This window comes from Bacillota bacterium, from assembly GCA_013177945.1.
In the GTDB taxonomy this organism is placed as follows: domain Bacteria; phylum Bacillota; class DSM-12270; order Thermacetogeniales; family Thermacetogeniaceae; genus Ch130.
The window spans coordinates 1-57671 of sequence record JABLXW010000002.1 but is presented as its reverse complement, the minus strand read 5'-3'; the positions used below and the strand labels follow the sequence as shown (position 1 = coordinate 57671).

The following is a 57671-nucleotide window of genomic DNA, read 5'->3' as shown; positions in this document are numbered from 1 at the left end:
CCTTTTCTTTCCCCTTGGCCAGGGCATTCCTTACCGTTGTCAGCAGTTCTTCAGGCGTGAAAGGCTTCATTAAAAATTCCTGCGCCCCTAACCTCAGAGACTTCAAGGCGGTATCAAGTGAGGCGTAACCGGTCATAATTACGGCCGGCAACTCGCAAACTTCCCGCACACGGCGCAGCAGTTCAAAGCCGTTAAGCTCCCGCATCTTAATGTCCGTGATCAGCCCCGTAAAGGGTTCCTCATGGATAAGATTCACCGCCTCGTGTGGGGATGTCGTGCACCTTACCTCATAACCTGCATCGGACAAAACCCTGGCACAGAGGTCGAGAATCAGGGGCTCATCATCAACCACCAGGAGTCTTTCCTTTGGGGAACTCAGAAGCAGCCACCTCCAGCTTTTTTAAAATTATCATGTGATTTCATCCTTATTAACCGGAAGCCGGATGAGAAAACTCGTCCCTTTCCCCGCCTCGCTGAAAAATTCCAGTCTGCCGCGGTGGCGGCTTATTACCTCGCGGCTGATCGTCAGGCCCAGGCCGGATTCGGCGCCCCCCTCTTTTGCCGTAAAAAAGGGGTGAAAGACTTCAATTTCCAGGTTGGTCTCCTTGAAGCGCGTCACCACCGTCACCATGCCCCGGCCGGGGACTGCCTCCACGGCGTGATTCAAAAGGTAGAGAAAAACATTCTTCATCTGGACCGCATTGACAGCGATTTCAGGCAGGTCCTGGCAGTATTCCTCTTTAAACTCGACTTCCTTTTGATTTATTTGCTTCCGCAGCTCCTCAACGGTTTTTCGGAGCAGCTCATTAAGGTCAACAGTCTGCAGGTCACCCCAGGCCTGTTCCACAAACGATAAGAACTCCCAGACCACAGCGCGGGCACGCAGGGCCTCCTGGCAAATTAAATCCAGTTCCTGGCGCTGCAGGCAGCAAGGATTGCAGGTCCGGAGGAGCAAGGTGGCGTAACCCAGGATGCTCGTCAAAGGGTTGTTTATCTCGTGGGCCAGATAGCCAAAGAGCTCTCTGAGCAGGGAAAGCAACCGCTCATCCTGCCAGCAGGAAACCCATGCCTTCCAGGTCTCCTCATGCACCAGCTTCCCCTCCATTTTCCGCAGATCTATAAAGCCTTGAGCCTGCCTTCCCCTGCCCCGGTTTTTTCGCAGGCCTCCTTCAGGTAAGGCAGGTAGGTAAACCGACCCAGCTGCGAGACGTTTACCCGCCGGAATTCGCCCTGCCAGGTTAATTCTTCGATTCTCATGAGGTCGGTCTCTTCAAGGTCCCCTCCCCGCGCGTTGAGGAAGGAGACCAGAACCTCTTCGGTGAAATGATCAGGATGTGCCAGGTACACCCCGCCAGCGGCCCCCGTCACTTTAATTCCGTAGCGGATTACGGGAAAAGTAACGGTTCCGAGTTCGATTACATTGATGCCGGCACAGAGGAGGCTTGCCGCAATCACCCGCTTGACGAGCTGGCTCAAAGGGTGACCGTCGCTTGCCAGAACAGCGCTCCCTCCGGAGGGAAGGAAGGTGCCGTAAGCGCCTCCGAACCTTGCAGCAAGATCCACATTTGCAGGCAGGGCAAGGGCCTTTCCTTCTCCCCTCCGCTGGATTAGTTTCCACTTGCCAGCAAGAGCGTAATCGATGATCTGACCTGCTCCGACGACAGTTCCCGGCCAGATTTTCACGCCCGGCTTCAAAATGCTGTTAGGGCCCAGCCGGGCGCTGCTTCCCGCCACCGCGTTTTCGAAGACGGCCGCCTTTGACCTGACCCTGACATGATCGCACAGAATTGCGCCCCGGATCTCCACCTCTTCGTCGAGATAGGTATGGTGCCAGAGGATGCTGTACTTAACCGAGGCGCCGGCCTGAACAACGGAATAATCTCCCAGGACGACGCCGGGGCCCAGCCTGGTATCTGCACCCAGATAACAGTTATTTCCAATCAGCAGGGGGGGTGTTAACTGCGCCCGGGGGTGGATATCTACATTGGAACCGATCCAGAGGCCGGGCTCGCGGGCAGGGTAAGGAACGGGCAGATTAACCCGGCCCGCCAGAAAATCAAAGTTGGTCTGACGGTACTGCTGCAGGTCTCCGATGTCGCACCAGTAACCGGAGGCAATAAACCCGTACAGGGGCCTTTTCTCCTTGAGCAGAAAGGGAAAGAGATCGCGGCTGAAATCAAAAGGAATCCCGGCGGGGATGTAGTCCAAAACCTCCGGCTCCAGAATGTAGATCCCTGTGTTCACCGTATCGCTGAAAACCTCGCCCCACCCCGGCTTCTCTACAAACTTCAGGATCCTCCCGCTTTCTTCCGTAATCACCAGCCCGTACTCCAGGGGATTGTTTGTTCTGGTCAAAACAATGGTGGCCAGTGCCCCTGTTTTTTTATGAAAAGCCAGGGCTTCCCTGAGATCCAGATCCGTCAGGGCATCCCCGCTGATGACGAGAAAGGTTTCATCCAGGAAGGAGGCGGCATTCTTTACGCCCCCGGCAGTGCCAAGGGGAGTGCCCTCCTTAAAGTAGCTGAAATGCACCCCGAAGCCGGAACCGTCTCCAAAGTAGCAGGTAATTGCCTCCGGCAGATACTGAAGGGTTACGGCAATTTCTTTAATCCCGGAACTTTTCAAAAGAGAGACCAGATACTCCATTACCGGCAGATTCAAAACAGGAACCAGAGGCTTGGGGCGCCCGCAGGTAAGCGGCCGCAGACGTGTCCCTGCCCCCCCGGCCATGATTACCGCCTTCACATCAATCCTCCTTGTATTAATCTCAAACAACCATCAGGCACTTTCCATGCCCGCGGCTCTGGCGGGTTCCCTCGCATTGCCTTTTCTGAAAAGACGCGCCCAGGGATTCAGCCGTGCCTCATTCCGAATCCGCTGGTAAACTGCTGCCGTTTTCCGGGCAATCCCGGGCCACCGGAATTCTCCTGCCCGCCGGAGTCCCCTCAGGGCCACGGCACGCGCCCCCTCCTCGTTGCCCAGAACCTGCCTGATGGTTTCGGCAAGCACCCTCGCATCCCCGGGGGGAACCTTCCACCCATCCACCCCGTGGGTCACAATTTCCCGCAAGCCCCCCACATCTGAAACAATCACCGGCACCCCGGCAGCCATCGCCTCGAGGGCAACAATCCCGAAGGGCTCATAAAAGCTTGGGAAAACCGCAACGGCAGCCTCCCGGTAGAAGCCGTCCCTTAAGCGGTCCTCAAGAAACCCGGTAAATACCACATGTTCTTCCAGGCCCAGCTCCCTTGCCTGCTGCCTGAGGTCCTCCTCGTAAGGCCCCTGGCCGGCGATGATAAATTTCGTTCCGGGAAAGCAGGAAACAACCAGGGGTACGGCTTCCAGAAGGGTCTGGACCCCCTTTTCCGGAACGAGACGACCTATGTAAAAGATGATCTTCTCCCCCTGGGGGGCGTACCTTGCCCGCAGCTCCTGACGCAGGGCAGGCCCCGGGGGTGGAGGAATTTCCTCAATCCCGTTGGGAATTACATCGATTTTATCCCGGGGCACCTGAAACAGATGCTCGATTTCCTCCTGCATGTACTGACTGCAGCAAATCACCCGCCACGCTTCAAAGGTCAGCTCCCACTCCAGCTGGTGGATCCTCTCCTGCAAGGGAGTGAAGATCCCGCGGTTCCGCCCGTGCTCTGTGGCATGAATTGTTGCAAGGAGAGGAAGGTGGTAAACCTGTTTCAAAGCCACAGCAGCATAGGCCACCAGCCAGTCATGGGCGTGAATCAAATCGATTTCCGCGTGGTCCTGGATTAACTTCCCTGCATAGGCGGCAAGGGCAGCATTAAACTGAAACACCCAGTCCAGAAGGTCTCCTCCCTGAACGCAGGGGAACTTCAGGCGGTGGATCGTGAGAGTTCCCTGCCGCTCCAGTTCCGGTTTCCCCGGCACCCAGGGGGTAAGGACGTGCAGAGGGTAACCGAGGGCCGCCAGGGCGCGGCTCAATCCGTCCACATGGCGGCCCAGTCCCCCGACGGTCCGGGGAGGATATTCCCAGCTCAACATCAATACAGCACCGGGCTTGCTTGAGGGCTGCCTCCTGGCCCGGGGCAGCGTCTGCCCGCCGTAAACCCTGTAATCCAGGTGCGGGAAAATCGGATCCAGCCTCTCAAGCCTGGCTAAAAAATCTTCATCCAAACAATTATTCTTCAACTGCTGGTAAAGAACCTGAAAGCGCCCCAGGTGATCCTGCAGGCGCCGCTTCGCATAGCCGACTGCAGTCCGGGTGTGCATGATGAAGGGCCAGTCGCTGCTCTGGGCGAGGAGCAACTCCCGCGCCGCCTGATTTAAGGCGCGGCGCCGCACTCCGGCGGCGCCGGGATAGCTTCTTGCCAGCTCAACCATGCAGTTTTCTGCCCTGTGGAGATGGCGGTAGATCCAGTCGTTGGCGGGGCTCAACCAGACTTCATGGTAGCCGTGCAGGCCCCAGCTGCACTGAGGAATTTCCCCCCGCTCAAGCTCCGGCGTCTCCTTCAAATAGTCCCCGGGAGTACATAGCGAAAAGACCTGCTGCAGCGAAACACGGCTGAGAAACTCCTCCAGCCAGAGCGGCCCCTCGAACCACCAGTGCCCGAAGAGTTCGGCATCATAAGGAGCCACAACGATCGGTTTTACGGGGGCCATCTTTTCTTTCAAGTACTCAATCTGCTTCTCCCGGTTAAAGAGAAAGTTCCCCGCATGGACGCATGCCCTTTCCCGCGCCCGTTCAGGATCGTAAACCTCTTTTTCCATCCCCTCCCCTGTGATCCGGTAATACTTGAAGCCAGTATCCACCCGGACCCCATCTGTATTCAGGTAAGGTGCAAGGTATGAATAATCAAGATCGTAGCCGATATCCCGGTAAAATTCCCGGTAGTTATAATCCCCTGGATAGCCTTCGCGGGCACTCCAGACCTGCCGGGAAGATTCCGGGTCCCGCCCGAAAGCGGCAACTCCGGCAGGGGTCAGCAGCGGCGCATAGGGGCCGTGGGCAGGACGGGGGGATGCATTTAAAATACCGTGCGTTTCGGTAAAAAAGTACTTGATGCCGTATTCCGCCAAAATCCTGTCAAGACCCGGCAAATAGCCGCACTCGGGCAGCCAAAAACCATCGGGAGTGAAACCGAAGTGCTGCGCGAAAAGTTCGAGGGCAACGGCAATCTGGGCCCTTCTCCCCTCCTCCGTTGCCATAAGGGGGAGGTAACCATGGGTCGCGGCAGAAGTAATCAGCTCCAAACAACCCTCCTCAACCAGGCAACGAAAAGCGTTAAGAACATTACAGTTCCATTCCTCGCGGTAGAACCTTCGGATCTTTTCCAGGCGCTCCACATAAAACTCGGCCAGGCGCCGAAACTCCGCGCAGTCCCGGTTTCTTTCGATCTCCCGGCATCCCAGGGCCAGGGAGAGATCCAGATACTTCAAATAGCGCTCCTGCAGGAGGGGATCCACCAGCATGGAAATCAAGGGGGGTGAAAGAGAAACGGTGAGCCGGAAGGTGATCCCCCTTTTTACCAGGCCGAAAAAAGTCTGGAGAAGCGGAAGATAGCTTTCTGTTAAAGCTTCCCAAAGCCACCTTTCTTCCAAACTGGCAGGGTGTTCAGGATGGCGGACGTAGGGAAGGTGCGCATGCAAAACGAAGGCCAGGTATCCCAAGTCTAACTCCTTTCTGCCCCGGAACCGGGCAAATCTCCTGCTTTCTCGTAACCAAAAAACCGAACTTCCTCCATCCCGTCGCAGGAAACCAGCGCCGGCCGCTTCTTTGCAGCCCGGTCCTGGACCCAGGGCGTATGGACGCGATTTGACTGGAGAATCCGGTAAAAACGCCCCTCCGGCCCCCGCACCGCCAGACAAAGACAGTAGTCGCGATCGGGCAGCAGGTTGTGAAGATACCATTGCTGGGCTTGAGAGCTTACGGAAAAATCTCCAACGTGAAAGAGTTCCTCCTCCTGTCCCCCTGCTTCAAAAAGCTGCAAAAACAAAGGGACGTCTTCCCAGTCGCATCCCAGGTGCCTGGAAACCACATAGCGCAGGCCCGGCGCAAGATCCCAATAAACAAAGAGACAGTAGGGATCCCGCACCATCAACATCATCCTGTTCTCCCCATAACTCTGGGGCAACTCAAAATGGTCGAGTGAGTGTTCCAAGAAATTCCCTTCCTTCCAGTTCCCACCAATCTCCCGAATTCAAACTACAACCGGCTGTAAATATACCACCCCGCGCGCCTTTGCCTGAAAAAAGCCTCAAGGTTTTCGATCAGGAGAGCCAGCTTCCGGGATACAGCCTCCGCTTCTCTGGAAACGACGCCGGATTCCAGGTACCGCAAAGAATCTATCTTTTCCTGGAGAACCTTAAGCTCGCGGAGTAAATCTGCAGCACCCACCGCAATCCCCTCCTTTTGGTGCTCACCCCCTTCTCTTTGCAATAAACATGCCTGTTGAAACCGATAAAATTTAACCGGTAATCCGGGCAAAACCGGGCCTCTCTCGAAATAGTTTTCATTTTCAGTGTACCATTTCTGGATACTCCTTTCAAAGATGGTAAAGCTTTTTATTTTCCCCTCAAAAACACAGAAATGTTCAATTTTCGAACATTTCCGCAGGTTGGACAGGCCAGAACAAAAAAATCCGGTCTTCCTGCGACCGGATCTCACTTACCTCCGCCTTTTCTCTTTTCCTCATTGACCTCGGGAACATGCCCAATGCGCAAGATTCTGTTTCACCGGGTCAGTCCTGACCCATAATCGAATCAATCCCAAACCTTTCAAAACGATTTCGCAAAAGATGGATCGTCCGGGGAGAAACCCCGAATTCCGCTGCCATCTCGCTATCGGTCGCTCCTTTTTTGAGAAAGGCGAGAAAGGCATCAAAATCGACCCCGACCTCTTCCGCCACGGCCTCCAAACTCGGCTGCCGGCCCCAGGGGGGTCCGCGAAAACCCTGATCCTTTTCCATGCCCTGTCCACCTCCTGGAAGTAGTTTCTCCCCTCCTGGATCTTCTTATGTCACACAACTACAACTATTACCCTTCAAGTACTTGTAATTTTGCGATGTTTTCCAACCTTTCCTTTGAAACTGAAGGAATTTTTTATTTAATGTCGAAGGTGCATAGGTTGAGAGTCTAAAAGGATCCTTGTTAAAATGATTCTCAAGTATCCGGAGCGAAAGGAAGGAGCATGAAATGAAAACCTACCTTCAACTGACGCGGCACAACGGCAACACAGCCCTATTTTTAGCAGTGGAAATGTCGCTCATCTCTACCCTAAGGGGAGAACCGCTGCACATTCATGCCGAGGGGCTGAGGGGAACGGGAAAAACCACGATCATGCGAACTGTAAAACAAATTCTCCCCATGATCACCAGGATTAAGGGTTGCCTTTACAACTGCGATCCCAACCGCCCGCACTGCCCCGAGCACAAGGACCTGCCACCGGAGGAAATCAGGTCCCTGGGCACGGAACAAATACCGATGCCTTTTCTGGAAATCTCCCATTCGGCGAAAATCGGAACGGTTGCCGGGAGCATCGATCTGGGGAAACTCACAAACCCCTCCAAACCGGAGGCGGCGCTTCTTCCCGGGATCATCCCCCAGGCGCACCGGGGCATCATCTTCGTAGATGAAATCAACCGCCTTGCCGACACCTCCCCGGAAATCACCGACGTCCTGCTTGATGTCATGGGAACAAAGCCGGGCCGCGTCCAGATCGAAGAAACAGGTCTTCCTGTTGTAGAAGTTCCGGTGCTGGTCTCCGTCTGGGCTGCCTCCAACCCCGACGAAGAGCCGGGGCCTCTTGCCGAAATCAGAAGGCAGCTGTCGGACCGCTTCGATCTGGTGATCCCCATCGGAAGACCCTCCACCCCTGAAGAGGTAATGGACATTCTGGCCACCAATGAAGCCATCCGGGGCGCCGACCGGGAACTCTCTCAACAGGAAAAAAAGCACCTGGAAAAGATCCAGAAGGACCTTGAAAGCATTGCCCTTCAGAGTGAACTCACAATGCCTGAGTACCTGATCAGTTTTCTGGCCAACATCTACATCAATTTCAACATCGAAAGCCTCAGGGCGCTTGAGGCCATCCGGCAGGCGGCCCTCCTCCACTGCGCCCTGAGAAGGCGGAACCAGGTGATGATCAGCGACATTATGGCCGTTCTCCCCCTCGCCCTCCACCACCGGGTAAGTCCGGCGACGCTTACAGAAATCATGAACACCATAAACAGCCGGATGGCCGGGAGCGAAAAAAAGACGGCGCCCGCCGGAAACAGCAGCACCGGTAACAACACCCGCTTCACGCAGTTTTTTAACAGAAATCAGGGAAAACAGCCGGATTCTGATGAACTGCAGCGGGGTCAAAGTTCAACCTCCGAGGCGGCCCCACCCCAGAAAGCCCGCCAGCTTCGGGATCTGCTTGGAAAAGGTCTGATTAAAAAAGAGTCTGATTTCTGATAAGGGGAAGCTGGATGTCCCATCAACCTCCTCTTCTGGAAAAACTGACACCTCAGCAGCTGAACGCTTTAGGAGCACAAATTGCTGCAAATTTAAAAAAGAAGCAGGGATTCAGGCTCGGGGAATCCACGGTTATCAGCAATTACGACCACCGCCCCAACCCCCACGACCCGGGCGAAATCCGGATTCTTGTAAACCGCGACGCGGGCCAGGTGCTGGCCCGGCTCCCGGAGCCGGATCAGGCGGTTCATGTTGATGTTTTTCATGAACCCGCCTGCATCCAAATTCGACCGCTTTCCCTCGAGCTGGCCCGCACCCTGCGGGCCTACCTGGCCTTCCGCGGAGGCCAAGCAAGCTCCCTGGCGGATGCCCAGATCCAGCTGTACGCGGAGAGAATTTACCTTGAAACCGGGGCGGGAGCAGGAAATCTCCTGGAATTGCTGGCCCTCCCGGAGGAGCCCCTCCCCCGCCGGGGAAAGGTTCGGAATCACGTGCACCTTTTGCTCAAAAGCCTCTCCCCGGAGGACATCACCCTCATCCCCTGCCTCGTAGATACCATTGAAGTAGAACTCACCCGCCAGGGGGTTGAAATCAGGAAGGTAGAAAACATTCTGCACGTGGAGAAAAAGGACCGGCAGCCGCCGCGTTACTTCCTCGGGCTCGAACCGGGGCAGCACAGGCTCTGGCACCTTGCAACCACCCTTTCCACAATTTTAAGCAGTCCGGAGGACGCGGTCGAATTCTTGCGCGCTTTTCAGCCGGGGCTCTTCCGCCGGAAGGAGTCCTTTGCCAGCCTCCGCAACAAGCATGGGAGTTTGCGGGAATTAATCATCGCTCTGGCAGAGGCCGGTCTGATCAAGAGGGGATGGTTTGCGGATACCTTAACCAGGGAGGGAAAAGAGCTGCTGGAGTTCATCCTCCAGCACCAAAAGGAACTGGAATCTCAATTAAGAAAAATCCTCAGATCTGTGCCTGTTCCGCGCGGCCGCTACCAGACAGTCCGAAACTTTCATTTTAAAAGCAGGCAGAAACAATATACCTACATCAGCAAAACAACCACCCACATGAAAGACACCTGGTTGGGCAGCATCGCCGTACCAGAAACCCTGATCCAGGCGGCAAAGAACAAACTGCTCCAACGGCGCCAGACCTTTACCGTTGCCAGGGAGGACATCAAGGTCCACGAACAGGAGGTGTCAAAACCGGTTGACATCTGCCTGGTCATTGACGGAAGTGCAAGCATGGCGGGGCCGAAAATGAAAGCGGTCTGGCACCTTGCGGAGCACCTTCTGCTCACGACGCGGGATAAGGTGGCGGTGGTTGTTTTTCAGCAGCGGCAGGCGCGGGTGGTTGTTCCCTTTACGAGAAACTACACACGCCTGAAGCTGGGCCTCCGCTCGATCCATCCCCAGGGAATGACACCGCTCGCCGACGGGCTGGTCGAGGCCCTCAGGCTGGTTAAAAACCGCCATGTGCGCAACCCTCTGCTTGTCCTGATTACCGACGGCATCCCCACATTTGGAAAATGGACCCTCAACCCCCAGCAGGATGCCCTGAAAGCGGCCCAAATGCTTCCGGAGGCGCGGGCCAAATTGATCTGTATTGGTGTGGCACCGAACCGGGAATTTTTAGAGGAACTTGCCCGCCAGGCGCGGGGCAATGTTTATATTGTGGAAAACCTGGAGGACCAGGCTACCCTGATCGAGATCGTCCTGAAAGAGAAAAAATCCCACGCTCAGCTGTAGAGGTCACGGGGGCTCCGGGAAACCCAGACCGCCCGGGCGAGGCGCCGGTCGAGGGCGATCTTCGTCCAGCCAACCTGAAGCACATAAACAGGAAAACGCTGGAGTAAAACAACCCTTGCGCCCGGCAAAATTCCCAACACCAGCAGCCTGCGAAGCTGCTGGGCATCCCGATAGTCAATCTCTACCACCCGCGCCTCCTCACCCACCGCAAGGTCGGCCAGGGAGGGAAGATCGGAGAGGCGATCTACCGGAACAGCCATTTCCAGAAACCCCCCTTTTTCTGGTTTTGCTGGCGCCAGCGGGGAAGGGCAACCTCAAAACCGCAGCGGGGGCACCTGACGCGGCCACACCATCCTGCAAAGGGGCACCCCTCGCAAACCCGCTCCCCGCCGGCCCGGGTAAACTTGAAACCGCAGCAACTGCAGACCAGCCTTTCTCCCATCACAGCCGAACCCCCAGACTAACCAGAAAGTAATGGAGGAGGAATCCTACCAGAAAGGCAAAGGGGAAAATAAACAGGGCGATGGCCAGGGCGGTTTTCCATCCCCGTTCCCTGGCCATGACTAAGAACTGGGCAATGCAAGGAACAAAAAGGGTAAGGGTTACAGCCGCTGTAACCAGCTGCACCCCGTCAAGCAAGCCAGCCTGGTAGATGTCGTAGAGGCCGGCCGCCCCGTAATCTCTCCGGAAAAAGCCGAATAAAAAGACCTGGGCCGCCTCGGGAGGAAGCCCCAGCCAGCGGACGGGAAGGCTTAAGGCGCGAATCAGGAGCGGAAAAAGGCCTGCAAGATTGCCCAGCCAGATCAGGACACTCACGAAAATGAACATTGGGAGCACCTCAAGAAAATACCACTGCAGGCGCGTCCAGGTTTTTCTCAGAACATTTCCCAGCTGCGGCCACCGCAAAGGAGGAAGCTCCATGTAAAAGCTGGGCTCCTCGCCCGGCAATATTTTTGCCGCCAGATAGCCCACAAGCAGGAAAGCGAGGAAAACCAAAACGGCCCACAGGAGCAAGGCGTGGGGTCGCCCGGCCAAAATCGCCAGGATTACTCCGAGTTGGGCGGAACAGGGAACCGCCAGGGCCAGCAAAAGTGTAGAGATGACCCGTTCCCGGACCGTCTCCAAAGTCCGCGTGACAATGGTGGCCATGGTGTCACAGCCAAAACCCAGGACCATGGGAATAACCGCGCGACCGGTGAGACCGAGCGGTTTGAAAATGCGGTCCACCAGCAGGGCGAGCCGGGGGAGATAACCGCTGTCCTCAATGAAGGCAAAGAAAAAGAAGAAGGTGGATACAATGGGCAGGATGAGGGCAATGGCGTAACGCAGCCCCAGGGTGATGACTCCGTAATCCTGGGCAAGCAAAGCGCGGAGTTCCGGCCAGGGGATAAAGGCAACAACGAGGCTGTCAACCCAGGGATTGATGTGCTGTTCAAAAACCGTTCCTTCGAGAAATCCGACCAGCGTACCCGCACCGAACTGGCCCACGAATTTATAAAGGCCGAAATAGAGCACAACCAGGAGAACGGGAACCCCCGTCCAGGCGTTAATTAAAAATTTGTTCAACCATTCCTGCCGATCCTGCTGCTTTCCGGCAGCGACATGAAAGGAGCGCCTTGCAAGCTCTTCTGCCCGGTTCTGAAGCGCCAGGGCCAGGTGGTAACTTAAAGGGCACGTATATTGAGCTTGCGTTTCGGCCACAATGCCCTTGATCTTTTCGGCTGCCTCCTCCTGTTTCTCCACCAACCAGGCAATCTCAGGATCTCCCTGCAAAAGCAGGAGGGCAACCGACCTCTTTGACAGGTGGTAACGCCCTTTAAGTAAAGGAATGATGCGCTGAAGCGCGCCCTCAACGGCTTCATCATAGAGGGCAAGGACCCGGGCAGCCACTAAACCACCCTCTCTCTTAAGCCATGTTTTGCAATGTATTCGGCGATTCTCCTGCGGAGCAGCTCGATCCCCTGCCCCCTGCCAGCTGCAGTAGCCACAACAGGGACACCCAGATCTTCTTCAAGTTGGGCGAAATCGATTTTGATTCCCAGCGCTTCAGCTTCATCGATCATGTTAATTACAAGCATTACCGGCAGTTCTGCCTCCAGCAGCTGGAGGGTCAGGGGAAGCATTCTTTCCAGGTTTTTGGCATCGATTACATGAATGATCACTTCGGGGTGTTCGGCAAATAAAAGGGCACGTGTTACCCGCTCCTCCCCGGTTACCGGAAGGAGGGAGTACATCCCCGGGGTGTCAATGACTTCGAAGGTCTCCCCTCCAAAAGTGCCGCGCCCCCGGAAGATCTCCACCGTTGTGCCCGGGTAATTCGAAATTGTCACGTAGGCTCCGGTGAGACGGTGGAAAAGCATGCTTTTCCCGACGTTGGGAGCGCCGACTAAAACAATTTTTTTAGTGCCGTGCTCTTCTCTTCCGTGTTTCCGCTTTCTCCAGCGCCACCGCCAACCTCCCCGCCTCTGGCACGAGCGCTCCCGGCAGCATTCCATTCCGGTCTTCACCCTCTTTTTCCCAAGCCAATTGAGAACGTTTATCAATCACAACCGAAAAAAAAGAATATATTTTTCGCACTTTCAACTTGCACCGGCTTTATTTTATGATAATACTTCTCATTTGTCAAACCTTTTCGGAACCGCTCCGGCGCCGCTTTTCAAGGTAAACCAGCAATACGGAAATATCTGCCGGGGTGACACCGGGGATGCGGGAGGCCTGTCCCAGCGTGCGCGGTCTCACCTGGGCCAACTTATCCCTTGCCTCGCGGGAAAGACCCCGCATCTGAGTGTAATCGAAATCATCCGGCAGCCGCCTGTTCTCCATTTTCTCCAGGCGCGCCACATGGGCCTCCTGCTTCTCCAGATAACCGGCAAACCTGACCTGAATCTCCAGTTGTTCGGCAATTTCTGGAGGAACTTCTTTTTCCTCTCCACTTAATAAAATTAAATCCCGGTAGCTCAGCTCTGGCCGCTTCAGGAGTTCTTTCAGCGTGACCCCACCCTTGAGAGGAGCGCTTCCTTTCCCGGCCAGGTACTCCTGCACCTCCGGCGCAGGTCTAATGCTGGTCTGCTCCAGCCAGGCCCTCTCCCGTTCCAGCAACCGCACCTTTTCGAGAAAAACGCGGTAGCGTTCATCGGAAACAAGTCCAACCCTGCGCCCGAGCTCCGTGAGGCGCAGGTCCGCGTTATCCTGCCTCAAGAGCAGCCTGTACTCGGCGCGGGAGGTTAAAATCCGGTAGGGCTCCCGAATTCCCTTGGTGACAAGGTCATCGATCAGGACGCCGATATAAGCCTCCGAACGCTTCAAAACCAGGGGCTCTTTTTCCTGAACGTAAAGGGCGGCGTTGATTCCCGCAACAATTCCCTGGGCAGCCGCCTCCTCATATCCCGAGGTTCCATTCAGCTGGCCAGCCGTAAAGAGACCCTTAATGCTTTTGGTCTGCAGGGTAGGCTCCAGCTGAGCGGGAATCAAGCAGTCGTACTCAATGGCATAACCGACCCGCATGATTTCAACATTTTCCAGGCCTGGCATCGTCCTCAGAACCGCAAGCTGGACATCCTCCGGGAGGCTTGTATTCATCCCCTGGACATACATCTCATCAGTGTCCCACCCTTCCGGCTCGAGAAAGACCTGGTGGCCCCTGCGCTCCGGAAACCGGACCACCTTATCCTCAAAGGAAGGGCAGTAACGCGGCCCAACCCCCTCAATAATCCCCGAAAAAAGCGGTGCCCGGTGCAGGTTTGCACGCACTATCGCGTGGGTCCGTTCGTTGCTGTGGGTCAACCAGCAGGGCAACTGGGGGCGCTTCTCCCTTTTCGAGAGATAAGAGAAGCAAAGGGGCTCATCATCCCCGGGTTGAATGACCATTTTAGAAAAATCAACACTCTTTCTGTCTACCCGCGGCGGGGTTCCTGTTTTGAAACGCACCAGTTCAAAACCGAGATCCCGCAGCGATGCCGCGAGTTCTCCCGGCGCCAGTTGTCCGTTGGGGCCGCCCGGGTACGTGACATCGCCGATGATAATTCTTCCCCTCAGATACGTACCCGTTGTCAACACAACCGCGCGGGCTGTATACCGGGCCCCTGTCTGTGTGACAACTCCCAGGACGCGGTCGCCTGACACCAGGATCCTCTCGGCAACCCCCTGCTTCAAATCCAGGTTCGGCTCCCTGAGCAGGGTTTTGAGCATTTCGCGCTGGTATGCCTTTTTGTCCACCTGGGCGCGCAAAGCCCGCACCGCAGGCCCCTTTGCGGTATTGAGCATGCGCATCTGGAGGTAGGTCTTGTCGGTATTCACCCCCATCTCCCCGCCCAGAGCATCAACCTCGCGCACCAGATGGGCCTTTCCGGGCCCCCCAACCGCAGGATTGCAGGGCATCAGGGCAACGTAGTCCAAATTCAAGGTAAGCAAAAGGACCTGACACCCCATCCTTGCGGCAGCCAGAGCCGCTTCGCAACCGGCGTGGCCTGCCCCTACGACAACCACATCATAATTTCCTGCCGCGTATTCTTCAGGCATGAAACCATCCACTCTCCTGCTGGCCTTATCTGTTTTGATTATAACACCACCAGAAACACCCAACAAACAATCTCCCGGGGGAAGGCAAAACTCCTTTTTTCAGGAAAGAAGCACCAGACATCTCCCGTCTTTTGAAGGGGTAAGCTGAAGTTTAGGGGTACCCAAAACCTCAAATTTATATTAAAATCTAACCAGGCAAAGGAGGCCTAGCATGATCCCTCTGCGCGACAGCACCCGCTCCCGGCGTTTTCCATACGTGAACGTGGCTCTCATAGCTTTAAATATCCTGGTTTTTTTTAAAGAAATTACTCTTGCCGAGCCGGAACTCAACCGCTTCTTTTACGCTTACGGAGTTATTCCCGCAAGAGTGGAGGCCCTTTTGTCTGCAGGGGCCCCTCTTTTACCGCTCGTCCTCCCCTTCATAACGGCCATGTTTCTCCACGGCAACTGGCTCCACATCATCGGAAATATGCTGTACCTGTGGGTTTTTGGAGATAATGTCGAAGATCGGCTGGGGCACCTCCCTTACCTTGTTTTCTACCTCCTGGTGGGGATGCTCGGCAGCATCGCCCACATTATTGCCAATCCCGGTTCTCAGGTCCCCATCATCGGCGCAAGCGGGGCAATTGCCGGGGTCCTGGGCGCGTATTTTCTCACCTTCCCCCACGCCCGGATCCTGACCCTTGTTCCCCTTTTCTTCTTTATCACAATCATCGAGGTGCCTGCTCTCTTCTTTCTCCTCTTCTGGTTCATTATTCAACTTCTGAACGGCTTCAGTGCAGCCGGCCTAAACGCAAACCCGGTCGCCTGGTGGGCCCATGTCGGCGGGTTTCTTGCCGGAGCGGTATTAATTAAATTTTTTCCCGACACCCGGCGCTGAACCGGGGCCCGGGGATGTTTACCGGGCAGCCCGGAGCGGGAACAACGAAAAGTTCGTTGGTTCGGATAAAGGTAAGATACCGGCCCCGAACGGCCCGGAGCTGGGTGGGGTACTTGTTTATCGCCAGGGCTTTTCTCCTGATCTCCTCCTGCCTCAGCGGAAATACCTCCCAAATCAAACCCTTTTTCTGGAGATCAGACGGGGGTGTCAGGGCAACAAAACGGGATAATCCAGAAAAGGGCGGCCACCTGTTTTTCTGGTAGTGGATCAGGTACTGATGCTCCCGCACCGGCCAGGGGTGAGAAAGAAGAACATATTTTACAAAAGTGCTTACCGCCCGGTGGTCGGGATGTTCATCCCCCGCAAAAGGGTAATAGACATCCGTTGGCTTAAAATCTTCAAACAAACCCCACAGATCGGCAGCCAGCTTCTCTCCATCCCCTCCAGCCTGAATCCAGAAACCGGAAAGAGCCCGGTCGGGGTACCCGAGAAAGCTAACCTGGCTTCTCTTGACACCAAGTATTTTGAGGGCTTCGAGGGATTCTTTCTGCCGCACTCTTCCCAAATACAAAAAATCAGCGGGATCCAATTTCGTTTTTTTGGTTAACAGCTGGGCGGCCCGGACAAAACTGCTCCCATTGGTAACAATTACAACTCTAACGGCGCTGTGATTTTTAACCGCTCTCTGGATCACTCCGCCGGCCGCAAAGGTTTCGTCATCAGGATGGGGAGCAATGACTAAAACCCTCCGGCCGGGATCGTGCAGGGTAAGAAAAGCCGGACGGGAAACACTCCCTTCCCCGGCATAGGCGACCGGAAAAGCGAAGCTGAGGGCAACTGTAAAAATAACGAAAAAGGCTCGAAGCAAAAAGCATGACTCCCGTTTAAGGATTTAAAACAGCCTCCTGCCCGTTCTGATTCGCAAGGTGCAAAAAAGCCGCCGGTCAGGCGGCAGAACCTTAAAATATTTTCTTTTCTGGTAGCCCTAACGGGACTCGAACCCGTGTCTCCACCTTGAGAGGGTGGTGTCCTCGACCGCTAGACGATAGGGCCACAGATTGGCTGCGGGACCAGGATTCGAACCTGGGCTAGATGATCCAGAGTCACCTGTGCTACCGCTACACCATCCCGCAACTCACTCTCACTTTTAAGTATAATAGACCAACTCTCCTCCGTCAAGCACCATCGGCAGAGGTCTTACGCCCCTCTCGTGAGCTACTTCTGGCTTTTTATGAACGCGACGGCCCGGGCAAGCCTCTGCAGGGTTTTTTCCCTTCCTAAAATTACCATGATGTCGAAGAGGCCGGGCCCCATCGTCCGCCCTGAAAGGGCAAGCCGCGTCGGGTGGATGATCTCCCCCGTCCCAACACCGAGTTCCGCGCTCAGACTCCGGTAGGCTTCCTCAACGCTCTGCAGATCAAAGGAATCGAGCTGCGCGAGCCGCCGTCCGGCAGTCTCCAGAAGCTCCGCCACACCGGGCTTCTGAAAATACTTCCTGACGCCCTTCTCCTCATATGAAAAATCGTCGGTAAAGAAGTACTCTGAGGCCTCGGCCACCTCCTCCAGGGTTTTGACCCGCGTCCGGACGGCCCCGACTACTTTGAAAATGTATTGATAGAGTTCCTCAGAAATGTCTTCAGGGACCAGTTTCTTCCGCCGCAAAAACGGAATCGCCAGTTCTACGACTCGCTCCAAATCCATTTCATTTAAATAATGCCCGTTCATCCAGGTGAGCTTTTTGATATCGTAAATCGCTGCCGTCTTCCCTACCCGCGCGAGGGAAAACTGGCTGACCAGTTCGGTTAGAGAGAGAAGTTCGACTTCTCCCTCCGGCGACCAACCCAGCAGGGCAAGATAGTTCAGCAGGGCCTCGGGAAGGTATCCCTGCTCCCGAAACTCTTCTACGGAAGTTGCGCCGTGCCGCTTGCTCAGTTTGGTCCGGTCGGGGGCCAAAATCATGGGAAGATGGGCAAAAGCAGGGGGGGTTTGTTCCAGTGCCTGAAAGACCAAAATCTGGCGCGGCGTATTGGAAAGATGCTCTTCTGCCCGGAGCACGTGGGTGATTTTCATCCCGATGTCGTCAACAACAGTTGCAAAATTGTACGTGGGAATCCCGTTGGACTTCATGATGATAAAATCATCAAGGACCTCGTGGGCAAAAGAAACGTCCCCCCAGATCAGGTCATGCACCACTGTCGACCCGGTATCGGGAATCCGGAGCCTGACTACAGGACGGCGCCCCTCTTTTTCCATTCTGATGCGGTCCTCGCGCGACAGCTCCCGGCAGCGGCCATCGTAACGGGGTGCTCTTCCTTCCTTTAAGGCCTGCTGCCGGCGCGCCGCAAGCTCCTCAGGGGTGCAGTAGCAGTAATAGGCCAACCCCCGCTCCAGTAAATGCTGCGCCGCCTCGTTGTATAAATTCAGCCGTTCAGATTGGAAATAGGGTCCGTAGGGGCCTCCTACCTCCGGCCCCTCGTCCCAGTCAAGCCCCAGCCACCTGAGGGCAGAAATAATCTCCCGCGCGGATTCCGAGGTGGAGCGAGAGAGGTCTGTATCATCAATTCGAATGATGAAACGGCCTCCATTGCCACGGGCGTAAAGCCAATTGAAAAGAGCAGTCCGGGCACCTCCGATGTGCAGGCTTCCTGTGGGACTTGGGGCAAAACGCACCCGGATCTCGTTCATGGTTATCCCTCCTGGATGTAGAAGATGGCCCGTTCTTTGAAAGTATACCACAATTCGAAGGAAAAAAAATAACCATTTTGCTCTTCCTCGCTTTTCCGCGCCGAACCCTGCCTTTTAAAGCACCGTCGCGTTGACGCGGGAAACTCCCGGGTCTAAAATGAAATTAAAGGAAAATGAAGGGGGGTGCAAAAATGGGAGAGGAAAAAATAAAAAGGGTTCCGGGTCTTTTCGATCTTCTGAGCCCTGCGGATCTCTTCTGGCCCTTTGGAAAACGCAAACCCCGCCCCAAAAAGGGAGAGGCTTCTTACTGCCTGAGGGATGCTCAGAAAGATTGGAACATGGCACTGGAAATGTACCAAAAAAGCCAGTACGATCAGGCCACCCTGCTCATCCGGCAGGCCCTCGAAAAGCTCCTAAAGGCAAACTATCCTGGTTTACTGGGGGAAACGATTCCAAGCGAAAACAACCTTCTGGTGCTCGCGAAAAAAGTTTTTCCCAACCTTCCCGCCGAGGTTCATGATGCACTTGCCTTTTTAAATCCCCACTACACCCTGGTGAGAAGCGTTTACGACCGCGATTTCGCAGACGAAGTGCTGGAAAAGGCGCGGCTAATCGTCAACTGGATTTTAGCCAGCAGCTCCGCCTGCAACTCCTTCGACCCCGATGCGGTTCCCCCGCGAGGCCTGTCCAAACGCAAAAATAACCTCTTCAAGAACAGTTTTAAAAAATAGCATATCGAACCGGAACGGGTGGGAAAATAGTAAAGAATCTTGCAAAAACCTTAAAGGAGACTTCTTTCGAAATGGAACCCAGGTGGAAGCCCAACATCTACGAAAACGACCGGGGAATCTTTGCCGTTTTTCCTGAATTATGCAAAGGCTGCGGGCTGTGCATCGAAAAATGCCCCACGAAGGTAATCGAGTGGTCTAAAGAACTGGCTTTTAACGGCTCTCCGACCGTCGAGCCCCGCATGACCGGCTGCATTGTCTGCGGCACCTGTCAAACCGTCTGCCCCGACGCGGCAATCGCGATCTTTCGGCACGACAGAAAGAACCCTCCTGCCGGTGAGCCCCGCACCACCGCTGCCCCCACCCGCTGATTTTTGTAAATGCCTTTTCCCTTCTTGCTCCTTAAAAGGCATCTTTCTCCTCCCCGCAGGCAGCGCGGCGGAGACCCCCGCTGCGCCACACCAAAAGGTGCATCAGTGAACACATCCTGGCACATCCTGGTAAAATACGACAGCAATTGCCTCCAGATATTCCTCCTCCAGAAGGAGAATGATCTATGTTTTCACCTATTTGCTCATTGCTATTTTTGCCGAATATGGATACACTAAAATCAGCAAACAGCTTAGTGAGGGTAAATTAAAAAATTAGCCGATGTTTTTAATGTTTCTGCTGATTACCTTCTTGGCAATGAGCCTTCCGGCAACCATACCCAACCTGACCCCTCTACCCCCTCTTGGTGGCATCGCGACACCCCGCCCTGATCTAAATCAGGACGGGAAACTAGATATCATGGACTTAGCCATTTTCATTAACGGCCTAAAGAGGCGGAGAGGCAAGCAGTGCAAAGAGGCCAAGTAGTAAGTACACTCCAGGAAGGGTGATTTTTGATGAGCTTGCCCAAGGAAGAGCTCCACCGCCTGGTTGACAGGCTTCCGGAACAAAACATAGCAAGGGCCAAAAGGTATCTGGAAAGGCTGGTAAAAAGCGGACAACCAGAAAGCGCAGCCAAACCGCGCCCTGGCAACAAACCATTTTACATTGACCCATTTTGTCCCGTATGCGGCACGCCTCTGGTGCTGGCTGATCTACTGGATAATCCAAATGCGGAGGAAAGCGAAACCTGGCATGACGAATTCATTTGCCCCGTATGTCGCGACTGCATTTACCTGGACTGGCCGGAAAGCGAGAGAGCAACCTTGAGTGAGGGGCAATATCAGGAAGGCGGCCTTAGCTGGGATGAACTCAAGCGAGAACTCGACCTATAAAGTCCAGCTATTAGCCCAGCCTCGCAGCTATCTTAAACGTGCCGACAGGTCCATCCAGAAACGCATTGCGACTGCAATTGAGACAATTTGCGCCAACCCTATACGCGGGCCAAACATTAAGCCATTGCGCGGCTTTAGCCAAAAGTACAGGTACCGCCTTGGTGACATACGGATTATTTATAACGTAAAAATCGAAGAACGATTAATAATTATTGAGGCCATAGGGCCCCGCGGAGATGTTTACAAAAAATAAATTTTATTTGTACCCGCGGTTTTCAGCCGGGTGAGGATCGAAACGACGAATAAGTAACCTGCTACTTTTAACCGCAGCAGGTTTCGGCTTTAATTTAGGGCATTATGACAATTTTCAACACTATTTTACATGGATAAGCAGGTGAGCCTGTGAACTATATCAAGCAATATGCTAAGCAAAATGTTCATTTAAGTACCTTAATTCAGTCCGGGGAATCTTTAAATTTTGGATGAGGTGGAGCCACACAACTTGAAGCAGATTATCGAAAGGTACATAGAAACAATTAACCTCTACCCTGACAATCGAGTAGAGGTTGTTATGAGGATAAACCTCCGTGCGTCTAAAGATGGTGTCGGAGGCGGGACTTGAACCCGCACGGTTGCCCACACGCCCCTCAAACGTGCGCGTCTGCCAATTCCGCCACTCCGACACGCTTAGTTCCAGTTGATATTATAAAATCAATCTGCCTCTTTGTCAATAAACCATAGTTGCGAGATCAGAAAAGGGCGCTGTTTTCAATCAGCAACCGGGACAGCCGCTGCAACTCGTCCGGGTGCAGCCGCCACCGCCGGAGGAACCGCTGCTCTCGCTTCCGCCGGATCCTCCCTTGAGGAACATCGCACCCTTAAAAACCTGCTGTAAATCACGGCCTTCACAGGACGGGCAGCATGCCTTTGCACGCCCGGCAATTGTGGTGAACAGAGAAAAGTGGTTGCCGCAACTCCGGCAAATAAACTCATAGGTCGGCACCTGCAGCCACTCCCTTCTTCTTCATTCTTTATTTTAATCCTTTCTCCGAAATGTGTAAAGGCGCGAATCGGTTTTCCAGAGGCGGCTGAAATCTATCCTGCCCAAAGGGTCCACGCTGAAACCCTGGAGTTCTCTCCTGTAAACAAAGACAGCAACCCGCTGGAAAAGGGGGACAACCGGGGCCTCGGCCAGAATAATTTCTTCCGCCTTGCGGTAAAGCCCGGCGCGCCGCTCGGGGTCTTGCTCTCCGCGGGCCTCGCGTAAAAGGGCATCAAGCGTCTCGTTTCGGTACCTGGTGTAATTATTCCTGCCTATTTCCGTGCTGGCAAAATTGTAATAAAGAATGTTCCCCGCCTCGGGGTAATCGGCCTCCCAACCCAACCGGAAAAAAGGATAAATTCCCTTGCGCAAATCGTTCTGGAACTTCTGCCAGGGAATTTTTCTTATCTGAAGATCGATTCCAACCTGGCCCAGCTGCTCCTGCAGGAAGCGCGCCAGAAATTCGTGGCCGGGGCTCTCATTGTAGGCAAAAACCAGCGGAGGAAGACGCGAACCGCAGGGAAAGCCCGCCCTGGCCAAAAGCCGCAGGGCTTCTACCTTCCCCGCAACCCCTTCTCTGCTTGCATCCCGTTCAGAGAATAAAAGCTCCGGGGGTAAAAATCCTTTTAATGCCCTTCCTCCCGCCCCCAGCAATTCCCTGGTAATCCCATTCTTGTCAAGGGCGCGGTCAATTGCCAGACGCAAATCCCGGTTTTTCCCAAAAGGATCCTGCTCTGAATTAAACCCCAAAAAATAAAGGGCCAGCACCGGCTTTTTTACAATCGCAAAACCGGGCTTGCTCTTTTGAACCTTTTCCGCTTCTAAAGCAAGAGCAAGCTGGGGGGGAACCCCTGCTAAAACATCCAGCCTCCCGGCCTCAAAGTAGCGTTTCACATCATGGGGTTTTTCCATCACGAGAAACTGCAGAGCAGCAGCCTTGGGTTTTTTTCCGAAATACCGCCGGTTCCTGCGGAGTTCAATTCTCCCCGGCCCCCAGCTTGCCAGATAAAAGGGGCCCGTCCCCACCACTTGGGAGCCGGGGCTGCCGTAAGCCGGCCCGGATTTCTGAACAGCCTTTTGGCTCACAACTGCCAGGGCAGGACTGCTCACAACGGCAGGAAAGGTCCAATCAGGCTCTTTCAAAAACACCCGGAGGGTATAGGTATCAAGCACTTCCAAACCCTTTACCCCGCGGGTGATGCCTCTCAACTTTTCCTCGGCCCCTATTACATTTTGAAGCAAATACCCATAGCCAGTGCAATTATCACTCTCCAGGAGTCTTTCCCAGCTGAACTTGACATCCCCGGCCGTAACCGGGAGCCCGTTGTGAAAACGCAAACCCTTCCGCAAAAAAAAGGTGTAGATTCGCCCTTTTTGGGCAACCTCCCACTTTTCGGCCAGGACGCCCTCATATCTCCGCTGCGCAGCGTTGTATTGCGCCAAACCCTCGTAAAGGGCGGCCCCGACCAACCTCTCCTCAGAACGGGACATCAGGGCGGGATCGAGAGAAGCCGGATTCCTGGCGATCTGCACAAAGACCTTCCCTTCCCTTCCCACTGCTTTGAAGAGCAGGCAAACCAGGGTAGCAGTGAGGCAAAAGACAACAACAAAGCTTGCCCAGAAGCGCATTCCCTTCCCCACGGAAAGCCCCCTCCATAAATACCAGTACCTGGTATATTTATATGAAAGGAGCTCTCCTCTCTATGCCTCTATTTTATCTGCACCAGGCGGGGGTTGGGAGTTTCACCGGGAATCCTTCCCCGTTTTGTCAAGGGTTTCCCGTTCACCTCTTTCAGGTCCAGGGTCATATCAATCGGCGGCGCACCTGAAATATAACTCCCCACCCCGAAGGCATCGGCCCCTGCTTCACTCAGGATCCGGATCCGGTCGGGATTAAGGCCCCCGGAAACAAAAATGCGAACGTGGTTGAAGCCTGCCTGGTCCAGGCGCGCCCGCACTTCTTTCACAAGTTCCGGCGTAACTCCGCCCCGCTCGCCAGGTGTATCCAGGCGGACTCCGGTCAAACTCCTGCCCAGCGCCTGGGCAACCCTCAATGACTCCTCGGCTTCATCTTTAAAAGTATCAACAAGAACAGTACGCGGGGCATCCGGAGGCATAAACCGGTGGTAGGCCAGCGCCGCCTCCACGGTATCCCCTACAATCAAAATCATGGCGTGCGGCATCGTCCCCTGCGGTTCCCGGCCGGCCAGCTTTGCGGCCAGAATGCAACTTGCGCCATCGCACCCCCCGATCAGGGCCGCCCTTTCCATGACAGGCGCCACCGCAGGGTGAAGGTGGCGCGCGCCGAAGCACAGCACCTGCTTTGCTCCGGCCGCCTCCTTCACCTCCCGTGCTGCCGTCGCCCAGCCCGAAGAGCTTGCAAGAAAACCGAGGATTGCCGTCTCGTATAATCCGAATTCCCGGTAGGGACCCCGAATTCGCATGACAACCTCCTTCTGCTCCATCGGACTCCCCTCCGGAAGCGCCCAGACGCTGACCTGTCTCCCTTCTAAAAGCCCCAGCACCTCTTCGCTGCCCGCAAAAACCCCTGCGCGGCGGCAAAAGATCTCGGCCATGACGGGAGTATCGAGCAGCCCCAGACGATTCAGTATTTCATAAGTGCGCACAAAATAGATATCGGCCGTTGCCCCGACCAGAATTTCCTCCGGGGTTGCAGAGTAGAATTTTCGTTTGGGGTCCTTTTTTATTTTTGCCACCTGGGCAAGGGAATCCACCAAAAAACCTTCCATTTTGCTCCTGAAACCCCTTTCTCTAGCCTGTTCCAAGTAAAATTCGCCAACATCGCTTAAGATCCTTTTAAGTTTTCCTCGCCGTACAAGTATTTATATATTTCGTAATCCCGCAGCACGGACCTGAGGTAAACCTGGGTTTCGGGAAAAGGGATCCGCCGGAGATCGGCCGCGGTCCCCTTCCACTGGCCCGTTTCCAGCCATGCCCTCACATTTCCTCTCCCTGCATTGTAGGCAGCAAGAGCAGCGTTGAGATTTCCCTGAAACTCTTGAAACAAATGGGCCAGGTACCAGCTTCCGATCAGCAAATTAACTTCGGGCTGGTAGAGGAGGTCGGGATGGAAATCCTCCAGGCCGATCTGGCGGGCCACCCAGAGCGCGGTTTTCGGCATCACCTGCATCAAACCCCGCGCCCCAACATCTGATTGGGCATGCGGATCAAATCTGCTCTCCACCCGGATCAAAGCGGCAAGAAGGTGCGGATCAAGTTGATGACGGGATGCTGCTGCCGTAATTTCCCGGCGGTAGGGCCAGGGGTAGAAGAGTTTCCAGAACCATTTTGCCTGAAGAAAATAAAGAACGCTGATGATAACCAGCACAATCAGAAAATACCAGCGGAGGTGCCGGAGGTTGACTATGACCAATTGCATCAACTCCACATCTCTGATTCGGCTCTAATTTTAATCTTATTGGGACTTCGCAATTTCATTCCAAAATTTTCTTACCTGGAGCGCCGTCTCCTCCGGCGTACCCCTGTTATCGATCACCCGGTCGGCCCGCTTCACCTTTTCCTCAAGAGGAAGCTGGGCTTCAATCCTCCGGCGCGCCTCTTCCCTGGTTAATCCATCCCTTTCCATGAGGCGCTGGAGCTGGGTCGGATAATCCACATAGACAACCCAAACTTCATCCACAATGCTCTCCAGCCCTGCCTCGTAAAGGAGGGGAGCATCCAGAACAACGGCTTTTTCAGGAAAGAGAAGGCGGTAGCTTTTTAAAAGTTTCTGGATTTCTGCAATAATCAGAGGATGAGTGATCTGGTTCAGCCTCTCCAGTTTTCGGGGATCAGAAAAAACAAGCCGGCCCAGGGCCTGCCTGTTTAAGGAACCGTCGGGATTCAAAACCTGATTTCCGAATTCCCGGAGAATCGAATGATAGGCCGGCTTCCCGGGCTCCACCACCTCCCGCGCAATCTGGTCGGCATCTATAACCAGTGCTCCCAGTTCCCGAAGCAGCCGGCTGACGAGGCTTTTGCCGCTCGCAATGCCTCCTGTGAGTCCGATTACCCGCAAAGGTGAACCTCCCTTAACTTCAACCTGCCTGCAAAAACCTGACCAGCCCCAGGAGACACAAAACAATGCTTGCCAGGAGAGAACCCTGCGCCCGCAGCCACGCGAGAGAGGGTGAGCATCCAACCCAGATGCCCAGGAGAAGAAACAGCTGCTGAAAAAAGCCAACCAGGCAGACTGCGAGCCAACCGTTAAGACCGGCAAGGGCTGCCCCAAAACCAGCGCCCAGCGCATCCAGGGAAAGGGCAAAGCCCAGAAAAAGGGATTCCGCCGTACTCAGGGTTCCTGAGGCATCAAGGTCCGCGCAGGCCGGCTCTTCAAGAATCTGAACGAGCACCGTAAGAGAGGCAAACCGGAGCCGGGCCACGGTTTTGGGATGCTCGTCCTGCCGTCCAGCCTCTCTCTTCTCCCTTTTTCCCCGCAGGTACCACCACAAGCCGATTCCGAAGAGGAGCGCCCCTCCCAATCTTTCCCCCCAGATTACCGGCAGAAAACGCGCCACCAGATCCCCGCAAAGCATGGAGAGGCCCACCGTAAGCATTGAGGCAAGGCCGAAAACCAGGTGAGAGCCGAAGGAAATCCTGATCTGGCGCAAACCGTAGGCTACACCGGCGCTGAAAGCATCCAGACTCAAGGCAAAGGCAAAAAAGAGGAGGGCTCCCAGATTCATACCTTACCTTCACCCCCACTTTAACAGGTTATTATGCAGGGGTGAAGGAAGTGTTTGTCCCGGCCCTTATCCTATTTCTGGCAGTTAGGACAAAAATAAGAACTCCGCCCGCCGTTTTTCACCCGAACGATCGGGCTCCTGCACGCAGGGCAGGGCTCGTTTTCTCTGCCGTGGACGGCGAGCAGGGCCTGGTAGCCGCCCGGCTGTCCTTCCCCATCAACATAATCCCGGAGGGTTGTCCCCCGGTGTTCGATGGCCCGCGTTAAAACTTCCCGCATTACCTGGTAAAGCTTCCCCCGTTCCCAGGAGCTCAAAGTATCCACTGCCCTTTCCGGATGGATCCGCGCCTGCCAGAGAATCTCGTCCGCATAAATATTGCCGATTCCCGCGACAAAGGTTTGATCCAGCAAAAGCTTTTTAATCTGGCCCTTTCTTCCCATCATGCGCCTTTTAAAAAGGCCCCTTGTCAGGGCAGGGTCCAGGGCGTCGGGGCCCAGGCTGAGCAGCGGGCGAAACCTGTTCAGCCGGTCTCCGGGTATGAGGTGCATCGTCCCAAACTGGCGTAAATCCTGAAAACGGAGTTCGGCGCCATTATCCAGATAAAAGAGCACGTGGGTGTGCCTGTCCCGGGGCGCCTGGGGCAAAGCATAAACAAGCTGCCCTGTCAGCCGGAGGTGGACCACAAGCACCAGGCCCCCTTCCAGCTGAAAAAGCAGATATTTTCCGCGCCTTTTGATGCCTGCAATCACCCTTCCCGCAACTTCCCTTTTGAACCGTTCGGGGTCCGGCTCTTTAACGACCTTTTCCAGAAATATTTCCACCCGGTCGATGCGCCTTCCCGCGACCTTTGGCCTGAGAGACAAAATAATCGTTTCAACTTCTGGCAGTTCGGGCATCGTACTCCTCCACTTTTACTAAATCGTACCAGTTGGGGCCGATTTTGATCTCCACCTCCAGCGGAACCAGGAGTTCCATCGCCTTCTCCATCCCCTCGCGCACTAAAGAAACGAGGACCGGGATCTCTTCGGGGGGCAGTTCGAAGACAAGCTCGTCATGCACCTGAAGGAGCATCCGGGCCTGCAGGCCCTTCTCCTGAATGGCGCGATCGATGCGGAGCATGGCCAGCTTGATGATATCGGCAGCGCTCCCCTGAATCGGGGTATTGATCGCCGTTCTCTCCCCAAAGGCACGCACCGCCCGGTTGCTGCTCAAAAGATCCGGGAGAAAACGGCGCCTCTTCAACAGGGTGCTGACATAGCCCCTTTCCCTTGCCCGGGCGATGGTCTCCTGGATAAACCGCTTCACGCCGGGGTGCTGGCGAAAATAGTTCTCAATATAGGCGTGGGCCTCCTCCCTGCTCACCCCGATGTCCCGGGCCAGACCGAAATCCGTAATCCCGTAGACAATTCCAAAATTAACCCCCTTTGCCCTCCGGCGCAGGTCCGGGGTAACCAGTTCGGGGGAGACTCCGAAAACCTCGGCAGCCGTCCTGGTATGAATGTCCTCCCCGCGCCGGAAAGCATCAAGCAAATTTTCATCCCGGGACATGTGGGCGAGAATCCTCAATTCAATCTGGGAATAATCGGCAGCCAGGATCAACCAGCCGGGGACCGAAGGAACAAAGGCGCGCCTGATCTTGCGGCCCAGCTCCATTTTAATGGGGATGTTCTGGAGATTCGGCTCCGTACTGCTCAACCTCCCCGTCGCGGTGATTGTCTGGTTGAAGGTCGTATGAACCTTCCCCGTTTCCAGGCTGATTAAACTCCGCAGCCCGTCAATGTAAGTGGACTTGAGCTTCATCAACTGGCGGTACTCCAGGAGCTTCGCAGCTATTTCGTGGTAGAGCGCCAGCTCCTCCAGAACAGCAGCATCGGTGCTGTATCCCGTCTTCGTTTTCTTCATTACCGGGAGTTTCAGCTTTTCAAAAAGGATCTGTCCCAGCTGCCGGGGTGAGTTGATGTTGAAGCTCTCACCTGCCAGATCGTAGATTTCTTCAGTTAAAGCATCCAGCTGGCGGCCAAACTCCCGCGACATCTCCTCGAGTTGATTTACGTCCAGCTTGACCCCTGCCAGTTCCATGCGGGCCAAAACGCCGGACAAAGGCAGCTCGAGGTCGCGAAAGAGGGGAAGAAGTTCGGCTGCGTGCAGCTCCGCCTCCAGCGCCGGCCACAAGTTGTAAACGGCCAAAGCCCTCCGGCCCGGGGTTGCCGGATCGGAATCGGAAAAAGCCAAAACCTGATTGAGGTATTTCAGGGAAATCTCCTCAAGGGTCGGGTTGGAGGAGGCGGGATTCAGTAAATAAGCGGCAAGCATTGTATCTCCGGCAATCCCCCGGATGGCGATTGAATGGCGCGCCCAGATCACCGTCTCGGCCTTGGCGTCGTGGCACAACTTGGTGCAGGCGGGGTCCGCGAGGAGACCGCCCAGGCAGGAAAGCATCTCCTTCCGTAAGGCGGGATCCCGGGGGAGTTCCACCGTCGCGCCCGCCTCCTCCCCCCAGGCCAATCCCAGGCGCGTCAAAGGCGCCCTCAGCGGCGGGAGGGAGCCCCGATCCGTACTGACGGCAACCCGCCCCGCCCTTTTGATCTCCTCAACCAGCGGAAGCAGGTCCTGCGGCCCTTCAATGATCCGGCTCGACGCCGCCCCGGGGCAGGCAGCCGTGTCAAGGGCCGGCAGTTCCGGCTGCAGGTTTTTCAACAGCGTTTTGAACTCCAGTTCCTGAAAAGCAGCAATCAGTTCTTCGTAATCCGGCCGGCAAACGGCGAGATCAGAAAAGCTGACCTTGATGGGAACATTCGGGTCGATCGTGGCAAGCTTTTTGCTTAAGATCGCCTGGTCCCCGTAATCTTTCAAGAGCGCCCCGATCTTTTTGGGAAGCTCCTCAAGGTGGTTGAGGCAGTTCTCAATGCTCCCGAATTTCTGAAGGAGCTTCACCGCCGTCTTTTCCCCAATTCCGGGAACGCCGGGAATATTGTCACTGGGGTCCCCCACCAGCCCTTTCAAGTCGGGGATTTGCTCCGGTTCCACCCCGTAGCGCGCCCTGACCCCTTCCTTCGTAAAGCGCTCCAGCTCGCTGATCCCTTTCCGGGTAATCAGGGTTGTCGTCTTTTCGGTAACCAGCTGGAGCATGTCCCGGTCCCCCGTGACAATCAGGGTTTCAATCCCCTCGGCTTCAGCGGCCCTGACAACCGCACCGATCAGGTCATCGGCTTCATACCCTTCTATCTCGAGAATCGGGATCCGGAAGGCGCGCAGGATTTTCTTGATCAGGGGAAACTGAGGACGGAGCTCCTCAGGGGTTCCCTTCCGGTGCGCCTTGTACGCCTCGAAATCCTGATGTCTGAAGGTAACCCTTCCTTTATCAAAAGCGACCGCCAGATAGTCCGGCTCTTCCAGGCGGACGACTTTTTGCAGCATGTTGGTGAAGCCGTAAACGGCGTTGGTGTAGAGGCCGGTCGTCGTGGTGAGGAGAGGAAGGGCGTAAAAGGCGCGGTGGGCGAGGCTGTTCCCATCAAGAATTACCAGTTTTTTCATCTCGAGATGCTCCCTTTCCGGTATTCAAGTTTGCGCTCACAATTCCAACCTGATCGGCGATCTCCAGGGAAGTCCCCAGTTTCTTTGTTAAAGCAGCAGTCCGCTGCAAAATCCGGCCGGCGGCATCCCCTGCAGCGGGACGCGGCTGTTCGTTTTGAATCAGAACCGGGTAGACCAAAGCCTCCCGGAGCCAGGGGCCCCGGTAGCGCACCCTTAAAAGAAGCCCTTCCTGGCACTTGGGGCGGCGCTGCCGGTCGTAAACGAAGTTGCCCAGACTGTAAGCAATCAAGGAACCCCGGTACAACTCCACCCCCTGCAGGCAGTGGGGATGGTGGCCGATAATCAAATCGGCGCCGGCATCCACGAGGCGGTGGGCAATCTCCCGCTGGGCCGGGGTCGGGTAGTCGGAGTATTCCGTTCCCCAGTGAAGGGAGACAACAACAAGATCCGCCCGCCCCTCGAGGGACCGGATGGTGTTCTCCAGCCGGCGAGCTTCAAGTGCAGCAACTCCGGGTCTTTCCTGCGTTGCCTCCAGGGTGCGGGGGTTCTCCCAGCTCCAGAAGATGTCTGCCATCTCTGTGGCGGCCAGAAACGCCACTTTATACCCGTTAGCTTCCTTGAAAACCGGCTGCGCGGCTTCAATGCTGTTCTTCCCTCCGCCCACAGGGTCGATTCCTGCTCTTCTCAAAACCGCGAGGGTCTCAAGAAAAGCCGGATCATCGTAATCAAGGGTGTGGTTGTTCGCGACGCTCAAAACATCGTAACCGGCCGCTTTCAGGGCAACTGCAGCGCCAGGGTCGCCGCGAAACCAGATCCCTTTTCCGGGCAGGGGTGTACCCTGCCGGGAAAGGGGGGACTCGAGGTTGCCAAAGGTGAGATCGCCACCCTGGAGCAGGTGTGCAACCCGGGCAAAGGGATAGAACATCCCCTTCTCCTCCATTGCTCCGGCAACGCGGCGGCCGAGCATGACATCGCCGCTTGCCACCAGGGTCAGGGCTGGAGATGCGGAAAGTTCATTCTTAAAGTGAACGGCCAGCGGCAACCAGAACCCCCGGCCCAGGCTCCAGGCAAGGAGAACCGCAAGGGCATATAGAACAAGCAAAAATCCTGCAGCAAAAAGAACGGGCTTCGCCCGGGCAGGGCCGGGAAGGGGATGCTGCTCCATTCTATCCCTCGCGAAAAAAGGATCACAAGCTAATTATATCAGACTTTCGCTGGGTGCAAACGTTAACATAGACTTACACATCCGCTAAAGCCTTGAACACAGCCTGGTTCGGCTCGCTGTAAAAATCTATCTGCAGCTTGTCAATCACTTCTACTGGCAGTTCAGCAAAGTCCCGCCGGTTTTCCGTAGGGATAATCACCCGCTGGGCACCGGCATCCATAGCGATGCGAAGCTTGTCAGCGAGTCCTTCCACGCGGCTGAGCACCCCGTGGATGCTCATCTGTCCTAACACTACAAGTTGGGCAGCAATAGGGCGTCCGAGGATGGCTGAGATGAGGGCTACGTAAAAGGCAACACCGAGGTCGCGGGCATCTTTGCCTTGCATCAGGCTCATAACCTGGATATTAATGTCATAACTCGACAGGTCACGGTCAATACCAATTTTGGTAATATTCGCCCGCAGATAATCATAAGCCATCCGGGCCGACTCTTTGATGGACCGAGAAGTATTCCCCATAACAAGAAACCGGTTGGGGCCTGGTGTAGCCGAAACCTGGATCCGGTAGAGAGAATACCGGCCCTCATCAGGATCAAAGCCAACAGTAAATACGTCTCCCGGTGCCAGGGGGCCTTCGGGAATCATCTGGCCGGAACTCAATTCCTTACAGGCAACAAAGGTCTCCTGACCTGTCTCTTTATCAATGTAAGAAAGGTTTACCTTTGCGTACTCGATGCCGCCCATTCGCTTGAGTTGCTCCTTCACACGCCGGCGGTGCTCGATGGCGAAAGCCAGGTATTCCTCCAATTCTTGCTTTTCGCACCGGCCATCCGGATGGAGTAGTTTGATCAAGCCCGACACTGTCCGCACTATGGCCTTCCGGTCGCGTTCCTCTACATGGCTGCCCAGACGGAACCAGCGGTCATAAAGATCGGTGTAGTTTCGCCGACGTAATTCGTTATGGAAGATTTCGGCGATGTAATCAGCAACAAAGCCTAAATGAGTAGTAAAATAATCGGGCTGCATCTTAGGCATTTCCCAACCCGGGAGATAAGCATGCCACCGGTCATGAAAGGCCATATCATTCCGGATGGCTTCCGGTAGTGCCACGAAGAGATGAGAGACTCTGGCCGTTGTTTCCACATCGCCGTCGAGATTACCGTTAAAGATAATGCCGGCGTCTGCAGAAAGAGTGCCTTTATCGTCACCCCGCGAAAATGAGCCCTGCTCCATATAACCCTTGTACATTTGCTTATCACTATCTGAGCGGAAGTTCGAGCCCGCCACCTCATCAAAAGCGACAGCATCATACTTAATCACCAGCCCGGGCTTATCCTTGCGACCTTTCCACCCGAAAAGATCGGGAACAGTTCCCTGTCCGCCGCTCAATAAGATAACATACGGGGAAATCTCGCGATAAACATACGACTTTCCGGTCCCCCGGGGCCCCAACTCGATCAGGTTATAGTTCTTTTCGACCATCGGCACGAGACGAAGAAGAAAAAGCAGCTTTCGTCGGTGAGTAAAGTCTGGATGAGTCGGCTCATATCCCATTGTTCGCAGCAGGACATCAATCCATTCGTCGCGCGAAAACTGAGTGCGTCCTTCCACGAACTCCTCAAAGTTAGCACTGGCAACCTGAATCGGCGCTAAGCGTTGCAAAACAAATGGACGAGTCACTCCCCGGTGAACAATCGAATCGTCGTAAACCAGCTCCACGTTACACCAAATACCGCCGGTTAAGAGCCGCTCGTGCCGGTGGACTACATCAGCGTCAATGTGGATCCAGTCTAAACCGCATGTGGCAAGACGCGCCCAGTATTTCCCTGCTTGATCTTTTTCGTCAAAAGTGACTGTTACGAGATCTATGAGCTTTAAAGATCCCTGCCGTTGCAGCCGTGACTTAACCAGTTCCACCTGGTCACCCCGCACAATGCGTTCGGAGATAGCGCTCTTCACATGTTGCAACCCGGCTTTAATTTCTTTTTCATCGGTTGAAGAGCAGTATTTTCCTAAGAGATATTCCAATACATAAACGGGGACGTTAAAGCCTACCTTAAGTTTTCTTACCAGGTCCTTGCGTACAACACGTCCGGCAAAAGCACCGGCCAGTTTCAGGTCAATCTGATCCGGAATCATCTTAACCTCTCCCCTATAGCCACTCATCCATTTCTACTTTCAATACCACCTCATGTTGATCGAGGATTTCTTCATCATCGGCGTCTATTACCTGGACATACACTTTTGAACCAAAAGCCGCCGTCGCCCCCCCTACCGGTCTTAATTCTACAACCTGTGCCTCTCCACCAGGTTCTAAAGTACAGACAGTTTCGGCCTTGAAAAGAACCTTGCCACTGCCAGGGTCCACAATTTTGACCATTACTCGGCGAGCAAGCAGATTTGAATCCGGTTCACCGAACAGATTGCGGTGGTACTCCACACCGCCGGGCGATACAGTAAAACGCGGTGCAAGCGAGGTGACTTCGGCAACGGATTTAAGAACAGCCGCTACTTTCTTGCCCTTCTTCGGCCATCGTACAATAACAACAGGGATAATGAGTTCCTGCAGGGTGGCGCCCCCGTGGAAGAAACCCAGCCCTCCATAAGTCTTGAAGGCATTTATACTCCGGGGAACCAGGCATTCAAGATCGCTCCCTGGCACCGGCAGCCGGACGGCAGACGAATGTCTAAGACCATATCCTACGACTGCCCGGCGGGAAGTCCAGAGAGCCTCCCCCGTAGGTTTACTCTCTATTTCGTCCTTCTCCGGCTCCCAGTGAAAGAAGCCATGGTCTGTCACGATAATCACCGTATTAAAACCGATAGAACGCAACCGTCGGATGGCTCTTGCGTATCGTTCAACGTACTCCTCTACCCCAAAGGTCTGTAAGCGCCCTTCATGGCCTTCCGTATCAAAACTGTCCCCGAAGACAAAGACGAGGCGGCCGACCTCCTTCGGTCCAGGCGGTTCAGGGTTAAAAACCTGCGACATAGTAAGAAAAGCTTTTTCTTTAAGTTTAAAGTTAGCACGCAACCAGTCATGGCGTTTTTCAGCAATCGTGAGGTCCCCTTCAAAACCATTAACGGTAACCTTCCAGGGAATCGGTGCCTTTCCAGGCTCGATGCTGATGTGAATAAGCTTGGGGTTTACCGGAAGGGCAAAAGGCATTCCGAGTGCGGTAATTGAAGGTACCGGTGCGCGTGCCGGTAGAACCTCCGCCCGTAGTGCCGGCTCGCCGCGATTGAGCGCCGCAGCCAAAGCACAACCCAGATCATACCGCAAGGCATCGAGTACCACAACCGCCGTCGGATCCTTCTGTTGAAGGAGAGGAAGGAGAAGCTCGCCGGCATAAGGTAAGCCAAATCCGGCGTCGCCGTGCCGGGCAAGAAGCTCCGAAAAGGCGGTCCCTACACGATCCAGGTGACGGAGGTATGCCCGGCGCAACCGGTCCCGGACGGATACGAGCCCGCCGTCGAAGTCCGACGCTTCCCTGAATAAAACCTCTCCCGCTTGATCAACCTGCCAGCCAACGGTCTTGTACCAGTTCACGGCGTCCCCTGGTGTTTGCCATTCCTTCTCGATATTCGACTGTTCTAAAAGCAGGCTGGCCGTCTTTGCCAAAACCGCAAGCTCGGCCCATCCCACTTTGCGCTTAGCCCGGCTGCTCCAGAATGATTCCGCATGGGCAAGATAGTAAGGGAGTTTCTCCTCCAAATACTGCGCCAGTTCCTGAAAATCTTCTTTCGAAGCAAGAAGATTTATTTCTCTTCGGAAAAGCGTTTCTTCCACAGCGTGAGACGACAGTGGTCCGGGAGAAAGGCTCAACCGCTCGGCCCAGTAGGCAAGCGATGTTGTCCCATCGGCCTTAATCGATATCTCCTCGAAGGAATCCATATACTCGACATGGTTCCGCCAGCGTTCCAGGAGTTTTAGCGCCCGCTCCCGGGCAGGCCCGGCTTCAATTATCCGGTCATCTTCCCCCGGTGGGCTTGCCGGTACCCGATGCGCCGCTTCCGTACAAAGAAGCCGCGCCACAGCCCGAATCCTCCAACTATCGGCATCTTCTGTTGGAGCAGGCAAGCCGAAGTCCTCCTGCACGCGGCGCACAAATACGGGGTAACGATAACCGTCAAGGAAATCGTCAAAGGGAGCCCCATAATGGGCTAACACCTTTAGTACGAGGTCGTCGTCCACCAGAGTTTCTTTAACCCCGCTGCTGGATAGGTTCTCCTTCCAGTGTAGAAGAGGCATGTCCACCCACTCTCTTACGTGAGCGGGTAAAAAGGAACGTATGCCTGTCTCCTGATCTCGGGGTATCTCTACCCCGAATTCCGCTAAAGCGCTAAGCAGGCTTATCTCGCGTATTTCGGTGGCCTCAAGAGCAAAAACTTCGAAGTAAGTAACCTCTCCCCGGCTCTTGGGCAGCCATACCACCCGCGGCACTCTTGGCTCGGTGTAGAACCGGCCGCGGATGATAAGTTCGTGCTCTTCGTCCGCCCAGAGCTCAAAGGTACCCTCGGCAGCCGCTACAAGCAATTCCCGCCACTCCCTCTGGGGGTCGCACCAGATAACAAAGGGCGGCGGAGTAACCTTTTTATTCAACACCCGCATAATCTCGCTGCGGAGCCACTCACGGAACGTTAGAGCTGCTGTCACTGGGAACACCCCTGATTAATTCTAGAACCCATATTTTTCAAACCGCTTCCGAAAGGCATCTTCGCTGCCTTCCATAATTTCCTTTACAGCGTCACTTACTGACACCTGATCCAACGCTCCAAGTGCCCTAATTATTCCACGATTATTACGTGCTTCGAGGGCAATAATTAATTCGGCATCAGCATTAACAGGTATGTTGGCGTTATGAGTTGCCACGATGATCTGACGCTGGCTTCTACTAACTGTAGCTCCACCTGAATTCTTACCGGAGAGTTCCCTTAGCATGGGAACAAGTTCCCGGTAAACAAATTCGTTATCTAAATCGTCCTCAGGTTGGTCGATAATCGCCGGCACATTATCCGCCGCCAAAAGAAGCGCCAGAATAGCTGTACACCGTTGTCCAACCGACAGACCTTCCTCTAATTCACCAACCTCAGAACCATCCTGGCGATATAGCTTTATTCGGACCCTGTCGGGTATCCGCTCCATCCTGAGGTTGGTAAGAGTCTCATGATTCATCCATTCTAGAAGCGCCTGTACTTTGCGATCCCGGCTACTCCAAGGGCATCCCGGAACTTCCTTCCCTTCCCGAAGCGCCTCAACCCAGGAACGCAGTATTTCTGTAGGTAGTTTAGGAGAATCGGCAGTTCGACTCGCCCTGAATACTTCCCAGACGAACCCGTCCCACTCTTCATCGCTAATTCTACGGCGATCTTTCAGAAAAGGCTTCATCTTTTCAAGAAACGCTCTATCATCGCCGAAAGGCTCGATTACAATTGTGACAAACGGCTGGTTGTTGCGGGTTTTTGGTACTTTTCCCATTAGCTGTTTGGCAACATTAATACGTATTTCCGTTTCTTTCTTCCATATCTCCTGAAGCTCAGCAATCTTCTTCTCCAATCGGTCACGCGCACTTTTTACTTCTTCGAGCCGTTTCTGAAGACTTTTTAGTTCGTCTTCCTTCTCCCGGAGTTCCTTCTGGTAATTCAGATACTGGTCCGGGTCTGCCCCAAACTCAGTCAGTTGTTGCCGCAACTCATTGTACCCCATCTGGGCAGCTTCGTATTTTTTTCTCCACTCCTGTACCGACTGGCCGTACAAAATGGCATTAATGTTACTTTCGAAATCTTTAAGTACACTACCAACGGAACTGTGTAATTTTTCGATATGCAAACTAACATCTCTAACTATGTTACCAACCAAGTCCTTGTTAGGAGTTTCTGGCAAATCACTGCTGATAGCCTGGGCAACTGTTGCTATCTGTTCTGAAGCCTGCCGAAGTACATTTGTAACATCCGATGTATGTGTCTTGATTTCTTCGAACAATTTTTCCTCAACAAGGAAACCCTTCCATTGAGCAAGAGGCTCCTCCAGTTTCTTAAGACTTTCTAGGCGAACCTGTAATTCGAGAAGTTCAGTTTTGAGTATCCTCTCTTGCTCCTCTATGGCAAGTTGAGACACAATTTGCTGACTAAGCTGCCTAATTTCAGTAACAATCTCCTCGGCCTCTCGCTTAAGTTTGCTCAACTCAGATCGGGCAAGTTCATGTTCATCAATCAGTTGGGTGCGAGCGAAGCGATCCTCAGAAATTGAATAGATTTCCCGCTGACTGAAAATACGTACTGGAAAGAATCTGGCTATATCGGGAACAGGTGAACCCTCGGCGACCTCGGGAAGATTGCCTCCTTTTGATTCAAGTATCCACTCCTGACCGTCTTTTTCCAAAGAGATACGGATAAGGGTGTCATCTGTAATGGTTTCCCGAAGTTTCTCAAAGTTCTTTTTTGCTTCTTCACCAGTTGGCTCACCTTTATTCAGAGCGATCCTTAGATATTCGATCAAAGTAGATTTGCCGCTGCCACGGCCACCAATCAAGGTATTAAGGTTATGACTGAACTCGACCTCCTGATCCCCCAAAAACTTTGCCCCGCGAACGATGATCCGGCGGACCTTCGGATGAGTATACTGGTCTTCAGGACGTGTAGGCCCGAACTGAATACGCGACCCGTGGTCTAAGAAAGCCTGCCGGAGAGCTTCTATTGAGGGGTTACTCATTTTAATCCACGTATATCGGTACCCAATATAGTTTTCGGCACAATCACTTACTTGTAATCCTTTAGCATCAGATGACATAATGCATGCTATTGGGCGCGTCCTTCTCCATGCCGGATCACAATCTGTCCCCGCACGAAGTAACCGCTGCCAGCCGCTGGACATTTCCGAAGGAGGTCTCGGAACCTCTATGCACAGAAGCTCTGGATTTATGAACTCCTCCCGTTGCAGCCAATCAGCAATTCTATCATTATCGAAAATACCTGCATCGCTTTGGGAATGAGGGCAAATCACAATACCCTGCAGTTGACCATTATCAGCTTTGCGCTGTATGATCTCCAAAATTTCGGGTAATCGCTTAGTCGATGCATGAGGCCTATGGCCGTCAAATCGCGGATAAGGAACACCGCATTGGGTAAGCAAATGATCGATGGTGTCAAGATCGCAGTCCGGCGACATAAGTACAAGTATGTGGCACCCTCTGCCCACGTCAGCCATGAATTCGAAGCCTGGAAAAACAGTTATTTTGTAGCCGAACTCAGGCTTAAGCTTTTCAATCGCTTTATATAGCAAAGGGATAAAATTCTTCGACGCAAAATTGTGATCCGTGATTCCTATCACTTCTAATCCGGCTTCGTAACAGCATTTAATATAGACCTCAGCAGCCTCCTGCTCATCCTTAAATGATTCCAAAGGCGGACTTGACCAATGTGATAGATCTACAGGCGTATGCATATGCAGGTCACACTTATAAAAGCGTGCACCGCGATAATCACTTGAGTAGGAACCCATAATACTACCTCCCTTTTTTTTATACCGGCCACCAGCCGGGGCGGGGAAGTTTGCCTTCGCGGCACCAGCGGCGTTCGTCGGCCCGCCAGACAGCGCGGTCGGCGATGGCCTTGTCCTGGTCTTTGGCGGGCAGGACCTCCGATGCCAGCAACCCGGCTTTCTGCAGCGGTGCGATATTCACCCGTACACCGTCGTTAATATCCGGGGCGTAGCGCCGCTCCTGCGCCAAGAATTCAGCCGGTGCCGCCGGGGTGGTAGCGTGTTCGGTCAGGCGGCAGAACTCATCGTAAATCGGCAGGGAGAGCCCCCACTCTCGCCAGGTGTCCAGGTCAGGCGGTAGCCAACCGGTCATCTTACGCGCCAGTCGGGCGGCTAGACGGTCCTGGTCATCAAAGCGGGGCGGCTTCAATCCCGCTTCCTTAGCCTCTTTACGCCGCTGGGTCTTCCATTGTTTGAACGCTTTCTCCCAAGCGGTATAGGCCAGCGCCAGGGCATCCTTAATGATTCTCTCCCGTTCCTTAAATACCGTTTCTCTTAAGGCGTTTGCATCAGGCAGTGGATCCGACGGGTTCACTTTCATCTGAGGCGCCACTTTTGCGCAGTGGTACGCAAGGCAGGTTATTGCCTCCTCCAGCGGCTCTGCCAGTTCGCTGCTGATCGCGCGCGCCTCTTCCTTCCATTCCGGCAGCACTGCCCCGGCTGCCTCCGATGCCCGCGCAAGGTAGGCGCGGGTCAAAGATTGAAGGGCGTCATCCGTAACTACCCGGCTGAGCGAAGGGGTAGTGAAACCTTCTGCCGCGACCGCCTGCAGCTTTTGCTCGAAAGCCTTCAGCTCTTCGATCTGGCGTTCCAAGAGAAGTCGCCGTCCCTCCTGGTCGGGCGTCCGCCTCTCCACCCGCTCCAGGTTGTGGAGCTCCGTTTCGAGGCGCAGGCGCAAGGGGCCGACGTACTGGCTGCAGAGCTTAGGGAGGAGATCGGCACCGAGTGCGTGGTAGTAAACCAGGCAGGAAAAGGCCGGGGTACGGTTGAGAGAAAGTCCTTTGCGCCTGCTGCGCATCACTTTTTCGTTGTTGTTGGGCCGGCTTTCAATCTGCCAGGCGATGGGGCGCTTCTTGAACTGGGAGGTGTGGTGCTTAAAGAAGTCTTTAGCCAGCCATTCTTCTAAGGGCTTACCCATAATCTCCGCGAATTCCCGCTCGATGGCCGAGACGCGTTCTTCCCCAAAGTCGGCAGCGATCCGCTCTCGCACCCGTTCGATGAGCGTGGGCTTACCCGCGCCTTCGGTGAGCGGAATGATGCCGTCTGGCTCGGCCCACTCCGGCACCGGCTCCCCGGCCTCGATTTGCTTCGGCCAGCGGTGGCCCAAAAGACGCAGGATCATCACCGTGAAGTAATCCGTGGTGTAGCGGCGCAACTCCGGGAGGCAAACCACGCCTTCTTTTTCCCGCAATTCCTTCAGGAGCCAATATACCGAAATCGGGTGGATCTCCAGCTTGACGGAGAGTTCTTCCAGGAACGTTTCGGTGGGAATGGGGATGCGGGCGCCCAGGACAACCTTGTTTTCCTCGTCTTCATTGTCTTCGCTAACAGCTTCGTCGTCATCAAAGGGTTCTTCTTCCTCCACTTTAGCGCCCGGCCCGGCTTCGTAAAGCGCCCGCAACCGCCGCTTCAAGTCTGTCAGTTCCTCCGGCGTCAGTGTGCGGCGCTCGTGGTTTTTAAGGTATTCGATCACTTCCGGCGGAATCTCCGGCAGACCCTCCGGCAACTCCGGCAGGGCATCGTAACCGGCGATTAGCGGAAACCAACCGGCGGGAGTACCGGTTTCGGCGAGAATGGACTGCAAGGAGTTGTCAGTAAAAACATCGTACAGCTTCATTACATAAAGTTCGTTCAAGCCTTCGGCAGTATGAAGCAAAGAAGAAACTGCACCTAGATACCTTTCAAAATCAGACAGATACATTTTAAAACTTCCAAAACATGATCTACAGTCCCCGTAGAGGTAGGTATCTGGTTGACTAAAACTTCGTTCGCAGAGTGATAGAGAAACTATCTTCTGTTTCATATTAAGGCAAAACTGTGAAATTCCCCAATCATTAGAGATAGAAAAAAGAATTGGTACCCTATTTACTTGACTAACTTCAAAGCAAAGAGAAGGACTAATAGCTCGAAGCAAATAAGTCACTACACGCGAGTTGCCGATACAGAATATAGTATTTTCATGGATATTATCAATAACAAATATCATCGGTCCTCTATGACCAAAGATTGCATTACCATCAATATAACGTAAGGCAAAAGAACCACGAGCAGTGCCTGTATATGTATAACCCTGACGAAAGTAGTATTCGGGATTGCGAATGACCGCACTTTTTACGTTACGAAGTACAGAACCACCATAATCCCATCGGATGGAAAATAGATTAAGCCCAAACCATTTAGAAAAACCTCCCCCTTTGCAGAAAGGAAACCATCTATGAGCATTGCAAGATGGACACTCCCAAAAGTAGCGTAAAAATCTGTTGTCGTCGGCTGTGGCTAAGCCTTGTTTTACCTCAGCTACATCTTCTATTAAAGGCCTTGCTTTCAAAATTTGAAAAATTCTCTCCCCTAACCAAAAGACTATGGGGGTATTTGGTATTGCCAAGAAGCCGCTTTGTTTCGTTCTACTGACGTCTCCTTGCCCCGCTGTCCCTGTTTGCAGCAACTCGTCCTTCTCCGCCGCGCTCTTCGGTCCCACCAGGCGGAAGGCTGTGAGGCGGTGCTCCGGCGCAGGCGGGGTTTTGGCAAGAACAAAAAGCACAACAAATGCACCTGCCGCCGAACTATCATCAAAGGCGTGTTCACCCAGATGCGCCAGCGTCTCGATGGTGGTGGCGCGCAAAAGACCCGGGAAATCGCCTTTTGGCCCCTTCTTCAGCTTCTCATCGTCCAAGGCCCGTAAGTCGGCAAAGGAGCGCAGGAACATCCAGGACTGCTGGGTGACCATGGCCACCCGGCCGCCTTCAGCAGCCAGTTGCAGGCAGCGGAGGATGAAGGCGGCGTAGAGGTCGCGCTTGCCGGGCGCGTAGTTTTTCTGTAGATACTCCTTGAGCAACGGCCCCATGTTCTTGCTCCCCATATAGGGAGGATTGGTTGCCACCACGTCATAGCGGCGGGAGAGAAGATCGAAAAGGGTCAGCCCTTTGGCGGCTGCTGCACCGAAGAAGCGGGCAGAGAGGTCGTCAGCGATGATCTCCTTCTCTATATACGCGCGAAAACGTCCGAGGGCATCCGCGTGTAACTTCTGCCACCAGGGGTCATGCCGCAGGCTGCCCGGAGGCCTGCCGATTGCTTTTTCGTGCTCCCGGCGGATCGCGTCGAGGGCTTCGGCAAACTGCTCTTCGATCTGAACGAGCGTTCCGAGTTCGGCAGCGCTGCTTAGCGCCCGGAAGATGCTCTCAAATGCAGACCGGAATTCAAGGATAACAGAACCCCGTTCCAGCGTACCAAGGAACTCCTCCAGGTACTGTTCTCCTTTCGGCAGCCGGATGTTGGTGGCCACCAGGTTCACCCGCCGGGGGGCAAAGTCCGGCGCTTTCTCTTTGGCCTTCATATAAAGGGCCAGCGCCGCGATCTGGACGGCCCGCTCGTCAATGTCTATGCCGTAGAGGTTGTTCTCGAGGATGGAAGCGCAAATGGCCGCCGGCTCCGTAATCTCCCCTTCTTCCAGGTACATCGCATAGAAAAGATCGAAGGCTTCGAGCAGGAAGTGGCCGCTTCCTACCGCCGGATCCAGAAAGGTGATCTCCCGTATCGGCTTCCTGGTAACCGCAGCCCGGTCGGCCTCCTTTACGTAATAAGGCCACTTTTCATAAAGCCGCGAATTTGGGTACATCCCCATCCAGAGGGCACCGAGCGAGTTCTGAACTAAGAATTTAACCATATAGGGCTCGGTGTAAAGCTGGGTAACCAGAATGATGTCGGCGCCTTCGATCTTAAATCCTTTTCGGGTGCGAAGGGTTTCAAAAATCCGGTCCTTTTCTTCGGTATTCCAGTACTGGTAGGCCCAGCCTAAGGCGTCCGGCGCGGTGAAGATTTCTTCCACCGCAGGCTCGCAACCCCGCACCGTCTCCGTCCCCGACAAGAGGGCAAGGCAGCGTCGGAGGGCGGCAACCGATGGGCGCAAAGCCACCCCGGGCGCCGCCGGGTCAAAGAGCAGTGGCAACTCTTCTGCCAGGCGTGCAAAGGCGTCAAACAAGACGGCATAAAGCCCCTCGTCTTCCCCGGCGCACCGCTCGGGGGCCCGGCGCACCAGGCGGTAGTGTTCAAGCGAGCGCCCGCCGTATTCCTTCTTTTGCAGAACCACTTCGTCAATTATTCCCCGGGCTTCGAGACAACGAAGGGCCAGGAGCCGGTTGGCCCAGGTATAGGCTGACTCGCGCAGGAACTCTTCCACGACGCGCGCCTGGGAAACGCCGGCTTCTGCCTTGGCCGCAACATAGGCCTCCACCACCCGGCGCGCTTCCTTATCCTCCGGCGTGAGGTGAGAAAGCCCGGCAGCCGGAGCAGGCGGCCGGTCCTTCCTGATGCCGATTGCGGCCAGGCGCCGCTCAAGGTCGCCAGGCTGCCATTCCCCGCGCCCGTTGAAATATCCTTCGAGAATGTGCCTTATCTCCAGCGTGATTGCGCGGAGCGTCTTTTTCAGGTTCGGATCCATCAGGAGAACTCCACCTCGCTGCCCTCGTCAAGGAGTTTCCGCACGTGGTCATCCAGCCGCTTCAAGGCTGCCGCCCACTCTGCTGCGGTGCGAACCCGGCTAATCCCGGCCACCTCCGCCACCCGTACTTTCCGGACCGGCTTCTGTGGAGTCCCGCCAAGCGCCGTTGCCCGTTTCCCTGCTTCTTGATCGAGCCTTCTCCCTGCTTCGGCAATTAACTGGCGGGCCCGCTCGGGCAAAGCCGCCACGCGGACCGGGTTCTTTTCTCCATCAAGCGCCGCCAGAAATTCGTCCAGCGGCTGCCTGAGATCCCCCACCAGCTCTGCGGGAAGGCACCTGGCCGCAATTTCCTCGGGCAGCCGCACGAGCGCCGCCTCAATCTCTCCCCGCGCCTCTTCACGCCACCCGGCAAGAAGAGAGGAAAGCTCCAGCGCGGCAGCAGCCTTCGCGTCCTGGATCACCTTCCAGATCTCGGGTTCGGCAAAGGAAGCCTTTTTCCGCGCGGTCATAAAGTTCTCGACGAAGGATCGCAAAACGCCCGTGTCCGGCAGGCGGTGTTCAATTGCCTGGAGTTGATCGGCAAGGTCCTTGGTCTCACTGAAGACCTTGCCCCATTTTTGCTGGAAGGTGGCGAGTTTCTGTATAGCTATAACGCCTGACTCGAGAACTGCCGACCGGGCAAAGATCTCGTTGACACGGTGAACCGGGTTGCCGAGGCCTAAAATTTCGATTATGGCCTCGACCCCTCTTTTAAACTCATCTGGCAGGGGAAATCCTGCCGGCTCCGCCCAGAGTAAAACCCGTTCGGCCTGGGATCGTAGCTGCCTGCCGAATTGCTCCATCGCCTGGTGCAGGGCCGCGGGAGTTTCATCAATCTTACGGACGCCGGCAAGCTTGATTAGAAGCGTTCGCACCGCCATCAGCACATCGGGGTCTACTTCCGTTTCCTCCAGAATAAGCTCGCATTTGTCAAAGTTACGGCTAACCCGCAGAAGATCCTGCAGTTCGGGGTCGGCTGGGTTGGTATACGGCTTCTTATTACTGAGGATTCTTACCGCACCCGCCCGTACCAGCGCGGCTACCCCGATGCGGACTGCGTTGCCGTCCCACCCGTAGGGCGGCTGAACAAACTCACTAATCAGGTCTTTCCCGAGAGTTCGTTGCTTTGTACTCTGACGCTTGGCCAGATAAAGCCTGATGGCATCAACCAAAGGGCAATGGAGGTCGAGTTGCCCAGACTGATCATAGAGCTTGAGGTTGCGGATGTCTTGACCGGGCGTTTTCGTGCCGCTAAGAACTTCAAGAATAGCTTTTTGTTCCTGGTTGACCCGGACCGGCACCCGGTCGTATTGCGGGTAAAGGGTTGGCCAGTACAAAGCCAATTCCTCGCGAATCGCCTCTCCCGGTGTCTGGCCCGGCTTGGGGTTGAGGGCGCGGCTCGACCCGCGGAAGACAACCCTTGCGTGTCGCAGCCCCTCCCGGATGCCGTCCTGGACCCTCCGGCGCAGCTTCTCCAGGTCGTTGGACTCCCGGTCTGAGGCGAGCCTATGTGCTTCATCGGATTTGTGCGGATCGCCCTTCCAGTTTTTAATAACCTCGCGCATCGCGATATACCGGTTGAGGTCCTGGTCGAACCCCGGAATACGGTCACACAGGATAAAGATCGTCTGCTGTTCCTCCGGGCGAAGGCTCTGGTCTTCGAGATCAATAACCTTAATGCCTCCCAGAGCAGCCAGCGGCGAAACAACGCGGACCTCAACAAAACCTTCCCTGGTTACGGGCGTACCGTCGAAAGTTATCCGCACAGGAAACTCGGCACCTTTATAGGGAACCGTGGCAAAGCCCAGAACATCGGTGGTGGCGAAATCCCTGAGTCCTGCCTCCCGGTCCGGTTGCCTTAGTTCCGCGGCCGTTGCGGCCACCTCATCTTCAAAAGTGCGGCGAACGCCGGTGAGAAACTCGTACTCCTCCCCAATGCGCGCCACCATTTTTGCCTTCTGGAGTCGCTCGAGTTCCGGCCTTATCCGCGCCGCAATCGCAGCGATATCGTCATCCACCGATTCAGCGAGTAGCCGGGCCAGGTTATCGATAGTTCGTGGTAAATAGGTAATGCCTGAAAGAAGGTAGAGCACCTCTGCGACGCGCCGGGTCAGAAGGGTGGCCCCCGGAACGTCGGTGGTGATCAGCTGGATCTCCCGCCGGACCTCGGGGTTGATTTCGGCCGCCTCGAGATTGGCATAAACCTCGTCAAAAGAAACCACCCGTCCCACCGGAGCTTCAAGGTATCGCCCACGACCGGTGCGCAGGATATCCTGAGTGATAGCGATCAGCGTCCGGGTAGAACCAGATAACTGCTCGCCCCGCCCGCCCTGAGTACGAAGGCTCTTCACCACTTCCGGAATGAGGTGGGTCTGATAGGGGAAGAACGGATAGGTATCCACGAATTTTTCTAAGGTACACTCGGGCATTAGCCTGCCTTCCATCCGCAATTGGCCCAGGTCCCGGATAATGCCGGGAGCACTGTTGTAGACTTCTACCAAAGCTTCCCGCCCGGGGAGGTTTTTCCTCAAAAGCCGGTCTTCGAGTACGAGTTCTATGTTCTCGGTAGTCAGGACAAATTTAAACCGGAAGCGGCCCTCCATCTTTTTCATATCCGCCTGTAGAGCGCGGGCATTTGCGTACACCGAAGCCATATCTTCATGGGTGGTAACGAGAACCCAGATGCGACCCTGCCCCTTTTCAGCCGCTTCTTCCACGAACGCCTGAAGCTGGGCCAACCGCCCAGCGTCGTCTTCAATCCATTGACCGGATTCATCCAGCACCAACACCAGACGGCAAGGCTTTCCTGTGGCCTTCTCTGTAATCGCAAGATCCTCAAGAATCGTGCGAACAAAAAACTGAACGTTGTAAAGTTCGCCCTTCTCGGCATTTTTCAAAGCCTGTAATACATCCTCCGGGCAGGTAAAAACGTCGGGCGCCACCTCGCAGGCAGCAGCATAGAGGTGCCTGGCGTAAAAGTTAAGGTTCTGCTGAACCTCCGGCCAGGGCTTCCCCACCCGCCTTTCCACGGCCGTGTGCAACTCGCTCAATTGGCCGCGTTTGTCCAGTTCTGCCTCTATTACCCGGGCGTAAACCAGATTGGAACTATACCCTTTGGAAAGGTAATACTGGGAAAGCAGCAGCCGTGGAAGGGGCGTGGCTTTGCTATCAGCCAGCGTATTAATATTGAAGGCCAACACCCGGGAGGAGCACCGCTCAAGGCGGGCCAGGCTCCGCAGGATAGAATCCCGGCGCGGCGCACCCGGCGGAATACGGGCTTCGAAGCGCTGGGCCGCAGAGTGTCCCACAAGGGTTCTGTTTTCTACAAGTAAGGCTAGAATCTTCGCCAGGTATGACTTACCAGAGCCGAAGTAGCCCGAGATCCAAACACCGATTTCCGTAGTGGCAGTATAGAAGGTATCTGTATAGTGTTCCAAAAAGTCATCTATGTACCGTTCGATAGCAGGCGTAACGACGTAACTCCCAATTTCGTAAGCAAGCTTATCTTCGTTTTGGACCTCACTGACTTTGATAACCGGGTCAATTTTCTCTTCAACCCTTGTTTGAAAAATGTCCTTAATCAGCATCCTGCCACCCGCCCCTATTTATCAACTAAAGAATGTCACCCCGGTACATAAACTCGTCGCGCCTGTTTAGAAACGAGTAGGTTCGCGCCTCCCTCAACGTCCCCGGCACGAGGACCACCACGGGCCCGTCCAAAGTACTTTGCCCGCTTTCCCATAACGCCTGCATTACCGCCCGCGGGCCACTAGCGGGGTAAAGCGCAGCCAACCTTTCGAGACTGATAACCAATTTCCCGGAGGCCGGCGCGCGGCTCGCTTCCCTTACTGCCGAAACTGCTGCGGTCACCCACATCCGTCCCAGTTCAGCTTCCGGATCGGCGCCCGGCATAGGGTCCTCAATAGCCGCAACAATATTTTGAACGCCGAGACCCTCGACAACGGCCATAGTTACTGCAAGCAGATCAACACTTCTAACTTCGAAATCCGGTTGCAACGTCCCGGAAAGCCCCCGCCATTCCCTTAAGACAGCTAACTCAGCTTCCGGCGGATAGACGATTACCAAAAAAGGTGCCCCCGTTTTCCGCCCGATGTTATCATAATGAGAGCGAATGCGTTCCAATGCCTCCCGCAACTTCCAGGACCAGTCGATCAAGCTTTCACCGCCAATCCACCGGAAATTCTTTGGCTTCAAGTATTACAGTCTGGCCTGCGCGCTCATAGCGAAGCCGCCCTTGTTGGGAGAGCTCAAGGAAGGCAACACCGACATCGCTTTCGCTCCAAAGAAAAAGCTTCCACGCCGGTGCCTCCAGAACGGTACGGCCTTTCAAACCTTCGGCGGTCAGGATTAAGAACAAATGGTAAGCCGTTTCGATAGGAACCGGTGGCTTTTGAATGTGCTTCTGTTGCACCCCCCGGAGCAACCCAAAATCTCTCAGGGAGGAAAGAACGTTTGACGCTACTTTATTTCGGCTGCTCTCGCGCCACCGCTTAATTTCCGGATATTTCTCTCCTGCCGCATCTAGAAAAATTAAAACCTCCCCACGATTTACGTGGGTTAACCCATTGTACCACTTATCCCAAAGTGGGCCGGTAACAAAATCAAAAGTGAGCCGGTCACGCAGTGCAAAGTGAAGGTAGAGCAGGGACAAAAAGCGGGGTGTCGAAGGATTGCCTGCCGCAGCCGCTTTTGCAAGTTCCGTAACAACCCACGGCGGCATATTAGCAAAATAGCGGCGGTGCAAGGCCCGCCAAATCGTCCGGCGTGTTTCGAAGGATTTCTTGGGTATGAGACTCCCGTTTAACACCGCGGTCCTCACTTGTGGTATCGACATCCCTTGGCTGAGGGCTTTGAAAACCAGGTGAGCTTCTTTAACAAGAGCCCCGGCTGACGTATGTCGCGCGGAATAATGAGGTAAAGTATCCCTAAAGGGTGAATTACAGTATCGTACTGATAAGTGATCGCTCTTCAACTGCACCCATCTCCTGGATTAAAGGTGTCTCATATGAACGTTATTTGAGCAAGTCAAACCGGTTCTTGTAGCAATCGAATACTGGCCGGGGAACCACGGTACCATCCGCTCTGATATTACAAAAGTTGATGCTGTAGCGGCCTTTATTTCGGCCGGTTTTATTTTGCCGCGCGACTTTTACGAGCTCTATAGACGGCACAACCCAAAAGGCGTTGGCCTGTTCGGAATAGAAAATGAAAAAATAGTTAGGGCGGGGGGCCGGGATGTCTAACGGGACAAACCGGCCCGCGTTTTTCGGGTTACAATCCTTCGACCGCGCCTTAACCTGGATTTCCAAGTAGTCCGGTATACCATTCTTCTCGCGGCGGATTACACAATCTATGCCCTGGTCGTCAACAAGCGTCTGGTAGACGTCGAATCCCCGGCGCAGGAGTTCCGCAATCACCACGTACTCCTGCCGCTTGCCGAAAGACGCTGTATCCCGGTAACTGCGGGTTGCCATCTTTTAAAACCATCCCTTCAACCCTCATTCCTTGTAGAATTTTACATTCGTCCCTTCGCCTTCGCCACAATCCATTCCAAAGATGAAGGGTAACGAAATACCTTTTTCATCCTTTTTCATCCTTCGTGGTCCCGCTGTGAGCGGCAGGGGCAACTCCTACAAACTCTCAAGTTTCCCAACATCCGCCCATCTTCTCCATAGGCCAGTTGGATCAGTTTCGATATCAACGCTATCCTCCGTGGCACGCGTCACCTGTAAACTTTGTAGAAATTCGGCAAACTCCGCCAATTTTCCTTCAACAATCAAAGCCTCCTCATCGTTAATCAGTCACACCGCCAAGCGCTAAATACAAGGAGAATATACTCGCCGGAATCTCGAAAAGGAAATAGGAAAATAGAGGCCGTCCGGGAATATCACCTTAAGAACTTTACGGAGACCAGGCATGAGGGCAATGAATCTTCCCTATCAAAGGAGCAAATTTTCTTCTCCGGCCGCAAAAAGCAAAAACCACCAGGGAAATCCTGGTGGAAAAGAAAGTGGCTCTTTCAGCATTGCTCAGGCATTGCCCGCACCTTCGTCAAGGCTGTCCAGAATCTGGAGCAAGGCCTCTTCATTCGGTAGATCAAGCCTCCCTGCCCGGGCCCTCTTCTGGAACTCCGGAGGCAGGGTTGAAATTCTGATTTTTGTAACCCTGACAACCCCTCCGTTGACCCCGGCAGGCCCCTGAATAACCGCCAGAAACCCCCCTTTTTCTCCCAGGTGGGTCTTTTTCCGGCAGACCGGGCAGAGCCCCTGCTTCGTTCGGGTAAAAACCAGACCGCCTCCGGTAAACTTTGAACGCCACCCCTCCCTGGGGGGATACACCTGCTGCAAATCGATAAGAGCCAGCCCCTTCTTTCCTGGCAGAACGGCAGGGAACTCTACCTCGTGGCGGCACAAAGCATAAGCGGTTCTGGCAGATATTTTCGTTTCAGGAGCAAGGGGGCGCCGCAGGGTTACCTGCTCTTGCAGGAGGCGCAAACTACCGGCCACTGCAACAAGGATAAATCCGTATAAAAGAACCCGATACCCTTTACTCGACATCGCATCAGCCCTCACGAGATGGTTTTACTCATAAATATTTCCAGCAGGCCGGTAATTATGTATGAATTTTTTAAATTTTTACTGCTCTAACCGGTCCATAAGCTCTTCCGGAATATCGAAATTCGCATAAACGTGCTGCACATCGTCATGGTCCTCCAGCACATCCATCAGCTTCAGGACCTTTTCCGCGGTCTCGGGATCGGTAATCGGAACCGTTGTTTTGGGCACCATCGTCACTTCAGCAAGTGAAAACTTCACTCCCCGCTCGGTGAGAACAGCCTTCATCTTTTCCAAATCCTGGGGTGCAGTCACCACTTCGATGGTGCTTCCCTCTTCTTTCACATCTTCGGCACCCGCCTCGATCAAAAAGAGCATCAGCTCCTCTTCGTCCCCGGGAATGTTCTCTTTCGGGATAACCAGGAAACCCTTCATCTCAAACATCCATGCCACGCAGCCTGTTTCTCCCAGGCTTCCGCCGTGCCTGGAGAAGAGGTGGCGGATCTCCGAGGCCGTCCGGTTGCGGTTGTCGGTCAAAATCTTCAGGAGGAGGGCAACGCCACCTGGAGCGTACCCTTCATAGGTAACTTCTTCGTAGCTTTCCCCTTCCATCTCCCCTGTCGCCCGCATAATCGCCCGGTTGATGTTTTCCATCGGCATGTTCATTTCCCGCGCCCGGGCAATCGCGAGCTTCAGAGCCTGATTCACGTTGGGATCTCCGCCTCCCTGCCGGGCCGCGGCAACGATGGCGCGCCCCAGCTTCGTAAAGAGGCGCCCCCGCTGCGCGTCGACCTTTGCCTTCCGGTGCTTAATGTTGGCCCATTTGGAGTGACCGGCCATGAGATCACCTCGCAAAGCAAGTTTTTAAAAAGGGGGAACAGGCGGGAGCCTCCTTTTATGTTCGCTGCGCCGCTTCATTTCTTCGATTTTTTCTTTTGCTTCTGGAGGTGCTTCACCCTCTAAAAGATAACGGTCGAGCAGAGCGTAGGAAATTCCCATTTCCCCTTCGTCCGTTTGATTTTCCCACAATCCGGCGCTGGGCGGCTTTAAAATGATCCGCTCCGGCACACCAAGGTAAGAAGCCAGCGCCCTGACCTGACTTTTCACGAGATTGCCCAGGGGAAGAAGATCGACTCCCCCATCTCCGTACTTCGTGAAATACCCCACCGCAAGCTCGCTCCTGTTGCCGGTTCCCACCACAAGATAATTATTCAGATTTGCGTAGTAATACAAGACCAGCATGCGCAGGCGGGGCTTCAGGTTGGCAAGGGCCATCCGGCAGAAGCCGGTTTGGGCTTCACCTGGAGGGGGATCCAGATTCGCCAGCAAGCAATCGTAAACGGGATCCAAAGGAATCACCTTTTTCTTCAACTGAAAGGTTTGCGCGACGAGTTCGGCATCCTGCAGGTCCCGGGGGTTGCTGTGGCAGGGCAGGATGAGTGCCAGCGAGGTATCGGGATAGGCCCTCCTGCACAAGGCCCCGACCACCGCAGAGTCAAGACCGCCGCTCAAGCCGAAAACCACCCCGGCAGCTCCGGCTTCCTCTCCCTTTTTTCGGAGCCAGTCCACCAGCAATCGGGCCAGCTCTGCCTCCTTAAACTGCTCCCGCATCCAATCCGACCCCCCAAAAAATTTTAACAGAACTTAATATTCCATGCAATTTTCCTCAACCAGAGAGGGGAACCAGTTCGATCTTCCCCAGTGCACCGAGTTTGTCTCCCTGAATTACCACCGCACCCAGGACCCCCCGGATCTGACAGGCAAAGTTAAGGGCAGCCGGAAAATCAGCCGCGGTTTGAACCCTGTTGCCCAGGGCGGTGGCCACGGCATCTGCCAGGGCCGCTGTCGAACCCACCACAACCGCAGCATCGGCGCGCCCAAAACTCAAGGAGGGCCCCACCGTCCCGGAAGAGGTGCAGATTCCATAAAAGCCGGGGGAAGGCCGGACGAGCAGCCCAACCCTTTCCGAAAGGGGAGAGGCACCCGCAAAAATTCCCACCGTTCTGGGAGAGAGGGCCTTTAAAAAAATATCCCCCCCGTTTTCCACGATCACTTCCTCCACATAGCGAAGGAGCCTCCGGCCGACCACCTCCGCAATTGCTCCGGCAACGGCAGCCATCGGGCCCACTCCGGCCCGGGCTGCGGCAGCGGCCATCATCCTTGCAAGCCGGGGAGCCTTCGGACTCACGGGATAGGGCTCAAGAGCCCGGCCGAATTCGGGGTCCCGGAGCAGAAACTCCTCCAGTTCGCGCCGGCATTCGTTGAGCAGAGAAAGGGCAACCCCCGGCAGTTCAGGAACGAAGCTGGCCCGGTCAACGCTGATCAGCAAGTCAGATTCCTTAGAACAAACATGAAAAGAAACCAGGCCCCTCCCCCTGACCCGGTTTCGGTAAGTTCTTTCCAGATACTCCATCTCCGACCTCTGCAAGCATATTAAAAACGCACTTCTACAGCCCGGGCCATGCAAACATCCAAACAGCTTTCACATACAATGCACCTCGAGCCGTCAAAATGAACCTCCATCTCCGGACGGGTCAGGTAAAGAGCACCGGTCGGGCAAAAAGAGGTGCAGGCCCCGCACTGCAAACAGCGCTCAGGGTTCCAGGCAATGGTTCCGCTTAAAGGCTCGATTTCCACCCCCAGGTTCCTTAAATATTCCAGGCCCCGGTTGTAGTTTTCGGAATCGCCGCTGAGCTCCAGAACTACATACCCTTCCTTGTGCGGGTTGATATCGGCCTTGAGGATGTTAATCACAAGGTCGTAGTCTTTCACCAGACGGTAGATGATCGGCTGGTCCACAATCGCCGAAGAAAACCGCAGCACTTTTTTTTCGACAACCAAAACAAAAACCCTCCTCAACCGTTATTCTTTTTTTCTTTCAAACCTTTAATCGTGATCCCCGCCTCCACCCCGGGCAGCAGCTGGACAGGTTCGGTGAGCAGGAACCGCCCGCTCCTGATCCATTCTTTTAAAATCCGGGCGATTTCCCGCGCCTTAAAATAGCTGGAAAGAGGAGTAGTCGGCACTTCCCTGCCGTTGATCACAATGCGGCCGGATTTGAGCTGGGCGTAGCTTACGCTCCCGAGCACTTCCCCGGTATTGTTCGGGTACGCGGAACTGTAGTCCACAACAGGAGCAAAAATGTCCTCATCCTTAACGGTTGTATAGAGAAGAATTTCTTCGCTTAAAATTGGAATCGGAATCCCGATTCCCACCGCCAGGCTTGTGCCGTAACCAAGGATGCTGGTCCCCCGGAGCCACAGAGGGCTCATCTGCTTGAGGTCGCCGATCACGGCCAGGGTCCCGGCGCCTGTTAGGGGAACGCCGTTCTCGCCCCTGGGAACGCCCGGGTTGTGCTGGGTTCCATGCCAGGCAACATAACCAACTCCCCCGCCGAGAAAGATTTTCGTTCCGATCCCGATCGTTTTATAATAAGGGTCGTTTAAAAGGGGGCTGAGCTGCCCCGCCGAGGAATAACTGGCATTCCCCAAATTCGGTTTGAGCACTCCCATATAAGTGTAGATGGTGCGGCTGGATAAATTAACGGCCACATTGTAATTCTGATAGGCATTCCGGGGGTTGAAGAGGATGGCCTCGTTCAGATCTGCCAGGGTGATCCAGGTTTCGATGCGGCGCCGCGGGTAGCAGTCCGTTCCGTAGCCCAGAGCCTCCAGCTTTACGGGTTTCCCGGCAACCAGGTCTTCGATGACATGGCCTCCCCCGTAAAGGAAGCGACCCGGGTAAACGCGGTTTTCGGGATCGCCCTCCGGGAGTTCGGTGGCGCCCAGGTATGCATCAACGGCGGCAATCCCTCCGTAGGCGGGGACCCCGTTTAAATAAATTTTCTTCATCTTGAGGCGAGGAGCAGGATGGCCGAAGTTCAAAAAGACGCCGCTGGAACACATGGTTCCGAAGGTTCCGGTAGTGACCACATCAACCTCCCGGGCCGCTTTCTTCACACCCTTTTCCGCCACAAGGTCGATAATCTCTTCTGCCGTAACAACAACGGCTTCCCCTCGCTTGATTCTGGCATTAATTTCTTCGTACGTTTTTTCAAAAGCCAACTTTGCAAGCACCTCCCTGCAGTTTCTCCTGCCTGCCAAATGCAAAAATAAAACCTCTTCCGAGAGAAGAGGTTTTACTGCAAATTATTCCGCCCCTCTTATCTCCCAGAACTTGACATTCTGCAGGAATTGGCACCGCCGTCCCGCCGTTATTCCGGGACCGGTTGCCGGGTTTCATTGGGCCCGTCCCTCCACCACTCTTGATAAGAGAATGCTTCTTTATTCAATTGACCGGTTGCCAACGCCTACGATAACACACAGAAGCAGGGTTGTCAAGAAGCAATTGCACCAAAAAAATCTACTTGTTCGGATTTGGGCTGGTTTGCGGCTCCTTGATAACCTCCTCCTGGTTGTCTTTTACCTCTGTTGTAGCCTTGCGAAACTCTCTGATCGTCTTCCCCAGGGATTTCCCCACCTCCGGCAGCTTGCCGGGTCCAAAGATGATCAGCACAATCGCAAGAATCGCAATAATTTCCCACGGCCCGACACTCGGCAGTAAACCAAACATGGACTTATCCACCTCCCATGTAAAAATTAATTCTCCCTTCCGGACCCGTTCCCTTTAAGCTATTTCTCAATCCTTTCCAAAATAATCTTGTGATCTACCAGAGCAAGCTCCTTGATCCGCGCTTCGAGAATCAGCTGGCGGCCGAAAATGTCCTGCAGCAGAAGCCCCCTTTCGTGCGGTAAAACACGGTCAACCCTCTCAAATACCAGTTCCTCCTGACCATTTTTCAAAACATAGGCATTCGCTTCACACATCTTGCCTGGCCTCCTTGATACTCTTGAGATGCTGAACCAGTTGCTCCACATAATGCGGCAGCGGTTCCTGCTTGACACCGATGATTTCAACCCGGTTTCTCCCGATTGGCAGCAAAATCTTCAATGCCTTGCTTTGCCCGATCGCTTCAGCCATGCGCGGCGTCACTTCTCCCAGCATGGCGTGGGCAACAAGAATGGAAAGAGACCCTACAATAACATCGACTTCAGAGACGGTCTGGACGACGGCGTTTTCCCCGGTTGCACCCTCGTTTGCACCGGCCCTCAGCATCAAAGTGGTAGCGGCGCTGTTTGTCCCCAGTGCTATTATTTCTACCTCCGCCCCGAATTCCCTCCTGATTTTTTCGGTAATGTGTTTTCCAATCCCGCCCCCCTGACCGTCAATTACGGCAATTTTCATGATAAGCCTCCTCGCCTCTTTAAATAACCCTTACCCCGAGGGTTCTCTCCATTTCTTGTAAGGCAAAATGGTGGGCCTTTTCATCGAAGGATGCAACACCTTCTTTAAGAACGGTTACTTTGTAGTTCCGCATCCGCGCCTCGGCAGCAGTATATAAAACGCAAATGTTCGTACAAACCCCAACCAGAACCAGCTCTTCGATTTTCCTTTCCCGCAGATAAAGGTCTAAATCAGTCCCATAAAAACCGCTGTACCTGCGCTTGGGAACCACCAGGTCCCCCGCCTGGGGCGCAAGCTCAGCGCAGACCTTGCCGCCTTCAGAACCGGCAAGGCAGTGGGGAGGAAACATTTCAAACTCGGCATCCCCCTCCCGGTGCTGGTCGCAGACATAAATCACCGGCCACCCCTCCTCCCGCGCCTTCGCCAGTTCCCGCGCGATCACAGGGATAATCCGGCGCCCCGCCTCGCCTACGTACAGGGCCCCCTGCTCCTGCACAAAATCGTTGAGCATATCAATAACTACAAAAGCCTTTTCCGCCATCCCGCACCCCCCAGTCTCGCGTCTTTATCGAGGATTAAACTTAAACAAAGAAACCGCGAATTCCTGCCCGGCCCCGTTTTTTTACTGCAAATCCTCAAGATAACACCTCAGCACTTCCGCCACCCCCCAGGCCTGAGCAAAACAGCCTCGCGGGGTGAAAGGCGGAGAACCGTCAAAGATCTCGGAAACCGTTCCAATCCCGTGGTCCCGGAGGTGATCCTTAATGGGTGCCAGAAACAAGCGAGCAACCTCGAGGCTTTCGGGAGAATAGTCATGAACCTTCCGGTAAGCGGTGATAAAATGCCCGAGAAACCAGCTCCAGACCGTGCCCTGATGGTAAGCCGCATCCCGCTCGACCTGGCCTCCCCCGTAGCGGCCTTTAAACTCGGGATCATACGGAGAGAGGCTGCGCAGCCCGTAAACGGCATACAACTCCTCCCAAACTCGTGAGACCACTGCCCGGGCCTCGGCACGCGTGAGAGGACTGAAAGGAAGGCTTACGGCAATCACCTGATTGGGGCGGATCCGGGCATCTTTTATTTCCCCGTCGATGACATCATAAAGGCAGCGTTCAACCTCATTCCAAAAACTGCTCCGGAAACTCGCGCGGACCTTTTCCGCCAGTTCACTGTATTCATCCCGTTCACCAAAAACTGCTGCGAGCTGTCCCATAAAGCGGAGCGCGTTATACCAGAGGGCATTCACCTCAACGGGTTTTCCTTCCCTGGGCGTCACCACCCAGTCCCCAACCTTGGCGTCCATCCAGGTAAGCTGCACACCGGGGCATTTCGCCGCAATCAAGCCGTCCCGGTCCATCTTGATCCCGAATTTTGTTCCCGCACGGTAGCTTTCTATGATTTTTTTCAGTGTGGGAAAGATTTGCTCTCTGATAAATCCGTAGTCCGCGGTATAGGCGAGAAACTTTTGAACCGCAAAGAAGTACCATAAAGGAGCATCTACGGTGTTGTATAAAGGCTCTTCCCCCGCATCGGGAAACATATTGGGGATGAGCCCATCCTTCTCGTAGGCCGCAAATGTTGCAAGAATTTCCCGCGCTTCTTGAAAGCGCTTTGTGCATAAAGTCAGGCCGGGCAGGGCAATCATGGCATCCCGCCCCCAGTCGCTGAACCAGGGGTATCCGGCAATAATGGTCCGCTTTCCTGTGGTCTTTCTCCTGACAAGAAAGGCATCGGCTGCAAGAACCAGCTGCTGGGCAAATTCATCCTGGTACCCCGCGACATCCAGAAGAGACTCCAGGCGCTCCCTTTCCCCGGCTTCCAGAGCGGCGTAATTAAAAGAAAACACCTCCTCTGTAGAAAGAACCACTGAGAAGTCCTCGGAAGATTGAGTATGAATTACGAAATAACCCGGAATGTAGTGGTCCTCAAGACAGGGAAGACCGCGGTACTCCTCGACGGCGTAATACATCCCCTTGTACCAGGAACTTTCCCTGACATAACGAGCCTGATCGCTGGCCAGATAAAAGGAGGGCGCCCCAGGGAAGGGTTCGATTTTAACCTGGAAATCCCTCACTTCCTGGCGAAAGGGCCAATCGTTTTCAAAGACCGTACCGTGGTAGTCCCGGCAGTTGACGAGCGGGAAAATTTTTAAAGCAACCCTCTTCCCGTGTTCGTTAATAATTTTATAATTAACTACCGTTGTATTCTGGCCGTAAATCATGAAAATTTTTTTAATGATGAAGATATCTCCAATCTGGTACGTATAGGTGGGGAAGGGATTGCGCTGGAAGCGCTGGAGGTGCCTGTACCCCTCCTGGGCGTAGCCACCATGGACCTGATTCGTGCCCAGAACAAACTTTTTATCTTCGACATATAAATCTTCATCCAGCTTCGCAACAAGCAGGCGCCGGTCCACCGGCGGCCTTAAGGATGCAATGAGGAGTCCGTGGTAGCGGCGTGTATTGAGTCCGATAATGGTGGAAGAAGCAAAACCCCCGAGACCGTTAGTCAGCAGCCATTCCTTTGTGGGTCCGATTTCGGGGTTAAGCTCACTCTTGCCAAAGGTAAACTCCATTCCCCCCATGACCAACAACTCCTTTAATCAAATAGATTATAAAATAAAAAAAGGCGGGCGTCCATTCGCCCTCATTGCCGGGCAAACCTTCGCGCCCCTGCGCTTCGTCTCCGGACCATGGGGGCAAAGGCAGGCTGGAACACCGGGCGAAGAAGCTTCGGCCCGGATAGAAGACAAAAGGAGTTCCTGGCGAACTCCTTTTGAACAATTGATTAAACTTTTCCTGGCAGCGGCCTACTCTCCCGGGGAGAACCCCAGTACCATCGGCGCTGGAGGGCTTAACTTCCGTGTTCGGGATGGGAACGGGTGTTTCCCCTCCGCACTTGTGCCACCAGGAAACTTTCA

Annotated in this window: 49 protein-coding genes, 3 tRNA genes, 1 rRNA gene and 1 riboswitch (1 of these 54 running past the window's edge); of the genes, 7 read left to right on the top strand and 46 right to left on the bottom strand. The window is 54.5% G+C overall.

The features are described 5' to 3' along the window. From HPY58_02090 to HPY58_02065, 6 genes are all read right to left on the bottom strand, one after another. Window positions 1–352: the start of a sigma 54-interacting transcriptional regulator gene (locus HPY58_02090; GenBank protein NPV28446.1), read on the bottom strand. It extends 1364 nt beyond the left edge of the window; only the first 352 of its 1716 coding nucleotides appear in the window; its start codon is at window positions 350–352; its stop codon lies off the left edge, out of view. 57 nt (window positions 353–409) lie between these two features. Beyond that, window positions 410–1105, bottom strand: a complete 696-nt coding sequence (locus HPY58_02085) for a hypothetical protein (GenBank protein ID NPV28445.1) — start codon at window positions 1103–1105, stop codon at window positions 410–412. An 11-nt stretch (window positions 1106–1116) separates the two neighbouring features. Further along, window positions 1117–2745, bottom strand: a complete 1629-nt coding sequence (locus HPY58_02080) for an NTP transferase domain-containing protein (protein NPV28444.1) — start codon at window positions 2743–2745, stop codon at window positions 1117–1119. A 33-nt stretch (window positions 2746–2778) separates the two neighbouring features. Then, the gene (locus HPY58_02075; GenBank protein ID NPV28443.1) at window positions 2779–5883 is read right to left on the bottom strand and encodes a DUF1957 domain-containing protein; all 3105 of its coding nucleotides are present in this window, start codon (window positions 5881–5883) and stop codon (window positions 2779–2781) included. Between the two features lie 295 nt (window positions 5884–6178). Beyond that, window positions 6179–6370, bottom strand: a complete 192-nt coding sequence (locus HPY58_02070; protein ID NPV28442.1) for a hypothetical protein — start codon at window positions 6368–6370, stop codon at window positions 6179–6181. Window positions 6371–6713: 343 nt separating this feature from the next. Next, window positions 6714–6941: a helix-turn-helix domain-containing protein gene (locus HPY58_02065; protein ID NPV28441.1), complete on the bottom strand. Its 228-nt coding sequence runs from the start codon at window positions 6939–6941 to the stop codon at window positions 6714–6716. A gap of 226 nt (window positions 6942–7167) precedes the next feature. On the opposite strand from HPY58_02065, the gene HPY58_02060 reads away from it, so the two are divergent. Continuing rightward, window positions 7168–8430, top strand: a complete 1263-nt coding sequence (locus tag HPY58_02060) for a magnesium chelatase (protein ID NPV28440.1) — start codon at window positions 7168–7170, stop codon at window positions 8428–8430. 14 nt (window positions 8431–8444) lie between these two features. After that, on the top strand, window positions 8445–10175 hold the full coding sequence (locus HPY58_02055; GenBank protein ID NPV28439.1) for a VWA domain-containing protein: 1731 nt from the start codon (window positions 8445–8447) through the stop codon (window positions 10173–10175). Here the strand turns inward: HPY58_02055 and HPY58_02050 are convergent. The 5 genes from HPY58_02050 to mnmG all read right to left on the bottom strand — a co-directional run bounded on the left by HPY58_02050 (window position 10166) and on the right by mnmG (window position 14693). Next, complete coding sequence (locus tag HPY58_02050; protein NPV28438.1) at window positions 10166–10435, bottom strand: ferrous iron transport protein A; 270 nt, start codon at window positions 10433–10435, stop codon at window positions 10166–10168. The genes HPY58_02055 and HPY58_02050 overlap by 10 nt on opposite strands. Beyond that, a complete protein-coding gene (locus HPY58_02045) occupies window positions 10420–10620 on the bottom strand; it encodes a hypothetical protein (GenBank protein ID NPV28437.1) in 201 nt (66 codons plus the stop codon). Before HPY58_02045 ends, HPY58_02050 begins: the two co-directional genes overlap by 16 nt. Next, window positions 10617–12065 (bottom strand): ferrous iron transporter B, encoded by a 1449-nt coding sequence (locus HPY58_02040; GenBank protein NPV28436.1) that lies wholly within the window; start codon window positions 12063–12065, stop codon window positions 10617–10619. Before HPY58_02040 ends, HPY58_02045 begins: the two co-directional genes overlap by 4 nt. Continuing rightward, a complete protein-coding gene (locus tag HPY58_02035; protein ID NPV28435.1) occupies window positions 12065–12535 on the bottom strand; it encodes an iron transporter in 471 nt (156 codons plus the stop codon). Before HPY58_02035 ends, HPY58_02040 begins: the two co-directional genes overlap by 1 nt. A 262-nt stretch (window positions 12536–12797) precedes the next feature. Beyond that, window positions 12798–14693 (bottom strand): tRNA uridine-5-carboxymethylaminomethyl(34) synthesis enzyme MnmG, encoded by a 1896-nt coding sequence (gene mnmG, locus HPY58_02030; protein NPV28434.1) that lies wholly within the window; start codon window positions 14691–14693, stop codon window positions 12798–12800. A 211-nt stretch (window positions 14694–14904) separates the two neighbouring features. Between mnmG and HPY58_02025 the strand changes: the two genes are divergently transcribed. After that, window positions 14905–15573, top strand: coding sequence for a rhomboid family intramembrane serine protease (locus tag HPY58_02025; protein ID NPV28433.1), 669 nt, complete (start codon window positions 14905–14907; stop codon window positions 15571–15573). On the opposite strand, the gene HPY58_02020 is transcribed toward HPY58_02025, so the two are convergent. The 4 genes from HPY58_02020 to HPY58_02005 all read right to left on the bottom strand — a co-directional run bounded on the left by HPY58_02020 (window position 15545) and on the right by HPY58_02005 (window position 18258). Next, window positions 15545–16441, bottom strand: coding sequence for a PIG-L family deacetylase (locus tag HPY58_02020; protein NPV28432.1), 897 nt, complete (start codon window positions 16439–16441; stop codon window positions 15545–15547). The genes HPY58_02025 and HPY58_02020 overlap by 29 nt on opposite strands. A gap of 109 nt (window positions 16442–16550) precedes the next feature. After that, window positions 16551–16626, bottom strand: a tRNA-Glu gene (locus HPY58_02015). 6 nt (window positions 16627–16632) lie between these two features. Then, window positions 16633–16706, bottom strand: a tRNA-Gln gene (locus HPY58_02010). 82 nt (window positions 16707–16788) lie between these two features. Further along, window positions 16789–18258, bottom strand: coding sequence for a glutamate--tRNA ligase (locus tag HPY58_02005; GenBank protein ID NPV28431.1), 1470 nt, complete (start codon window positions 18256–18258; stop codon window positions 16789–16791). Between the two features lie 191 nt (window positions 18259–18449). Here HPY58_02005 and HPY58_02000 point away from each other — a divergent pair, with 191 nt between their 5' ends. The 4 genes from HPY58_02000 to HPY58_01985 all read left to right on the top strand — a co-directional run bounded on the left by HPY58_02000 (window position 18450) and on the right by HPY58_01985 (window position 20504). Beyond that, window positions 18450–18989 (top strand): HEPN domain-containing protein, encoded by a 540-nt coding sequence (locus tag HPY58_02000; protein NPV28430.1) that lies wholly within the window; start codon window positions 18450–18452, stop codon window positions 18987–18989. Window positions 18990–19060: 71 nt separating this feature from the next. After that, window positions 19061–19357 carry a 4Fe-4S binding protein gene (locus tag HPY58_01995; GenBank protein ID NPV28429.1) on the top strand — a complete coding sequence of 99 codons (297 nt, stop codon included), beginning with the start codon at window positions 19061–19063 and terminating at the stop codon, window positions 19355–19357. A gap of 516 nt (window positions 19358–19873) precedes the next feature. Next, window positions 19874–20251, top strand: a complete 378-nt coding sequence (locus HPY58_01990; GenBank protein ID NPV28428.1) for a hypothetical protein — start codon at window positions 19874–19876, stop codon at window positions 20249–20251. Continuing rightward, a complete protein-coding gene (locus HPY58_01985) occupies window positions 20187–20504 on the top strand; it encodes a type II toxin-antitoxin system RelE/ParE family toxin (protein NPV28427.1) in 318 nt (105 codons plus the stop codon). Before HPY58_01990 ends, HPY58_01985 begins: the two co-directional genes overlap by 65 nt. Before the next feature lie 347 nt (window positions 20505–20851). Here the strand turns inward: HPY58_01985 and HPY58_01980 are convergent. The 31 genes from HPY58_01980 to rrf form a co-directional block, all read right to left on the bottom strand. Then, window positions 20852–20934 (bottom strand) — tRNA-Leu (locus tag HPY58_01980). Window positions 20935–21023: 89 nt separating this feature from the next. Next, on the bottom strand, window positions 21024–21254 hold the full coding sequence (locus HPY58_01975; protein ID NPV28426.1) for a zinc ribbon domain-containing protein: 231 nt from the start codon (window positions 21252–21254) through the stop codon (window positions 21024–21026). A 33-nt stretch (window positions 21255–21287) separates the two neighbouring features. Beyond that, entirely contained in the window at window positions 21288–22934 is a 1647-nt protein-coding gene (locus HPY58_01970) for a peptide ABC transporter substrate-binding protein (GenBank protein ID NPV28425.1), read from the bottom strand. A gap of 68 nt (window positions 22935–23002) precedes the next feature. Next, a complete protein-coding gene (locus HPY58_01965) occupies window positions 23003–24043 on the bottom strand; it encodes a nicotinate phosphoribosyltransferase (protein ID NPV28424.1) in 1041 nt (346 codons plus the stop codon). 56 nt (window positions 24044–24099) lie between these two features. Continuing rightward, window positions 24100–24687 carry a lytic transglycosylase domain-containing protein gene (locus HPY58_01960; protein ID NPV28423.1) on the bottom strand — a complete coding sequence of 196 codons (588 nt, stop codon included), beginning with the start codon at window positions 24685–24687 and terminating at the stop codon, window positions 24100–24102. Between the two features lie 42 nt (window positions 24688–24729). Beyond that, window positions 24730–25332, bottom strand: coding sequence for a dephospho-CoA kinase (locus tag HPY58_01955; protein NPV28422.1), 603 nt, complete (start codon window positions 25330–25332; stop codon window positions 24730–24732). Window positions 25333–25351: 19 nt separating this feature from the next. Further along, the gene (gene ytaF, locus HPY58_01950) at window positions 25352–25999 is read right to left on the bottom strand and encodes a sporulation membrane protein YtaF (protein NPV28421.1); all 648 of its coding nucleotides are present in this window, start codon (window positions 25997–25999) and stop codon (window positions 25352–25354) included. 71 nt (window positions 26000–26070) lie between these two features. After that, a complete protein-coding gene (mutM, locus tag HPY58_01945) occupies window positions 26071–26895 on the bottom strand; it encodes a bifunctional DNA-formamidopyrimidine glycosylase/DNA-(apurinic or apyrimidinic site) lyase (protein ID NPV28420.1) in 825 nt (274 codons plus the stop codon). Beyond that, a complete protein-coding gene (gene polA, locus HPY58_01940; GenBank protein ID NPV28419.1) occupies window positions 26873–29533 on the bottom strand; it encodes a DNA polymerase I in 2661 nt (886 codons plus the stop codon). Before polA ends, mutM begins: the two co-directional genes overlap by 23 nt. After that, window positions 29511–30698: a CapA family protein gene (locus HPY58_01935; GenBank protein NPV28418.1), complete on the bottom strand. Its 1188-nt coding sequence runs from the start codon at window positions 30696–30698 to the stop codon at window positions 29511–29513. Before HPY58_01935 ends, polA begins: the two co-directional genes overlap by 23 nt. A gap of 73 nt (window positions 30699–30771) precedes the next feature. Continuing rightward, complete coding sequence (brxL, locus tag HPY58_01930; GenBank protein NPV28417.1) at window positions 30772–32835, bottom strand: protease Lon-related BREX system protein BrxL; 2064 nt, start codon at window positions 32833–32835, stop codon at window positions 30772–30774. Between the two features lie 13 nt (window positions 32836–32848). Further along, window positions 32849–35353 (bottom strand): PglZ domain-containing protein, encoded by a 2505-nt coding sequence (locus HPY58_01925; GenBank protein ID NPV28416.1) that lies wholly within the window; start codon window positions 35351–35353, stop codon window positions 32849–32851. Between the two features lie 21 nt (window positions 35354–35374). Then, on the bottom strand, window positions 35375–38197 hold the full coding sequence (locus HPY58_01920) for an AAA family ATPase (GenBank protein NPV28415.1): 2823 nt from the start codon (window positions 38195–38197) through the stop codon (window positions 35375–35377). 19 nt (window positions 38198–38216) lie between these two features. Beyond that, window positions 38217–42893, bottom strand: a complete 4677-nt coding sequence (gene pglX / locus HPY58_01915; protein ID NPV28414.1) for a BREX-1 system adenine-specific DNA-methyltransferase PglX — start codon at window positions 42891–42893, stop codon at window positions 38217–38219. Beyond that, window positions 42893–46519, bottom strand: a complete 3627-nt coding sequence (brxC, locus tag HPY58_01910) for a BREX system P-loop protein BrxC (GenBank protein ID NPV28413.1) — start codon at window positions 46517–46519, stop codon at window positions 42893–42895. The genes pglX and brxC overlap by 1 nt, the downstream gene beginning before the upstream one ends. Window positions 46520–46544: 25 nt before the next feature. Then, window positions 46545–47087 (bottom strand): hypothetical protein, encoded by a 543-nt coding sequence (locus HPY58_01905; protein ID NPV28412.1) that lies wholly within the window; start codon window positions 47085–47087, stop codon window positions 46545–46547. Between the two features lie 25 nt (window positions 47088–47112). After that, on the bottom strand, window positions 47113–47925 hold the full coding sequence (locus HPY58_01900) for a DUF1819 family protein (protein ID NPV28411.1): 813 nt from the start codon (window positions 47923–47925) through the stop codon (window positions 47113–47115). A 40-nt stretch (window positions 47926–47965) separates the two neighbouring features. Next, complete coding sequence (locus HPY58_01895; protein NPV28410.1) at window positions 47966–48427, bottom strand: hypothetical protein; 462 nt, start codon at window positions 48425–48427, stop codon at window positions 47966–47968. Window positions 48428–48583: 156 nt separating this feature from the next. Beyond that, complete coding sequence (locus HPY58_01890; protein ID NPV28409.1) at window positions 48584–48733, bottom strand: hypothetical protein; 150 nt, start codon at window positions 48731–48733, stop codon at window positions 48584–48586. 249 nt (window positions 48734–48982) lie between these two features. Next, window positions 48983–49510 carry a hypothetical protein gene (locus HPY58_01885; protein ID NPV28408.1) on the bottom strand — a complete coding sequence of 176 codons (528 nt, stop codon included), beginning with the start codon at window positions 49508–49510 and terminating at the stop codon, window positions 48983–48985. Between the two features lie 78 nt (window positions 49511–49588). After that, window positions 49589–50347, bottom strand: a complete 759-nt coding sequence (locus tag HPY58_01880; GenBank protein ID NPV28407.1) for a YebC/PmpR family DNA-binding transcriptional regulator — start codon at window positions 50345–50347, stop codon at window positions 49589–49591. Window positions 50348–50371: 24 nt separating this feature from the next. Further along, window positions 50372–51118, bottom strand: a complete 747-nt coding sequence (nadE, locus tag HPY58_01875) for an NAD(+) synthase (GenBank protein NPV28406.1) — start codon at window positions 51116–51118, stop codon at window positions 50372–50374. Between the two features lie 55 nt (window positions 51119–51173). After that, window positions 51174–51920 carry a UPF0280 family protein gene (locus tag HPY58_01870; GenBank protein NPV28405.1) on the bottom strand — a complete coding sequence of 249 codons (747 nt, stop codon included), beginning with the start codon at window positions 51918–51920 and terminating at the stop codon, window positions 51174–51176. A gap of 20 nt (window positions 51921–51940) precedes the next feature. Continuing rightward, a complete protein-coding gene (locus tag HPY58_01865) occupies window positions 51941–52348 on the bottom strand; it encodes a 4Fe-4S dicluster domain-containing protein (protein ID NPV28404.1) in 408 nt (135 codons plus the stop codon). 14 nt (window positions 52349–52362) lie between these two features. Next, entirely contained in the window at window positions 52363–53571 is a 1209-nt protein-coding gene (locus HPY58_01860) for a hypothetical protein (GenBank protein ID NPV28403.1), read from the bottom strand. A gap of 95 nt (window positions 53572–53666) precedes the next feature. Then, a riboswitch (SAM riboswitch) is annotated at window positions 53667–53781 on the bottom strand. An 88-nt stretch (window positions 53782–53869) separates the two neighbouring features. Beyond that, a complete protein-coding gene (gene tatA, locus HPY58_01855) occupies window positions 53870–54067 on the bottom strand; it encodes a twin-arginine translocase TatA/TatE family subunit (protein NPV28402.1) in 198 nt (65 codons plus the stop codon). 71 nt (window positions 54068–54138) lie between these two features. Beyond that, on the bottom strand, window positions 54139–54333 hold the full coding sequence (locus tag HPY58_01850; GenBank protein ID NPV28401.1) for a CooT family nickel-binding protein: 195 nt from the start codon (window positions 54331–54333) through the stop codon (window positions 54139–54141). Beyond that, window positions 54326–54751 (bottom strand): DUF3842 family protein, encoded by a 426-nt coding sequence (locus tag HPY58_01845; GenBank protein ID NPV28400.1) that lies wholly within the window; start codon window positions 54749–54751, stop codon window positions 54326–54328. The genes HPY58_01850 and HPY58_01845 overlap by 8 nt, the downstream gene beginning before the upstream one ends. Window positions 54752–54770: 19 nt before the next feature. Next, entirely contained in the window at window positions 54771–55292 is a 522-nt protein-coding gene (locus HPY58_01840; protein NPV28399.1) for a cysteine hydrolase, read from the bottom strand. An 81-nt stretch (window positions 55293–55373) separates the two neighbouring features. After that, on the bottom strand, window positions 55374–57326 hold the full coding sequence (locus tag HPY58_01835) for a glycogen debranching protein (protein ID NPV28398.1): 1953 nt from the start codon (window positions 57324–57326) through the stop codon (window positions 55374–55376). Between the two features lie 221 nt (window positions 57327–57547). Further along, window positions 57548–57662: ribosomal RNA gene (rrf, locus tag HPY58_01830) — 5S ribosomal RNA — on the bottom strand. Between the last annotated feature and the right edge of the window lie 9 nt (window positions 57663–57671).

Bases quoted from the DNA above. Each gene is read 5' to 3' on its own strand.
- HPY58_02085 (NPV28445.1), bottom strand. From the start codon at position 1,105: ATGGAGGGGAAGCTGGTGCATGAGGAGACCTGGAAGGCATGGGTTTCC.
- HPY58_02075 (NPV28443.1), bottom strand. From the start codon at position 5,883: ATGGTATCTTCACAACCTGCTGCCCGATCGCGACTACTGTCTTTGTCT.
- HPY58_02065 (NPV28441.1), bottom strand. From the start codon at position 6,941: ATGGAAAAGGATCAGGGTTTTCGCGGACCCCCCTGGGGCCGGCAGCCG.
- HPY58_02060 (NPV28440.1), top strand. From the start codon at position 7,168: ATGAAAACCTACCTTCAACTGACGCGGCACAACGGCAACACAGCCCTA.
- HPY58_02055 (NPV28439.1), top strand. From the start codon at position 8,445: ATGTCCCATCAACCTCCTCTTCTGGAAAAACTGACACCTCAGCAGCTG.
- HPY58_02050 (NPV28438.1), bottom strand. From the start codon at position 10,435: ATGGCTGTTCCGGTAGATCGCCTCTCCGATCTTCCCTCCCTGGCCGAC.
- HPY58_02035 (NPV28435.1), bottom strand. From the start codon at position 12,535: ATGCTTTTCCACCGTCTCACCGGAGCCTACGTGACAATTTCGAATTAC.
- mnmG (NPV28434.1), bottom strand. From the start codon at position 14,693: ATGCCTGAAGAATACGCGGCAGGAAATTATGATGTGGTTGTCGTAGGG.
- HPY58_02025 (NPV28433.1), top strand. From the start codon at position 14,905: ATGATCCCTCTGCGCGACAGCACCCGCTCCCGGCGTTTTCCATACGTG.
- HPY58_02005 (NPV28431.1), bottom strand. From the start codon at position 18,258: ATGAACGAGATCCGGGTGCGTTTTGCCCCAAGTCCCACAGGAAGCCTG.
- HPY58_02000 (NPV28430.1), top strand. From the start codon at position 18,450: ATGGGAGAGGAAAAAATAAAAAGGGTTCCGGGTCTTTTCGATCTTCTG.
- HPY58_01995 (NPV28429.1), top strand. From the start codon at position 19,061: ATGGAACCCAGGTGGAAGCCCAACATCTACGAAAACGACCGGGGAATC.
- HPY58_01990 (NPV28428.1), top strand. From the start codon at position 19,874: ATGAGCTTGCCCAAGGAAGAGCTCCACCGCCTGGTTGACAGGCTTCCG.
- HPY58_01965 (NPV28424.1), bottom strand. From the start codon at position 24,043: ATGGAAGGTTTTTTGGTGGATTCCCTTGCCCAGGTGGCAAAAATAAAA.
- ytaF (NPV28421.1), bottom strand. From the start codon at position 25,999: ATGAATCTGGGAGCCCTCCTCTTTTTTGCCTTTGCCTTGAGTCTGGAT.
- mutM (NPV28420.1), bottom strand. From the start codon at position 26,895: ATGCCCGAACTGCCAGAAGTTGAAACGATTATTTTGTCTCTCAGGCCA.
- polA (NPV28419.1), bottom strand. From the start codon at position 29,533: ATGAAAAAACTGGTAATTCTTGATGGGAACAGCCTCGCCCACCGCGCC.
- HPY58_01935 (NPV28418.1), bottom strand. From the start codon at position 30,698: ATGGAGCAGCATCCCCTTCCCGGCCCTGCCCGGGCGAAGCCCGTTCTT.
- brxL (NPV28417.1), bottom strand. From the start codon at position 32,835: ATGATTCCGGATCAGATTGACCTGAAACTGGCCGGTGCTTTTGCCGGA.
- HPY58_01920 (NPV28415.1), bottom strand. From the start codon at position 38,197: ATGGGTTCCTACTCAAGTGATTATCGCGGTGCACGCTTTTATAAGTGT.
- pglX (NPV28414.1), bottom strand. From the start codon at position 42,893: ATGGATCCGAACCTGAAAAAGACGCTCCGCGCAATCACGCTGGAGATA.
- brxC (NPV28413.1), bottom strand. From the start codon at position 46,519: ATGCTGATTAAGGACATTTTTCAAACAAGGGTTGAAGAGAAAATTGAC.
- HPY58_01895 (NPV28410.1), bottom strand. From the start codon at position 48,427: ATGGCAACCCGCAGTTACCGGGATACAGCGTCTTTCGGCAAGCGGCAG.
- HPY58_01885 (NPV28408.1), bottom strand. From the start codon at position 49,510: ATGTCGAGTAAAGGGTATCGGGTTCTTTTATACGGATTTATCCTTGTT.
- HPY58_01880 (NPV28407.1), bottom strand. From the start codon at position 50,347: ATGGCCGGTCACTCCAAATGGGCCAACATTAAGCACCGGAAGGCAAAG.
- nadE (NPV28406.1), bottom strand. From the start codon at position 51,118: ATGCGGGAGCAGTTTAAGGAGGCAGAGCTGGCCCGATTGCTGGTGGAC.
- HPY58_01870 (NPV28405.1), bottom strand. From the start codon at position 51,920: ATGGAGTATCTGGAAAGAACTTACCGAAACCGGGTCAGGGGGAGGGGC.
- HPY58_01850 (NPV28401.1), bottom strand. From the start codon at position 54,333: ATGTGTGAAGCGAATGCCTATGTTTTGAAAAATGGTCAGGAGGAACTG.
- HPY58_01845 (NPV28400.1), bottom strand. From the start codon at position 54,751: ATGAAAATTGCCGTAATTGACGGTCAGGGGGGCGGGATTGGAAAACAC.
- HPY58_01840 (NPV28399.1), bottom strand. From the start codon at position 55,292: ATGGCGGAAAAGGCTTTTGTAGTTATTGATATGCTCAACGATTTTGTG.
- HPY58_01835 (NPV28398.1), bottom strand. From the start codon at position 57,326: ATGGAGTTTACCTTTGGCAAGAGTGAGCTTAACCCCGAAATCGGACCC.